This window comes from Rosenbergiella metrosideri, from assembly GCF_022602565.1.
Lineage (GTDB): Bacteria > Pseudomonadota > Gammaproteobacteria > Enterobacterales > Enterobacteriaceae > Rosenbergiella > Rosenbergiella metrosideri.
This window is the reverse complement of record NZ_JALBCV010000017.1, coordinates 1-56008: the sequence shown is the minus strand read 5'-3', so window position 1 is coordinate 56008 and position 56008 is coordinate 1. Positions and strand designations below refer to the sequence as shown.

The window sequence follows — 56008 nt, the reverse complement described above, 5'->3', positions numbered from 1 at the left end:
CAGAAATATTTATCTCCTCCCACAACGTCAACGACGAGACGAGACGAAAAAAATCGTATGATGCTTTATTCCTATTAAGCTAAAGGTTGAATACACATGCTGTAGTCTAAAAAAGAGAAACTAATAGAGAGATCCGGAGGTAATAACTTTAGGGCAAGTAGGGATTATTCAAGAAAATTATACTTTGGATAAAATTTTCATCTTGCCAGAGAAACAATTCAGAGGATATGGTTGGAGGTTGTTGAAACAAACTATCTGGTAATAACTTCACTCAGGGAGTAAATAACTTAATAATCGATTTTCTCGCTATACAGACTGATAACGGTTTAAAAATTCTTTTCAACGGTTGATAAAATATAAAATAATAAAAGCCTCTAGCTTGTAAACTAAACTCACCTATCGGTTTTTAGCAGAAAATTATGCAGTGATAAAATCCCCCCTTACTCGCTCGCAAAGGACATTGTCTCTATTCCACCTTGCAGCACCATTTCGTGTACCGGATAAATATAGAGTGAAATAGTTAAAAACATCTAGAAGATTGTCGCAATCCACTCCGTGAATATTATCCATTCACTAAGGGTTGATTTTTATAATGTTCACTTATCATAGTGTGTACTTGGAATAAAAAATAGGAAAGGAATCAATGGATACGGTAGAAGAATTAAATGGTAATTATTTCTATGCGGGAAGACAAAATCTTACCGCTGCTGAACTTTTATTCATGATATTTTGTGAAAATACAGCAGTCCAATTCGGTATTGGTGTGGCAGATTTTAGTGCAATTATCGCTATTGTTTCAGGGAGAAATAACTTGAGTACAAGAGGAAAATTAGCCAACACGACTAAAGGGACCTCTTATGCATCCAAAAGTGCGAGGGCTATATTCGGTAAAACAAAATTTCCCTTTGGATTATCATTACCTACCTGGCTTGGTGGTTACACACCTTGGACGGTTCGTCGCGTTATGGTTCACAACATTGCGTCCTTCGTTGGCCGTTCTATTCCATTGCTCGGAGTAATGATCCTTGCCTCTGATGTCACTCAAATTACCTACAGAACCCTTCGAGACTATAACACCATAGCGAGAGGCAACGATAAAGTATGGTAGAAGAAAGTATTGAGCAAAGAGTCTATGAACTTGTACGCCCTTATGCTGGCACTTATCTATTCAACTTAAAGAAAGTTGAGCTAACACCTGACACTGATTTAGATACAGATCTCAGTATTGACGAGCTTGAAGTCGAAGATCTGATGAATAACTTTTTTGATAAGTTTGATGTCACACGGGGTAATTTTAAACTTCAAACTTATTATCCTTATGAACCTTTCTTGTTGAACCCTTTCAAAAAAAGAGCTCCGATACCAGTGCCTGACTTCACTCTGCGCATGCTGATCGAATCAGCGAAAGCCGGACGGTGGTTATACGATTAAACTTTTTTCAAGCGGTTACGCTGTTGAGCGAGGTGTTGCAGAGCGAAACATCGTTAGACTGACGATTACCCCAATCAACGCGCAACAAGCGCCGGCTAGGTAGACCGCGCCGTAGCCTGCGCTATTTGCTAAAAACCCTGCCAAAGGCCCCGTGGCCCCATAGGCAACATCTTGAAAGGCAGAGAAACACCCGAGTGCGGTGCCGCGCACCTGTGCGTCTACCCGCTTCATGATTTCGACACCCATAGCTGGGAAGACTAATGAGCACCCGGCTCCCGTTAACGCTGCACCTACTAAAGCATGCCATGCCTGCTGGCTAAAGCAGAGCAGTAATAAGCCGGCCATTTCTACCCCTAGCGAGATAATGGTGACTTTGATACCGCCCATTTTATCCGGAATTCCGCCAAAGAAGACACGGATTAAAACGTAAGCCAGCCCAAAAATAGTTAAGGTATAGCCCGCATTTCCCCAATGTTCCGCAGCGAAATAGAGGGAGATAAATGCGCCAATCACTGCAAATCCCACCCCCTGAAGCGCTAATACGGCACCGGGCGTCAAAATCTGTTTCAACACGGTGGTGAAGCCCGGACGATCGCCGCCACTTACCGGTACCGCAGGGATTTTGGCATTACACAATAGCGCGACAATTGGACAGGCTATACACGCGAGACTCACCCCAAGAAAATCGAAATGATGATAAAGATAGAGCCCAATTGGCGCACCTGCTGCGAGCGAGCCGTAGATAGCCATACCGTTCCAAGACATGACAATCCCCGAGCGTGGCTGCCCAATAAGGCCTAGCCCCCAAGTCAAGTTCCCTGTCAGTAAAAAGCTTTCGCCTAAGCCGAGCAAAATACGTCCTAACAGCAGTAGACTAAATTGCAGCCACACAGCGTGGCTAGCAAAAACGCACAGCAAATACGCCACGCCCACCAAGGCAATCACCCCCATGCCGAGTCGGGTAGTCTGCTTAGCCCCTTGCTGATCCGCTTTTTTCCCGGCAAACCCTCGATTAGCCAGTGTCGCAAAGAATTGGATACCTACCGCGATACCAACCATCACATTATTCATTCTAAGACCATCATGAACGAATAAAGGGATAACCGGTAATGCGATACCCGCAGTGAGATAGGTGAGAAATACAGCAAAAGAGGTTACTGCTACCGGTTTTACAGAACGCTCTTCAGGACGGCACTTGTCCTCTGTCATCACTATGACTCCTTTTTAACTGCGGGGGGATTTTATTTAAGCCAATAAAAACGGCAGCCTAAGCTGCCGTTTTTTCAACGATAAATTCATTATGACGTAAATTTACGCATCGTCAATGTCGCGTTGGTCCCGCCGAAGCCAAAGCTGTTTGACATAACAGTCGTCAGCGCGCGCTTGGTCGGTTGAGTGATAATGTTCATCCCTTCTGCCGCCGCATCCGCTTGCTCGATGTTAATGCTTGGTGCAATAAAACCGTGCTCCAACATCAGTAGGGTATAGATCGCTTCTTGAACGCCTGCAGCCCCCAAGGAGTGACCTGTCATTGCTTTCGTTGCAGAAAGTGCCGGCGTGTTGTCACCAAAGACTTCACGGATAGCGCCTAATTCTTTCACATCACCAACTGGAGTCGAGGTACCGTGGGTATTCAGGTAATCGATCGGCGTGTCCAGACCTTCCATCGCCATCTTCATACAACGTGCTGCACCTTCACCTGAAGGGGCAACCATATCGGCACCATCAGAGGTTGCGCCGTAGCCAACGATTTCCGCATAGATATGCGCACCGCGTGCTAGTGCATGTTCAAGCTCTTCGACCACGACCATACCGCCACCGCCTGCAATAACAAAGCCATCGCGCTCTGAATCGTAAGTACGGGAAGCTTTCTCTGGTGTGTCGTTATATTTAGTTGATAACGCACCCATTGCATCGAACTCGCAAGCCAGTTCCCAGCACAGCTCTTCACCGCCACCCGCGAAAACAATATCTTGTTTGCCCAGCTGGATTTGTTCCACTGCATTACCAATACAGTGTGCAGAGGTTGCGCACGCAGAACTGATGGAATAGTTCACACCATGAATTTTAAACGGCGTCGCTAAGCAGGCAGAAACACCTGAAGCCATCGCTTTGGTCACGACATAAGGACCAACCGCTTTCAAACCACGTGGGCTACGCATGGCGTCAGCACCAAAAACTTGGAAGCGCGGAGAACCACCGCCCGAACCCGCAATTAATCCCACACGTGGATTGTTTTGATATTGCTCTTCGGTCAGCTTCGAATCTTTTACCGCTTCTGCCATAGACAGATAAGCATAGATTGATGCATCGCTCATAAAACGCACAACTTTGCGATCAATTAAGCCTGTGGTATCCATTTTAACGTTACCCCAGACGTGGCTGCGCATGCCTGCATCTTTCATTTCATCAGAAAAAGTGATTCCTGAACGCCCCTCACGAAGAGAAGCCAGCACTTCCTGCTGATTATTACCAATGCTGGAAACAATCCCCAAGCCAGTGATCACTGCACGTTTCATTCACATTCCTCATAACAACTATCATCTTATGGGGTGCACTTTAGCGTACAGTTGTACGCCGAACAACCCCCTATACTCAAACTCTTTGTAAATTTGCCTATAAATTGTGATATCGCTAGACTATTCACAAGTCTTCCGCAAAGAGCCATCGCCGTGAAATCAGCCACTATTAACCATGCAGACCTCGTTTGGAACGAACAAGGTACACCTGTTTCGCAATTTTTCGATGACGTCTATTTTTCCAACGATAACGGGTTAGAAGAAACACGTTACGTCTTTTTAGAGGGTAATCACCTCTCCACCCGCCTAATTGATTCGCAACAGGATACCTTTACCCTTGCAGAGACCGGTTTTGGAACAGGCTTGAATTTTTTGACATTATGGCAAAGCTATCAGCAGTTAGGTCGTCAGAATAGCACCTTAAAATTACCGCGATTACACTTTATTAGTTGCGAAAAATACCCATTAACACTGGCAGACCTAGAACTCGCCCATGCGCATTGGCCTGAGTTGGCAACCTTCTCACAGGCACTCCGTCAACAATGGCCCGACGCCCTACCCGGCTGCCATCGTCTCATCTTTGCGCAAGGAAAAATCATTCTCGACCTGTGGTTCGGCGATATCAACGACATGTTAGAGGATCTAAAAGCCAATTTAGTTCAAAAGGTTGATGCATGGTTTTTAGATGGCTTCGCACCATCGAAAAATCCTGATATGTGGACCCACCAACTGTTCGCGACATTAGCGACAACAGTAAAGAAAACAGGTACCTTTGCAACCTTTACCGCAGCAGGCTTTGTACGGCGCGGGCTGGAGCAAGTAGGCTTTAGCGTGACGCGCCGTAAAGGCTTTGCCCATAAACGCGAAATGCTAATTGGACAATTAGCTACCCCGCCTGATTACCAACATCCTACCCCTTGGTATCCTCGCCCCGCCGCAAATAAAAAAGAGATCGCTATTGTTGGCGGCGGAATTGCCAGCGCCTGTCTTTGTCTCGCGTTGGTACGACGCGGTTGGCAGGTGACGCATTATTGTGCCGATGCCAAACCCGCTGCAAATGCCTCGGGAAATCGGCAAGGTGCGGTGTATCCGCTATTGCACGCACAAGACCCGCATCTTGCGACATTTTTTAGCGCGGCATTTACATTTGCCAAGCGATTTTATCAAGCCCTACCCTTCTCCTTCGAACATCAATGGTGTGGTGTATTACAACTAGGATGGGATGACAAGAGTCGAAAAAAAATTGATCAACTCGTGGCGCTCTCATTACCGCCATCGTTAGCAACATTCGTCAGTGCTAACGAGGCGAGTGACCTCGCCGGATTAGCCATCGAACATAGTGGTATTTTCTATCCAGAGGGGGGCTGGCTATCCCCCGTCGAATTGACCGCGAAAATTTTTGATTGGCTAAGCTCGCAAGGCGTGGTGTGTCATTGGGGCTGCGGCATCGAAAACCTCCACCAGCAGCCTAACGGCGACTGGCAACTCGATTTTGTCGAAGGTGGCCATGCCCAGCATTCGCAAGTAGTCTTGGCCAATGGCCATCAGTTAAGCCGCTTCACGCAGACTGAATTCTTACCTGTATATCCGGTTGCCGGCCAAGTGAGTCATGTCGATAAACAACAGCCCTTGAGCCAGCTCGCTACGGTACTCTGCTACGAGGGGTACTTAACCCCTTTAAGCGCTACTTACCAAAGTCATTGTATTGGCGCCAGCTATCGCCGCGGGGAGACAGATTGTGATTATTCTGCGGATGAACAACGGACGAATAAACAACGCTTAACACAGTGCCTGCCCCATAGCACTTGGGCATCATCACTGGTAATGAGTGATCATGCTCGCATCGCCGTGCGCTGTGCAATACGCGATCATCTTCCGATGGTCGGCGTATTAAGCGATTATCAACAATTCGTGGCGGAGCCTGCTAGGCCGAAAGAACAGATAGCGGAGAGTTACCATTCAGGTCTCTCTGTACTGGGGGGATTGGGATCGCGGGGCCTGTGCAGTGCGCCGTTAGCGGCGGAATTACTCGCCTCGCAACTCGCAGGCGAAGCACTACCACTTGATTTATCTACCTTAAATGCGTTACATCCCGGTCGATTCTGGATACGCAAACGCATTAAAGGCAGACCAATTAGTTAGTGGAAGATAACTCTGCTACCGCGCGGTGGTAGAGATCTTCCCACAATTGCGTGACCAGTTTTTGGTCAGGGGGCGAGAGCTCGCCCGCTTTGATCGCTTGAGCGAGACTCTGTTCCACTTGAACTTTCAAAGCTTCGGGGTCAGCGGACGGCTGATCTTCCAGCTCCGCCACCGCTAAGGTCAAATGCCCCCGCAGGTACCCCCCAGCAAAAAGCTCATCGTCAGAACCGTGTTCTACCGTCTTGTCGATACTATCGAGGATATGCTCTTCGAGATCTGTAATCATGACTTTTCCTAAAAATGTTGGCGTAACTTATAACGTCTCAGGCCATGGGAATTGTTCGCTATGTAACGGTTCCGTATTGTAAAAATCCTGTAGAGCGGCAACCAATCGAGCAGGACGCTCAGGTAACCCTTGTTCGAGATAGTGCATCACTTGTGCATGCACTTTACGCTGAAAAGCAACACGATCCGGCTCACAAGTGCCTTCAAGATTGTCGCAGCTAATATTAAACGTAAATCCGGCAGCAACCGAAAAGATCCATTCTAACGCTTGAGGTTTAATTTCAACCTGTTCAAATTGCGCTTGGGTCGTTTCATCCCGCCCGTCAGGGCAATACCAATAGCCAAAATCGACCTGTAATCGGCGCTCTGGTCCGGCGATACACCAATGTGAGATCTCATGAAGTGTGCTGGCGTAATAACCATGAGCAAAAACAATTCGATGATAGTCACACGTCTCATCGGCGGGTAAATAGATAGGTTCATCCTCACCCTTTACCAGTCTTGTACTAAAATCATCAAAGAAACAGTGATCAAATATCCTGATCATGTCCTGATAATCGTGTTGCTGAGTCATAAAGTATTCTTCGTATAATTATAAACCGATGCTATGCATCAGCGCCGCCCCATGGCTGTCCCACAATAGTTTGGCACTCATCACCATCGACACCACTACGACCATTGGTCGTATCAACTTTTGCCCACGGCTTAACACCAAGCGAGCCCCTAATCTGGCACCGCAGACTGCACCGATAAGCATGATGGCACCTAGGCCCCAAACCACTTTTCCACCCATCATAAAAAACAGTAAGCTGGCAAAGTTGGATGTAAAATTAAGTAGCTTGGCATGCGCTGTCGCTTTGGCAAGATTAAAGCCCGCCAAGGTGACAAAACCTAAAGCATAAAAAGAGCCGGCCCCCGGTCCAAAAAAACCATCATAAAAGCCGACACAGCCACCGCCAACACAGGCGTAGGCCAGTCCTTCGAGACGGGCAACCTTATCCGCCTCGCCTAATTTTGGCATGAAGAGAAACCACAACCCAATGCCGATCAGCAGCAATGGCAGTATCTGACGTAAAATATCCGCCTTGAGATGCTGGATAGTAATGGTTCCGACAACTGCCCCAACAAAGGTAAATAATATATTTAACCACTGTTGACGCAGGTCAACAGCCTTGCGTCGGACAAAATAGAGGCTCGCAGAAAAGGAACCACCTACGGATTGTAATTTATTGGTGGCTAATACTTGGGCGGGGGATAAGCCAGCGGCTAATAAGGCCGGTACCGTCAATAACCCGCCACCGCCAGCAATCGAGTCGATAAAGGCGGCAAGTACTGCCACAAAAAACAGTAAAACGACCAGTCCAGGCGTTACAACAAACCAATCCATGTGGATCCCTTACAGTAAATGTTTGTCCAATAATGCTTGGCAATTGGCGGGCAGGACCGGTGGCTTAGGTTTCACCGGATGTACACCAGGTTTCGGTGGTTCGAACCAGCTTTGTAACTCTGCGCCACATCCGTCACCGGCTGGCGGCGGTGCCTGTTCGACGCATTGTGTATCATTAGCTGGGCAATGTAATCTCACATGCATGTGGGCGCGGTGCGCGAACCAAGGACGAACTTTTTGTAACCATTGACGATCACTCCCCGCATCCAAACATAATTGCTGTTTAATCGCCGGGTTAACAAAGATACGCGCAACCTGCGGATCTTCAGCAGCTTGGCGCACCATCGTATCGATATCCCGGCTCCAAAGACGACTTACAACAGACTTATCGTCGGCGGTGACCAAATCAAGCGGCTGTGGATGCAGCAACTGCTGAGGTGTCCAACGCTGGCGAGGAAGCTGTAACCAGATGTCGACATCTAAGCCTATTTGATGGCTGGCATGGCCACTGCTAAAGCGCCCTCCCGCTGGCATCCCCATATCGCCAATTAACACGGTACCGGATGTCTGCTGCGCAATATCTTGGCTAAAACGTTGGATAAATTGAATCAACAAAGGATGACCGAAATAGCGGTGTTGATCTTGGCGCATTACTTGATAATGCTGCGCCTCAAGCGGTAGTGCTTGCGCCCCGATGATACAGCCGTTTGCATAGCTACCAATCGGTTGTACAGGCCCCGCGATCGGTTGCTGAATTTTTTGCCATGGCGTCTGAGCAACGGCTGCACACGCTGAAGCAATAAATAGAGCACTGCCGGCCATCCACTGTTTCATCATAGTCGTTGCCTTATTTCTGAGGGTGTGAGACATCAGCGCATTGCGCACGATGTCTTAGCAAATGATCCATTAACACAATAGCAGTCATCGCCTCGGCAATGGGTACGGCGCGGATGCCGACACAAGGATCGTGACGACCGCGCGTAATCATGTCCACTTCTTCACCTTGGCGAGTAATGGTTTTCCCCGGCACGGTAATACTCGACGTAGGCTTCAACGCGATAGAGGCAGTAATTGTTTGTCCACTACTGATACCGCCTAAAATGCCGCCAGCGTGATTACTTTGAAAGCCATCATGACGGATCTCATCACGGTGTTGACTACCGCGTTGCTCGACCACCTCAAAACCGTCGCCAATCTCGACACCTTTTACGGCATTGATGCTCATTAAGGCGTGCGCGAGATCGGCATCGAGACGGTCAAATACTGGCTCGCCTAGTCCCACGGGGACATTTTCAGCGACCACGCTGACTTTCGCGCCGATCGAATCACCTTCTTTTTTTAAGCCACGCAGTAGCGCGTCCAGTGCCTCAAGTTGATCACTGTCAGGTGAAAAGAACGGGTTTTGTTCAACCTGTGACCAATCTTTCAATTCGCAACAGACGTCACCCATCTGCGCCAAATAGCCGCGAACAACAACATTATGCTGTAGTTGCAGGTATTTCTTAGCGATAGCACCGGCAGCGACGCGCATCGCCGTTTCGCGCGCCGAGGAGCGGCCCCCCCCGCGGTAGTCGCGAAAACCATATTTTTGATCGTAGGTAAAATCAGCATGGCCAGGGCGGTACAACGCTTTAATTTCACCGTAATCTTGTGAGCGCTGATCGGTATTTTCAATCAATAAACCAATCGAGGTTCCGGTCGTTTTCCCCTCAAACACACCCGACAAAATTTTGACTTGATCAGGCTCGCGACGCTGTGTGGTGTAACGTGAGGTACCCGGACGACGACGGTCTAAATCATGCTGTAAATCAGCTTCTGTTAACGGAATGCCCGGCGGCACACCATCGACAATACACCCGAGTGCGATACCGTGTGATTCACCAAAGGTGGTGACACGGAAAAGTTGACCAATTGTATTTCCAGCCATGTTTTATCCTTATCGTTAATCTATGCTGAAAAATCGACTTATTTCGTCGAATACTTTTCAAAAATAGGCTTACAGTCCAGAAGCTGTTGATAATCCAACATAAAGACGCCATCGCCCCCTTGCTCAAATTCCAGCCAAGTAAAGGGTACTTCTGGGTACTGCTCAATCATATGCACCATGCTGTTACCCACTTCGCAAATCATCACGCCCTCTTCACTCAGGAATTCGGTCGCTTGTGCCAGCATGCGATTCACTAGGATCAAGCCATCGTGACCCGCAGCCAAGCCTAATTCCGGTTCATGACGATATTCATCAGGTAAGTCATCCATATCCTCTGCATCAACATAAGGAGGATTCGTGACGATAAGATCGTATTTAATCGGTGGGATATTATCGAACAGGTCTGAACACAGTGGGGTAACCTGATGCATCATGCCATGGGCATCAATATTCTGCTCGGTGACGGCTAAGGCATCCGGCGAGATATCGGCCGCATCGACTTCCGCATCAGGGAAAGCATATGCGCAAGCAATCGCAATACACCCGCTGCCTGTGCAGAGGTCGAGGATATGGCGTGGCGAGCGATTAATTAACCCAGAGAACCCATGATTAATTAATTCACCAATCGGGGAGCGCGGGACTAATACGCGTTCGTCGACGTAGAACTCGTGACCGCAGAACCATGCTTGATTGGTCAAGTAGGCGACCGGTATACGCTCGAATACACGACGGGTGACACGCTCCACAATCAATTCACGCTCTGAACGCGTTAACCTTGCCGTGCGCATCTCTTCAGGCAGATCGAGAGGAAGATGTAGGGTAGGTAAAACGAGTTGAACCGCTTCGTCCCAAGGATTATCTGTCCCATGACCATACCAAATATCGGCGGCGGAAAAACGGCTAATTGTCCAACGTAACATATCCTGGATGGTATGCAGGTCGCTTACCACCTCTTCGGCAAAAAATTTATCCACATGCCCTCCAGGGCAACTAACAAAACTTTACCTAGTTTGCCACGAACTTATGCTAAATTCAGCTTCAATAGACGGCTATTTTCACCTCTGCTCAGTAATTGATAAGAGAAATTTGATTTTTGATGCATTGCCGTTAAAAATGACAAGATAATAATTTAGTAGCTGGAACGACGATGAGCCGTAAAGCCCCCCTTGATAAAGACGATCTTGACCTATTTAGAACACTCATGGGTGACACGCGTCGTCTCAAGCAAGATACCGTCTTGCATCCGCTAGCGAAGAAAATCGAGCGCGCCCTCCCGCAAAAAAGAATTATTAGCGAACAGGTCGATAACAGCCACTATTTTTCCGACGAATATCAGCCATTACTCGCAGAAGATGGTCCAGTGCGTTATACCCGATCCGATGTCAGCCCCTATGAGGTTAAAAAACTCCGTCGGGGTGATTATACCCCTGAGATTTTTTTAGATTTGCACGGATTGACTCAGCAACAAGCAAAAAAAGAGTTGGGTGCGATGATCGCGGCATGCAGGAGGGAGCGTCTTTTTTGTGCGTCAGTCATGCATGGACATGGTAAGCACATACTTAAACAACAAACACCGTTATGGTTGGCTCAGCATCCACATGTCATGGCGTTTCATCAAGCACCAAAAATGTTCGGCGGGAATGCGGCAATTTTGATGCTGATCGAAGTTGACGAGCTAGCAACGCCCCTCTTTTAATCTTCCGATCAGCATTAACTTACATTGCCGTGGCAAGACGTGACGGACTTTCCTGCCAGCATAGGGTGCCGCGCGCTGATTTGGCATCATAGTCGATATGCGCGATACCCGCTGTGGCAAACATGGGCGGGCACTGCTCTGGACACAGGGTCGAGACTAAGTAGCCGACTAGAGGCAAGTGGGAGATAATCATCACGCTCTCCACCCCTTCGCTCGCTAAGCCTTGAAGGTAGTCACCGACGGCTTGAGCATCACCGGATGGCGTCAGCATCTCTAAGGTTTCAACCTCACCGCGTGTTGTGACGTTTTCAGAGAAAGCGTTGAATGTCTGTTGCGCGCGCAAAAAAGGGCTGACCAACGTCATATCGAAAGCAGGTTGTTGTACTGCTAGCCAACGAGACATTTGCTGGGATTCGACAACACCGCAATGTGTCAACGGACGTTGCGCATCACTTGCCGCATCGAGCGCTGCGTCGCCATGACGCATTATATAAACATGCATAAAGCACCGTTACTGAAAGGGAAATTGATTCAGCGCCTGTCACTGTCTGCGCGTGAATCTGCTTTTTTACCTTAGCTCTCTAACACAGTCAACCCTAGTACGCGCCTATACCCTGCAAATCGCTGTAATCGCGAACAAAAAAAATCCCCTTAAAAAAAGAAAAACGCCCATTACTGGGCGTTTTTTGAAATAACGCAGCCTCGTGACCGCTGTATTATTCTGAGTCTATATCTTTTAAATCGCCTTGGATGGCTTGTGCGTTAGGATTATCTTCAGGCTTCAGTTTGCCACCATTGGCTAAGAAGTCATAACGCTGGAAGTAGGCATTACGGATAAAGGCATAAGGATCGCTTTGCTGATGTAAGATGCCATCAGAATCGAGTAACTGCGCACGCGTTTCGACGCCTTCGAGTACCCATTTACCCGCTGATAACCAAATTGTTAACCAGCTGAGGGGGGCGTAAAGATTATCGACATAGTCACCACCGTCTTGACGGACAGTGAAACTGCCGTAGCCGGGTAGCTCCACATAAGGACCATAACCCACACCATAATGTCCCAGCGTGCTACCGAAGCCATGGGAATGTTCGCGGGCGAGTTGCGGATTGGCTTTACCCGCCACATCGATCAATCCCCCTAGACCCAAGGTCGAGTTAAGGAAGAACCGGGTAAAGTGAATGGCAGCCCGTTCGACGTCCCCTTCCAGTAGGTAGTTCACCATCGACGAAGGCTCGTCTAAGTTGCCGAGCACATTACTAATTCCGGTACGTGCTGGAACGGGAACATAATCCCGCCATGCTACCGCGACCGGACGAACAATATAGGGATCCAGCACATCATAGTTAAAATTAAACATCTTACGGTTAAACCCTTGCAGCGGGTCACTACGTTGTGACGTCTGCTGATTTTCATCAGGTTTTGAACTCGCACATCCTGCTAAAACTAGCGTGGCTAGACTTAATGCTGCAAGCCGGTAAGAGAGGTTATTTGCCATGTTTCGCACCGTTATTATTTTTAAGGTTCTTGCTGATCAATGATGACAGACAGAGACTGTTTACCGGTAAAGTGAGTCACTGAATTCAAGCCAAACCAATCATCTTTTTCTGGTTTGGCGCTACCATCGCGAGAAATTCGTGCACGTACTTGTAACTGATGTTGAGCAGAAAGGAGCCGCTCAGGCACCATTGCATTACTGTCATCCAGAACCAAACTCAAAGGAAAATGGCTTAAGGGAATGCGTTTAACCGCGACAGGAACAGGTGAGACACCATCGGTTACAGAAATATACAATACACCATTTTGCGGTAACATTCTTTTAGCAGAAGTGCTTAAATCGATATTAACGGTTAGCTGGCTAGTTTGTAGACCCGCATTAGTTTTAGCCTGTTCGATTCCCTTCTCTACGGCATCCCGCTGAGCAGAACCCGGCGCAAGTTGAGGAAGCAACTGCTGCCAATAGCGGATCGCGTCAGAATATTTCTGTTGCGCAAAGAAATCTGCCGCTAATAACGTCAGTAGACGCGTATCCTGAGGCTGTTTTGTCAGCATATCTTGTAACAAGAGCTGGGCTTGACGGTTATCTTGTGGATCAGGCGAACGCACTAATACTTCAGCGTAATCGCTTTTTAAGCCCGCATCATCGGGTGCCAAATGTAAAGCCCTTTCGAACGCTTGACTGGCTAACTGGCTGTTATTCAGGACCATTCCCAGACGCCCCAACATCGCCCAATCTTGTACATTATCAGGGTCATTCTGTAATGAAGCGCGCAATCCTAAGGAAAATTGTTGTAATTCACCCAAGGTGAGGTGCTCAGCCCGTGGATTCATTAATCTTTCGCGAAGCTGCGGGTAATCTTGCTCGACTTGGTTCAACACCATCTGTTGCATTATCCCACCGGTTTTTAGATACATTGCCAGCGAGACGCCGATCACTACCAGAATAATCGGTAGCATTACCCAAGGCTTGCCTAATCGTACCGTATGAGTCGTGTTCTCAGGTAAGTCGGCTAATAACGAATGCTGTAATTCTGTCACCAGCTCCGACTTTTCGGTGACGATCCCTTGCGCATCATCCTCTTCGATCTCTTTTAACCGCTGTTGGTAAAAGAGTGTATTCAGTTCATCGCGTAACTGTGCGTAGTCGCGTGGTTTCCGGCCAAGGGCAACAGCGATCACGACACAGGCTACTGCCAATATCCCGAATAGCACTAACCATAAACTTCCCATCACTGTTGCTCCTTTTCGGCAATCACTCTCGCTAAACGCTGTTGCTCTTCACCCGACAGCTTGGCAGCTTGGGGGTGACGTTTGGCACGCAGGAAGATGACGACACCACCACCGATCACAAACAGTAAAGGCCCTAACCATAAGATAAGCGTAGAAGGGGTAACGGGCGGCTCGTAGGTGACGAAATTACCGTATCGGGCGACCATATAATCGATAATTTGCTGGCGAGATTGCCCTTGCTCCATCAATTGATAGACTTTTTCACGCATATCGGCTGCAATCATCGCCGAAGAATCGGCAATACTATTGTTCTGACACTTTGGACAGCGTAATGATTGAGTCAACTCTCGATACTGCTCTTCCTGTTCGACCGATGAAAAGTGGTAAGTATCGATCGCCGCCCAAACCGTGGTTGTCAGTAATAGACCCGCGAGCGCTATTAAGCATTGTCTAAACATCAGTGCGGCCCCTGCTGTGAATATTTATCCCACAATGGCTTCACTTCCTGCTGCCAGACGCGTTCATTCATATCGCCGGCATGGCGATAACGAATAATGCCGTGGCCATCGATCAAAAAGGTCTCGGGGGCACCATATACCCCGAGATCCAGCCCCAGCATTCCATCGCCATCGTATAAGCTCAACGAGTACGGATTACCAAGGGTATTCAACCAGTTAATAGCTTTAGTCCGATCATCTTTATAATTCAGTCCTACCACTCTTACGCCTTGTTCGGCTAAATGGTTCAAGTATTGGTGCTCAGCACGGCAGGTCGGACACCATGTCGCCCAGACGTTAAGCAGTAAGGGTTTTCCATCGATCAATACCTGTTGATCGAAGCGTTTACCCGGTTCAAACAGCGACTCCAGTCGAAAAGTGGGTACAGGCTTACCTATTAGAGCAGACTCAAGCCGCGTCGGATCATCGCCCTGTGCATTTCGGGTTAATTGCCAAAGCAGCACGGCGGCAAGTAATAGGAAGAGGACCAAGGGAATAAAAAGGATTTTTTTATTCATGATTTCTCACCTTTTTTCTGGGCTTTTTTCGCAGAGCGATAGCGCGGGTCTGCAATACAGAAAATCCCCCCTATAGCCATAAAGACGCCACCGAACCAGATCCACCGGACGAAAGGTTTATAGTAGATACGAACGGCCCAAGAGCCATCCTCTAGCTCTTCACCTAACGCAGCGTAAAGATCTCGCGTCACCCCTCCGCTGATCGCCGCTTCGGTCATCATCGTTCTCGCAGCCGTATAGAAGCGTTTTTCAGCATATAACACTGCCTCCGTCTTACCCTGATGCGTCACATCGATAACCCCGGAGCCGCCGCTGTAGTTCGCCCCTTGCAGAGGTTTCACTCCGCGGAAAGTAAATTGGTAATCATGAATCGAGACACTGTCACCCGCTTTCATCCTAACATCTCGTTCGACACTGTATTGGGTACTGAAGGCAATCCCTATCACTGTGACGGCCACGCCAAGATGCCCTAATACCATGCCCCAATGGCTGCGAGAGAGCTTTGTTAGCCCTTGCCAAAAACGGTGACGGTGAGTGGCACGCTCGTGTAATTCCATAATCGTCAGGATAACCACCCACAGTGACATCACTAATCCGACGACCGTCATCCCTTGAATACGATCCTGCAACCACCAAGGAATGATTATCGCGGCTATCAAGGTCACCAGCATAGCCAAGACTAAACGCTTCACTAACTTTTGGGGTTCATCACGACGCCAGCGCACCAGCGGACCTATCCCTAGGAATAAGGCAAAGGGAGCCATCAGCCAGCTAAACATAGTGTTAAAGAATGGCTCGCCAATCGAGATGCTACCTAGCCCGAGTTGCTTGTGAACCAGCGGCAGAAGCGTACCGAGTAACACCACTAACATCGCGGCAATCAGTAAAACGTTATTGCCGAGTAAAAATGACTCTCGAGACCAGAATTGATTATCAACACGACTACGGACTTTACCGCCTTTTAAGGCATACAGTAATAATGAGCTTCCGATGACGATAACAAGGAAAATCAGAATAAACATCCCGCGTGTCGGGTCGGAAGCAAAAGAGTGCACCGACACTAGCACACCAGAACGAACCAGGAAGGTCCCTAATAGACTTAACGAAAAAGCGGTAATCGCTAATAACACCGTCCAAGATTTAAAGGTGCCACGTTTTTCTGTGACCGCTAAGGAGTGAATTAACGCGGTACCGGCCAGCCAAGGCATTAGCGAGGCGTTTTCGACCGGATCCCAGAACCACCATCCGCCCCAGCCCAGTTCGTAGTAGGCCCACGCTGAGCCTAAGACAATACCGATAGTTAAAAATACCCATGCCGCGGTGGTCCAAGGCCGCGACCATCTTGCCCACGCGGTATCAAGACGCCCAGTCATCAGCGACGCAATAGCGAAGGCAAAGGCCACTGAGAACCCGACATAGCCCATATACAGTAACGGGGGATGGAAAATCAGCCCAATATCCTGCAGCATCGGATTAAGATCGCCACCATCGACGGGGTAGTTGGGTAAAGTACGGATAAAGGGGTTAGAGGTTAAGGTCAGAAATAGCAAAAATCCGAGGTTAATCATCCCCATCACTGCCAGTACTCGTGCCACAGAATCCAGTGGCATTTTTCGACTAAAGCAGGCCACGGCAAAGGTCCAACCACTTAGCATCAATAACCACAGTAATAGCGAACCTTCGTGAGCCCCCCAGGTTGCTGCAACTCGATACCAGACGGGCAGTAATGTATTCGAATTTTCGACCACATACGCAACGGTAAAATCATTCTCAACAAAGGCATTTACCAAGATTAAGAATGCGCCGACGATACACAAGAACAGGGCATAACTTAATGGACGCGCTAATGCCATCAATCGTAAATTAAGGGTTCTTGTCCCCCAGAGTGGCCAGATACTCAGCACTAGCGACAGCCCTGTGGCTAAGCATAATAGGAAGCTCCCAATCTCAGGCATCATTCGCTATTCCCCACCTGGGCTACACCCGCTTGTTGGTGATTCTTCTTCATCGCATCCTCAATTTCCGGTGGCGTATATTTCTCATCATGTTTCGCTAACACTTGCTCGGCTTTTATCAGATGGTTAGGCGCTAAGACACCTTGGGCGACAACCCCCTGCCCTTCACGAAACAGGTCAGGTAAGATCCCGATATAGCTAACCGACACTACCCCATTTGCATCATATAATTTGAAACTTACCGCAAGGGTAGTCGGATCGCGCTTAACGCTACCGGGCATGACCATCCCGCCAACGCGTAAACGTTGTCCTGGCTCCGGGATTTGATGATCATCCCCTTTACCGTTAAGAATTTCGCTCGGGGTATAGAAGAGATCGATATTCGACCGTAAGGCATACATCACCAACGCCGTGGCCATCCCCAACCCAATCACGATGGCCAATACCGTCATTAACCGCTTACGTCGACGAAGATTCATGGTTTAGCTCCCGCGTTCTGCTTGCGTTTTTTTGCAGCAAGAATCCGCTGCTCACGATCTTGCTTCGTCACGATCACCGTCAATAAGTGACGACGTTGATAAGCACTGTGTCCCACTAGAACACTCATGACTAACAAGGCTACGCATACCGAGAGCCATACATAAAAGCCATATCCGCCCATCGCCAAAAATTGCGACCAAGAATGAAATGCAGGACTCATTTTTTGCTCTCCTGTTGGGCTATCTCTCTCGCCCATGGCCGATGTTGCTCAGTGTGCAGCAATAAATTACGTAATCGACTTAACGTTAAGGTGATAAAGAAAAGTAAATACCCTAAGATCGACCAACGTAAAGGGGTACGCATTTCAGGTGCGATAGCTTGTTGCAATAGACCAGAGGAGCCTTGGTGTAAGGTGTTCCACCACTGTACCGAATAGTGGATGATCGGTAAGTTCACCACACCGACTAAAATCAAGATACTGGCAGCACGGCCAGCAGCTCTTTGATCGTCAAAGGCATGATAGAGGGCGATAATCCCCATATAGAGGAACAGCAAAATAAGCTCTGATGTGAGGCGAGCATCCCATATCCACCAAGTCCCCCACATGGGTTTTCCCCAAGCTGAGCCGGTAACGAGCGCGATTAAGGTGAAGGCTGCACCGATGGGAGCCATGGCTCTGGCCACTAAGTCCGACATTTTCATCTGCCAAACTAATCCAGTGAAAGCGCTAACGGCCATTGCCGCGTAAATCCCCATTGACCACATCGCCGCAGGAACATGTATATACATGATGCGATAGCTCTCACCTTGCTGATAATCGGGCGGTGCGAAGACAAATCCCCACCCCCACCCTAGGCCAAGAGTACATGCCGTGGCGACGGCAAGCCAAGGCAACCATTGGCCACAAAGCCGATACAGTCTTTCGGGTTTAGCCAAGAGATGTAACCATTTCCACATAACAATGCTCACTTTATAATTTTGTTATTTTTTACTGCAAACTTACCCGTAACGCCGCGGCAATCGCAAAAGGCGCTAATACTACACTGACTATCAACATGGCGGCCAAAATAGCCAGATAGCCCGAAATCGCTAGACCTTGACTGGCAGCGTCTACTGCGCTGCTTGCAAAAATAAGAATAGGAATCGCCAAAGGGAGGACCAGAAGGCTCAGTAATACCCCGCCACGCCGTAGGCCCACCGTTAAGGCAACGCCAATTGCGCCTAAGAAGCTGAAGGTGATCGTCCCCAATAATAAGGTGAGTACCAGCCCCCACCAGCCGGTAAAATTCAATGACAAAAATAATGAGGCCAATGGCGACAGGATTATCAGGGGGAGACCACTCGTCAGCCAATGTGCAAAAACCTTCGCTAAGACCACCATGGGTAAGGGGATCGGCAGCAATAGCAATTGTTCTAACGAGCCATCGAGGTAATCATCGCGAAACATCCTCTCCAACCCCAATAATGAGGCCAATAGTGCTGCCACCCATACGATTCCTGGTGCGATTCGAGCTAACAAGGTGCTCTCGGGACCGATTCCTAATGGGAAAAGCGTTACGATAATTAAAAAAAACCACAGTGGATTAATCACTTCAGCGCGATGACGGAAAGCTATTTTAAGCTCACGTAAGAGAATACGTTGCATTATTCTACCTCTCCCCTTAAGCGAAGTTTTCGGATCGGCTGAGTCGACTCGGGGAGGTCTTGGTGCGTGGTTAACACGATAATGCCATGTTGTGCCAAGTGTTCGGTAAATTTGTCATTCAGCCTCTTTACGCCCCACTTATCGATGGCGGTGAGTGGTTCATCAAGAATCCAAAGTGTCGCATCGGTTAACCATAAGCGTGCCAGCGCCACGCGCCGTTGTTGCCCTGCCGAGAAATTTGCCACTGGCGTGTCTTCGTAACCGGTTAACTCGACCTCTTCCAAGGCCTGATAGATAGCCTCACGGGTAGCATTAGGATGGTAGAAACAAAGATTTTCATAGGCCGTCAAGACCTGCTTAATACCGGGGAGATGAGCCAAATAGATCATCTGTTGCGGCCATCCTTCACAGGGTTTAAGAATGGAGCATTCATTCCAAAGGATAGAGCCTTCATCTGGCCGGCTCAACCCCGTCAATAAACGCAGTAAGGTGGTTTTTCCCACGCCATTCTCCCCTTCTATCTGCATGATTTCACCCGCAGAGAGCGTAAAAGTTAATTCTTTAAACAAGACACGTTCATCGCGGTAACAGCTGAGGTTGAGGGCTTGCAACATGATTAAATCAGTAATAGGCAATTATAATGGCCGAAACTATACCATAAGGCGTCTGATTGCCGAATCTAGTTTCAGGACAAATGTTACATAAAGGTTTAAAAAAAACGTTTTTTTGGCGATAAAACCGGCAATTTTAAAGATTTGTTACGCAATCTTATACATTAGCGAAAACTCACTTCACACATTTTGCGCAAGATAAAAAATCACACTACAATTACGGTTTGGAGCAGACACTTTTGCGCCTCAACATCAGGTTGAATAAGACTCTGTATGGGTAAGCTATTGATTAATTTTACCGATCATTATCTTATTCGCAAAAAATTTGTTAGAGTGCTAACTAATTAACATCCTTCATTAGGATAATAAATGCTTACGACCATCATCTATAGAAGTCATATCGGTAAAAATACTTCAGAACCTGAAGTGAAAAAGTTTATTGAAAAGGCTAACCAACGCAATGCTGAAACTGCAGTAACAGGGATATTATTGTTTGATGGTGAGCATTTTTTACAATTGCTTGAAGGACCCGAAGAGGAAGTTGAGACGATTTATCGCGTAATTTGTGAAGACTCGCGACACTTCTCTTTGACGGAATTACTCCGCGACTACTCAGTTGAACGCCATTTCGGAAATACCGGAATGGAATTATTCGATTTGCGAAACTATGAAAAATCCGCTGTGCTTGATGCGGTGCTCGCTCGCGCCACATCGAAATTTAAACTCACCTACGATGACCGGACATTACAATTTATTAAGACCTTCGTAGAGTGTGAAAATAAAGCCAGTTATCTTGAATTAAGTGAAAGCGAGCAGTGGCAGTTCGAGCTGAACGAACAATCTGAGGTGGTCGCCGAGCATAGCGAGGGATTGCCCTACACCTTCGGTTTCCAACCGGTCATCAACCCTAGCTGTCGCAAAATTTTAAGCTATGAAGCTAAGATGCGGGCCGCGGATGGCCAGTCACCACTGAAATTTTTCGCAGGCCTGCAACGCGATGAGATTTATGAAGTTGATCTCGTGTCCAAGCAGACCGCTTTAGAAATGGCTAAAAGCTTAGGTCTAAATGACTACACATTGGTACTGAAACTGCTGCCAATGACCTTGGTCAAAAACCCTGAAGCAGTGAATTTTCTCCTAACCGCCATCGAAGCTAATGATTTTGTACCGCAACAGATCGTTATCTCAATTGATGAAGATAGCGTTGTGAACGAAGATGAGACCTTTAACGCCGAGATAATGAAGTTAAAGCGCGCTGGAATCCGTCTTGCTATCGACAATTTTGGTGCTGGCATGGCTGGACTGTTGCTACTGACCCGTATTCAGCCAGAATTAGTGATGGTTGACAGTGATATACTACGTGATGTCCATAAAAATGGACCAAAACAAGCGATCAATCAATCTATTATTAAAATATGCTCATCGCTTGAAATCCAAGTTATCGCTTCAGGTATCACGCAAGTTGAAGAGTGGTCGTGGCTACGTCTAGCAGGCGTTAAAGCATTCCAAGGTGAACTATTTGCTGGCGTTCTGCCGCGTAAACTTCCCGCGATAAACTGGCCAGTTCGACACTAATAATTGCATTAACCCTTATTCCCTTCACTATGGAGGGAATAATAAACGCGTCAGCCCCCTGTTATACCTTCCCTCTATTGTAAAAAATTTCTCGCCTTACCAGTATCCAACAATGTTCCGCCTTGTTACGCAGATCATACCTCCTTATGCTAGCCTTGCTAGAAAGTCTTTAAAAAAGGCCATTGTTATGGTCGGAGGTATTGAACATATAGGGATAACTGTCGGAGATCCCGATAAAGCAGAGCCTTTTTTAAACACACTTTTGATGCTGATCTGCTGTATAGGGTTATCTCGTTTGGGGGAAATCCTGCTGTCAGCCATCAAAACCATACTTTCGTTGAGACCGGATTCGCCCCAATCTCGATTTATACCGACGATATTTGCTGCTTCGGCGGTGAGGAAGGCGAAGGCAATCAGATTTGATTTGGTATGACGACATTTGGCCTGCTTATCGAACGGGTTTCCCCTACCCCTTGTGTAAAGACGGTTTCATCCACCCAGCGTTGGGTCCCAGGTAAAGAACATTAGGATAGTGTTATTCGAGGGGACACTTTATCCCCTCTTCCCCATCAGGGGGCCTCTACCACAATCGCAACACGACGGTTCATCGCTCTGCCCTGGGCCGTCTTGTTATCCGCTATCGGTTTAGACATTCCGTAACCATTCACCAAGATATGATTCGTGTCGTCGCCAGTGCTGCTCATCCATACCTGTGCGACGCTTCTTGCACGGAGATAAGAAAGCTGCTGGTTATAGTCGGCCTTGCCATAATTATCAGTATGGCCATTAATCGCCACATGGGAAATACCGACTCTTTTCAAATTATTGGCGATTGAAGTAATTTTTTGACGACTCTCCGGGGTGAGTTTATATTGCTCAATTCCGAATAAAATTTTATCGTTAAGTCCCAATACCCAACGAGAACCTAAGTACTGAAATCCTTGCTGTTGCAACGTTTTTTTTTGCACCGCGTTAAAAGGCCCATCAGTTTGGCATCCTGACAATAACAATGTCAGAGCTAGAGAAAATCCTATCAATATAACTCGCATATCATTTACCTTTCCGTTTTTTTGTTCCGATACATATGAGAATCTGCTCTCAATAATATGTCACTGACTTCTTCATCCTTATTTGCCAAGGTGAAACCGATAGTCAACGAGAAAGAAACGGTTTGACCGTCAGCAATCTCTATTGGCGACTGGAATCTCTCATGTAGCCCCGAAATAAAGGTCTCCACTTGATGATCGCTCTCCATTTTAGAAAGAATCATTGCGAACTCATCACCGCCCAATCGAGCAACACAATCCTCACCTTTTACCAAGGTTTTCAATCTATTACCCACTTCCTGTAGTACCTTATCGCCTGCGGCATGCCCCCATGTGTCATTAATTTTCTTAAACTTATTCCCATCCATAAATAAGATATAAAAAGAAGGGCAAGGGCCATTCTCACTCAACATAAACTGTAACTGACTGATGAACGCCGCACGATTATCAAGTCCGGTCAGTGAATCTCGGTAAGCTTTTATGGCTAATGATTTATTTTCATGGACTAGATCGCCATTAAGTCTTTCTATTTCATTAATAAGACTATTAACATTGTCGGAAAAATTCTGAAACTCTTTTAATGAATTATCTGGTAAACGCTTTGTGAAATCTTTGGTATGGATGACATGATTTATCTTTGTCGTGATTTGATTCATTGCAACCAAGATCTTTCTGTACATAATAGAACTTAATACGAAAGAGAATATAAATATCAACACCATTCCAATCGTTAAAATTAACACTGAGTAGAGAACGAAATTAAATAAATAAGTATCATTCCCGACAATAAATAACCAGCCTACCACCTGCTGATCGTGAATAATCTCGATTTTCTTTTTATTTGGGTAGAGCCAGCTATGAAGATAATTCCAGAAATATGACACCTGTTGGCTATCTTTCCAACGAGCAATAACATGGCCATCTTTTGCATAAAGTACCGCGGCGTCAAACATTTTCTGATGACCTAACGCATTGATTTTACGACTAGCATTATAGCTATCTTCAAAAACAGTTGCAGCGGTTAAACTGCTGCTTAAACTGGTCGAAAGCAAATCCATATTACGTTGTTCGTAATCTTTTATAAAATATATTGCCGTCGAAAATAATAAAACCCAACAGGCAAATAGATTTAGAAGTGAATTGAGTAAACTCACTTTTCTAATTTTCTTTCTAATTGAACTTTTCGATTTGCTTTTCAGATGGAGCATTTTAATTATCCCCATCTTTGGATAATAATAGGACATCTGAATTAACTCTGACACCAGAGCGACTCAGTGAATCTAAGTTGACCGAAAATTTAAATAGCTGTTGTCGTCTGATTAGACAAAAAGCAGCGCCTGCAATACAATCGGCATTATTTTCGCTAATCGTGAGAATATTTTTACCTGTGAGAGAGTTGATAATATCGTTCTGTTCTTTAACCGATTCTCGGCCAAAATAAATAGCATCGCATCCTGCTGATAGAAATTCAGTGGGATTACTGATAGCAACCACTCTGAATACGGGGTCCCTCGCGGCCTTCTCTATATTAAAAAAGTTTGCCTGCTTTGATACACAAAGCAAGGGTTGTCCTTCAATCTTCGGCCAATGGGAGAAACTTAATATTCCCTCAACTATCTTATTCGTAGAGACTTGCATTTCTCTGTCTCCAGTGGTCGACAAAGCAAAGTGGGATATAAAAAGAGAGATAAAAATCAAAAACCTACTGATAAATTTCACTATTTTTTCGCTTAATAGCCTTTAGAACCATATGAGAAGATTTTATCATTTAACCGCTACCAGTGCCATCAATTGATGGATTGACCCATCTTCATTATGTCGGTTTATATTATGAGGATGCTCAGCTAGATTGTTTCTCTCACAGCTCTGCTGAGAGCATGATTATTTCACTTTGCGTGATCTCTCCAGAAGGTGAGTGAAACACTTTTATCACTTTATGACTTCCCAATTTATCTAATTCAACAATACTTATAGCAAAGCTCTTTGCCAATTTCTCTTGATTAGGCATGCCCTTTCTTCTCCTTCTCTCTCTGCTAAAAAATAACTGATTGTATTTCGCCCATAAAATAAAGAGCAAAACATAAATAAGAGCGAATAAAAAATAATTGAGTAGTGTGATCGCAGGAGAAAGTTCTGGCTGATATTGCCCAGAAAATAATTGCTGACATTCATGGATAATGAGATAAAGAAATCCCCCCCAAGCGATAAGCGTTAATAGACCATCGATTATCCTGATTGAGAGACGAGGCTCGGTAATAATAATAGGTTGCGAATTCATTTTGATGTCCTCTCGATCCCTCGGTCTGAATGGCTCCACCGCGCACGTTGCTGTTGTTTTTTCAACATTACTTTAGGAAAGGCCACTAATGTAGTAAATAGACTCAACATCCAATACACAACAGGGAACCATACCACCCAGAATAGTGACTGGAAAATTTTCTTTTCATAACGGTGTTCGATAATAATACTGACGATAAACTGGAATAAACACACGACTGCCAATGTAATGCCGGTGAAATGTGGAGGAAATAGCGTTTCAACCTGTAGATTACTCGGCAAAGTTATGAATAGCCCAACCACAAAAAGCAAAACACTCATGGCATAGGAGAATGCCCATAGGGTGGAAAGCATAAATTCCCCTAGCAATACCCACATACGTTTGTGTTCAAAAGACCAAATATTTTTCATATTTTTAACAAAGACTTCGGCCCCACCTTGTGCCCAGCGTAACCGCTGTTTCCACAGGCCTTTAATTGTTTCTGGCATTAAGATCCAACAAATAGCCCGTGGCTCAAAGAAGATCGACCAGTGCTGTAATTGGAGCTTCCAGCTAATATCGATGTCCTCAGTAATCATTTCCGGGCTCCAGTATCCGACCTCTTCTAACGCGGTTCGGCGAAAGGCGGTAATCACACCAGAGACCGTAAAGACATGTCCATAAATTCGCTGCGTTCGTTTGATCAAACCAATAATTGATGAGAACTCACCGACCTGAATCCTCCCCACTAATGTTGAGCGGGTTCGAATCCGCGGATTACCCGTTACCGCACCGACTCGAGGGTAGGTGATCAGCGGCGCAACCAAAAATGCTGCCATATTGGGGTCAGGCAGTGCATCGCCATCAATACAGACTAAAAAATCACTTCTCGCCGCGGCAGCACCAGTGCGTAAGGCAACAGCTTTACCTTGGTTTTCAGCCAGATGAATTACCCGTAACTTAGGATACTCTCTTGCCAACTGAGTCAAAATATCTCCAGTATTATCGGAAGAGCCGTCATTTATCGCGATAACCTCTAGATTAGAGTAACGCTGTTGCAACGCTGCCTCCACGGTTTCTCGAACATTCGGCCCTTCGTTATAACAAGGGATCAGCAATGAGATAAGCGGTGAAGTGAGGCCTTCCTCATTCCCAATTTCCGGTATTTGAGACCAGTACCGTTCACGGTGAAACCAAAAGTAAATACCACCTGTGATCCATAATGCCGCCATAAACAGTGGCCACAGAAAGACGAAGTTGAGCATAATTTCGCCAGTGAAGGTTGCCGCGAATCCCAATGGAAAGCTCAACACTAAGCAAAGAATAGTGAATGTAAGAATGCGATCAGTCATGAGCAGGATACCAAGCCGATGAGATATAAGGACGAATAGTCGAGAGTGCCGGTTTATTCATTAAAAAATTATCTGGGTAGTAGCCATAATTGCGCACACCATGTAACTGCAAGGCTTCAATCCATTGAACAAGCTGCCGATCATTTATCGATTGCGCCGCATCGGGATGCCGCCAATCGACACTCTGTAATTCAATAATGGTCTTATCGAGCCCCCCTGGTATTTGCTTGATACGTGCCACCACTTGCTTAAGCCATTGAGCTTGTTCAGCGGCAGGAATATTTTCCATTTCAGGCATCGCCATCGGCACCGTCCAGCGATAGTTCTTGATAAATAGTGCGAGATTCTGTGCCGTCCACTGCTCACTCTCTGGGTTAAGGACCGGCTGGGCATAGAGGTTCCTCGCCGATTCGATCTGTGGTCCCCGTATTTTTCTGACGGCATGCATCAGTTGCTGGGTAAAATCGATCAGCACTTGGCTTTTATAAGCACTCCAGCGAGATAACGCTTCCGGCGACTGACGGATGTCACTCATTGATAAAGAGAACCCTGCCTCTTGGTAAGCTTTTATCGCTTGCGGACTGCTGTCTTCATAGTCCGAGAGCACGGCATCATCGTGGAATAAAATCCCGCTGAAAGTGGCATTAATTGCCAGATCTTGATAAATCTCTGTTATCTGCTTTCTCGCTGCAGGGCTCCAAGGTGAGAGACGTTGATACACGCCCTGTTCTGTAGAGTGCCCTTTCTCCCCTTCTACTCGAGGAAGATTTTTATCCAAATCAAAGGCGAGCACCGGCATCCAAGCGAAGACTTTGACATTCGCCCTATTCTGTAACTGCCACGAGACAAAATTAAACAGATCCGCTCGGACTGGAAGATGGCGATTCGGAAAATAGAGCGATTTGACGAGACCATCGCCTTTCGGATCGGCAAAAGCCTGTAAAAATACGTGCGTCACCCGTAGATCAGCGACTCGTTGAATCAGTTGATCGATATTCTTCTGTTGTTGTAGCGGGTTAGGATCATACACGTAATCCAGATCCACATGGATCATCCTGACCGGTGCTCTGTCGCCAGTCTGCGCAATCTCTGTCACAAAGCTTTGTAAGGAAGGATTTCCTGAAATCAGTACCCGAGGCAGACTCATCACATTACTGGCATTACCCAGTCCATCGTTTAACGTGAAGGCCATCTCATAACCCTGTTGCTGCGCCAAAGCTAAGCTAGCACCGTTATCTGCGCCATAGGGCCAAACCAGCACCCGCGGTGACTTACCGGTAACCTGTGTTAATTTATCGGTAATTTTTTTAATATCGGCACTGATACGCTGCTGAAACTGCGTGGTCGTCTCGTAGTGTTTCGCTTTAGAATCGTAATAGCGACTCGTCATGGCCGGCTCTAGGCTGCCTTGTGGATTGGCTGGAATGCCAAAGTGAGCGTTCCAAGTATGAGAACCAATCTCGACCAAGCCTGAATCACTGACTTCTTTCACCATCTGCCACGTTGCAAATTTCTCCCTTGCGGTAGAGAGACCCCCAAAATCGATCGGTTGATGATCAGGTGCATCGACCCAACTTCCGACCGGCGCCCAAAGTGCAGGCCAATTCCAGGCTTTAAGCACCGGCCAAACTCGCGTGTAGAAACTACTATAGCCATCGTCAAAACTGAGCAAAATAGCTTTAGGGGGGAGCGTACGCTTATGCTGATGTGCCTCAATAATTTGTTGAACACTCACTGGCTGATAGCCATTATCACGAAGCCAATTCATCTGCTCTATCAGCGCACTCGTTCTGACTGCCAGATAACGTTGGTCCGCCCCACCATCTTCGACATCGTGGTACGCAATAGTGAGAAAACTGTTGGTCGGCCATGACTGTTGAGATAAAGGATGCCCGCGTTCGGATGGCGGTGCGAAGGGGACCGAAGCAGCCAGAGCAACATGTGAGGTGACCAGTAGGCTAAAAACCAGCGATAAAGCCCAATCAGTTAACTTTTTCATCCTTAAAACCTCAGCGTCATATCAAGCTGTGCAGAGAGCGTATTCTCATACTGACCATCCCAAGGCTGACGGCCCCAGTGTAAAGTCAGCCCTGTAGTCAAACGTCTATTCCATTCTATTTCATGACCGTAACTGATTTGTGTCGTTGAACCTGTTGCCTGCCCATGCTGTTGATAAATACCACTACCAAAGCTTAGTTGCTGGCGCCACACTCGCCCATAGTGCTGACTAATCTGATGGGTTAGCGTCAAAGCAGGGATTACAGAGAGATCGTTTTTAGGACTGTAATAGGCGACGTTTTGCCGACTATTTTGGCTGCCACTCAGTTCCGGGGTAAAATCGAACACGACTCTCGGTGCAGTCCATAGCCGTTCTTTACCTGACAGCTGATATTCAATACGGTGGTTTCCATCAGAAAAGTGAGTGGGGCTAAGTGAGAAAAGGTACTCGCGTCGTTCATTTTGCCGCCATTCAAGCCCAAGGCCCGCATCATCGGCGGCGTGGTTGGCGCGTGCACGTAAGGGCGCTTGAGTTGAGAAACGTGCTGCGTGGCCGGTGATACGCCAGTGGTCATCAACGTCGTGCCAGCCTGCTAGCTGAAAACCAGTATGTGTTCTTCCTGAAACCTGTTGATGATTGACCTCCATTTCCACCTGATAGTCTCGTTCGCGCCATTCGATACCAATTGAAGGGGTCGAGGCATATTTTTTACCCTCTTCAAAATGGCTCTGTTCGAATTGATAGCCACTAAAAAGTCGAAAGTTAGTCGCGATTGGCGGAGTATAGAGTCGACTTGACGTGGCGATGTCTCGACTTCCCGTTACCGGGCTATTAGAGTGGAGGCCGTGATTTACCCCTACTTGCAGCTCCCAACTATGTTGAATTCGTCGAAACGCCTCTAATTCTTGGATAACCGGTGAACTCGCCGAACGGGCAACAAGATCATCCGTTAACAGGTCCATTTGCTGCCACTCTTGCAGGTTACCCGCAACATAAGCTTGCTCTGTTTCCAATGAAATATTATCAGGCATAAGACTTTCAGCACGCTTAAGTATTCTCTCAGCATGGCGATCAGCTCCCCGTGCAGAAAGTACCCTAGCATATTGAATAGCAAGCCCCTGATTACCTGGGGCACTGGTCGCTAATCGCTGACTTAACTGCTGTGCCCCGATAAGATCTTGAGTATCGACGAGGTAATCAGTCTTCAAAGACTGTAAGCTAAGCCAACTATCATTGGGTTGTTGCAGTGGTAATCCCCATACCTGAGTTTTCCACGGGGTATGCGCCGCGCGCGCGGTTAACGCTTCTCCGGCCAGGTGATACTGACCGCTTTCCAAAAGTGCGTAAAACTCGGTTGAAAAACGATCATCATCTTGCCGCGAAATAGGAACCGGAATCGACGATAATACGCTTAATGCTTGACGTGGTTGCTTACATGCCAATAATGCCGTCGCGATCCAGGGTTTTACATAGTCAGGTAACGATGCCCTAGCCTCCAGCAATCGATGATATTCCTCAATAACTTGACTATAGTCTTCGCGTGCGACCAACGCCCCTAAGCGATCATAACGTAAACGCTGCAACGAGCGTTGGGCATCGGCCACCCCTTGCCACGCTGTGCTGAGTTGGCGATAGAGGGCCAATGCTCGGTCTGCAGTATCAAAACGGGTTCGCAAATCGTCAGTCTGGATCAGTGCATTGCGTACTAGCTCCGCAGCGCTATCAAGTTGTATTTCTCTTAATCTTTGCGTAGGCAGTAATAAAGTTTGCGCGGCCTGTAGCGCGGGGCGGGAAAGACGATTCATTGCATAAAGTTCGCTAAGTTGCCGCTGTATACGTTGATCATCAGGATCACGTTGCTCTGCCTGAGTCAGTAACAGTAAAGCCTCTGCGTTTTTTCGTTCACGTAAACGCAGGTAAGCAAGTGTTAATCGGTAGTCAGTCGTTTTACCCAAATGATTAATCTGCTCTGCCGTTTCACTGGCTGCGGTAAATTGCCCAGCATCGGCTTCCGTCATGGAGAGCGCAGAGAGGTAATCAATCTCATTAGGGGCACGCTTAAGCGCTTGCTGCCAATATGCAATGGCCTTAGGCCAATGGTGCAAATTACGCTCTGCCGACGCCACTGCAGCAAAGGCTCTGGCCGGAAGTGCCGACTCTGTACCATAGCGCTGCCATACCAAAAGCACCGTATCATTATCTTGTTGCCAGCTCGCGACCTGTAACCAATCCGCAATCTGACTACTGCTCAGTGGATGGCGCTGCGATTCATCCACAAAATAGGCCATCAACTCGGCAGTGTCTCCGTCCCGCGCTCGCAAGATCAGCTCGTCATAAGACGTTGCCTTGGCATCCGCGAGTAAAAGGAGGGGAAGCGAGCATATTAGTGCTGGCCAACGCCGAGGCAATATGCCGGCCGTCAATACAGTGAGGTTTCTCATCCTTGCCCTTTCATTATTACTGTAAACACCGTTCAGAAAATGTATAAAGTCCTGTTTGAGGCACTTTACTGAGCAGAAAGAGCCCTTCACAAAATAAATACCAATCAAATAGAAGACATTAATTGTCAAAACCTATTATTTAACTCGGTGTTGGTTTTTAATTTCATAAAAACAGATGGTTAGAGCGTGAATAATGAATTAACCAGCAGCAAAGCATTACTAAAAGAGGGTGAAGGATAGTGGAAAATTAAGACGGGTCTTACTCGTGGGTCTATTCAACGACTTTTTACGCTGGGAAGTCAGTGAAGTGGCTTTTTAAAAGAAAAATTCAACGACTCTAACGCAGCGATTCTATTCCTCGACATTGCCAAAGAAAAACCTTAAGGGTTTTGACGTAGATTCGATGATCCGGTCATAAATGCGTGATCGACTGCAAAGTCACAACAACTCGGCATATCGACACAGCACTCTGATCATTATGATTATCTAATCTGCAGCTGAAATTTTTGCGCAATAGCAGTAGAAGTTAATATTCAATAAACATCGATTACTTAACAGCCAAATCGCCTGAATTATAATAGAGCAAACCTCGGCGTTTCAGCCGATTGGCGTTCTGGGAAGGAACGCAAAGTGCTATATCGATTTATCACGGAGGATATCATGACAACAAAATCATTTAGGTTTTCGACTTTAGGTTACCTGGCTCTCGAAGGGGTCGGAGCTTTACATGCATCTTATACTTTGCTTCTGACTGTAACGGAAAGCGATGGTAAAGAGGGGAAAAAACTATTTTTATCTGCATCGATGTTATGTAACGCAGCCAGAGCTTATGGTTCAGGCGTAATTAAACCCTGGTGCACAGTTGAAAATAATATCGACAATAAAAAGTACGTTTTAGATTCAAAGGATAAAGCTTTTGCTCTCACGCAGAATGAAATTCTTATTGGAGGTACTTAATTCACTCTTAAAGCAAGCAAAAACATCCAGCCCGTATTAAAAATAGAAACAGGATATTTTTTAAACACAGGACATACCGGTTCGCTAGCGCCAATCCCCAAGAAAGCAACACACTATATTTCACTGAATAAATTCAAGCAGGTTTAGTATGAAAATAATATTATACCCTTTCAGAGTCATGGCACTGTTTTTTCTTCTATGCAGCGATACAAATTCCTATCCCCAACCTCTTTCAATTAAAAACAGTCCTACCTCTGAGGTAGCAGATTTAGTGGAAAAACTGGCAGTGGCAGATTCCAAGCAGAGTACTGAAATCCTCACAAAAATTAACACGATCCGAAATAAGCACCCCGAAAATACCAATATTTTATATATGTATGCCCATAGTCTGATCGGCGAAAAGCGCTATAGAGAGGGAATTGACACCCTTAAAATCCTCTATGAAAAAAAACCATGCGTACCTATTTACTGACACAATGTATGTTGAAAGAAAGATTAGGAGGAAAGGAAAGAAGCTGCTACGACGATATTGTACAGCTTTCTGAAAAAAAGAACTTGATCGATTCAGATTATATCACTGCCCTGTTCTTTATCGACACGGAAAAATTTAACACCGTAAAACAACAGCTCATCAAAGAACATAAATTCAAAGAGAGTGATTTTTTTGTATTCACTTTGGGTAAAGAAAAAATGCTATATGAATTTTTTCCATAAATCGCTTACAGGGCATAATTCCCTAGGAATTTCTGTCATGCTGCTTTTCATGCGGAAAACATCAGCGGCTCCCTGAACCTACTACCGAGATTCGACCTGTGCCTCACCACCGCCATCAGCGATTTCAGGCAGGTTATTTTGGGTTGTCAAAAAATCAGAGTCTTAGGGTGCAGCGGTAACTTTTATGACCGGACTAACGCTTCTAGCTGAAACGTTGCCAGTTACGCTTAGGGTTACCACTCCTAGCACTCAGGCATCATCGAGAGCGTCACCCTCGATAATGCCATCGTTGGTTTTGAAAACCCCATCCCCCACTTCGGCAAACTTGTGGCTCAAAGTTAAAAGGAATCTAGCTGACAACCCGCCAAACCTAGACAGAGAAGAGTGAACCTTCACAAAAGATGAAGTCCTTACGATGATCGAGAGTGTTCGAGCTAGTACTTTGGAAAAAGTAATGGGTAATGTAGAGGCCAAAATAGATAACCTACTTCTAGAGCAAAAAGAAAAAAAGCAATAACCACAGCAAAAATCCCGAGCAACCAGGCAACAACTGATCAAATATCAGGATTTACCGCCTTGGATTAAGAGTATTCTAAATTCACTTTTAACTGGAGGCTTTAATGAAAAAAATCACCACAATTCTAGCTGTTGTAATGACCCTTTTTTTTCGCTTCAACCGCAATGGCTTGCCCAAGAGGCCCGCACCCACATGGCGGAACTGGCTCTCACCATGCTGGCGGTACTTGCTACTAAGTTGTGTATACAAAAAAGCCACCCGTAGGTGGCTTGATACTATTTAGCTTGAGGCGCCATAATTGGGCTTAGCGATTTTGGCTTCAAGGTATACATCCCACCATTGAATGGGTCTACGGCTAACCAGCCTATTAATCCACCAAAGACAATATTACCGCCAATATACCAACCGTTAGCGCTTGCCTTTAACGGCAGCGTCACAGGAGTATAGCCGTCTTTATTAAACGTAATTTGATAGCTTTTCTTGCCGAAATAACTGCCGTCTGACTTGGCAAGAGTAACTCCCTGCGGCGTAGTGCCTTGGGCAACTATAGCGCCGGTTTCGTCTTTAATTTTAAATGAAGAACCAGACGGGTCGCTATTTACCTGAATTAACTGCGTGTTATCACCAACAATTGTTGCACACCCTGTAAGGGATGACATACAGAGTAATGCTGCTATCATTTTTTTCATTATTTATATTTCCATCATTAATATTCGGAAATATCTTAACACGTTAAAATTAGACATCCATCACAAATAATTATCAATCTTCTTCTTCACCATCATCCTCACCCTTCATCACCTCTTCACGATAAACATCATCTAGTGCAAATATTGCTTGTTCGAATAGCTCTCGATTAATTTGAATGGGCCTGCTGCTAAGATATGTGTCAATGTCACTCAACGACAAGGGAAGCGGTGAGGCAGCTACCAGCATATTGCCTGCCCCGACTAATTACTGAGTAAGCTGAGAGAATAAGGCCCGTTAGCTCGGCAATCTCCGGCTCGTCGGCTGGCTTAAACTTCAATCTTTCCTCCCTCCACCTATTACGCTCACATTCTGGACCAGAGTATCGACTAAACCACCTTTGTGCGGCTAAGGCTTTCCCACTGCTTCTTCTTTCTGCTCTTTGATGCCCTGAGCGATGTCATAACCGGTTTTGAGGATTGCCCAAGTTAGTAAATGAGCATTGCTTGTGGCATTACCACATTGGTTATCACAAATATGACGAATCTAAACCTTACGGTGACTGGCCATGGATTACTTGTGCACCCATTCATCTTGCCGAGTATATATCGGTATGCATCCTTTTACCGCAATTCCACTAGGCACAATGGCCGACCATAAATTACGGGACGCGAGGAAGAACTGTAAGCCAGTATTCAATCAACTATGGCAGTCGGGGGATCTGACTCGGACACGCGCTTATCATTGGCTTGCTGAGAAGATGGGACACCCACAGGAGAGTGTCATTTCGGATGGTTCACTGTGGGGCAGTGCCAGATAGCAAAGAAAATTTGTGAGGAGGCAACATGATTACATTAACAAAAGAGAAGCGGGAAGAGTTAAAAAGAGATGCGCAATTAAGGTCGGTGGGTCTTGATTATTATGTCAGGAAAAATCCAGGTGATAATGCGGCGGAATTATATTGGTTACTGGTTAACATAGCCCTAGCAGCCCTAGCAGCACTAACGACAGAGCCATTTGCATTTGTGAGTGGGGATGCGCTTAGTAGTGACTATGATTCAAAAGCCATCGTTTACCCAGCTCGTGTCGCGACATCGATTATGAAAACTGGGTTTAAATTTATCCCACTTTTCATCGCCCCTCCAGTACCGGAGATTAAGTTGCCAGAAACAATCCCATCTATGGGGCAGGATAGCGAATATGGCATCGGACACAATGACGGATGGAATGAGTGCCTAGCAGAGATTGAACGCCTAAACGGACTGGGGGATTAAATATGATTGCATTAACCCAAGAGAAGCGTAAAGAATTAGTATCGAGGCTAAAAATCTACATCAGAACCACTGAAACTGCGTTCAAGGCGGGATTTGCTACTGAGGAAGATTTATTCAATTTGGAAGTCAGGAAGATAGCCCTAGAATCCCTAACGGCAGATAGAGTTATTGCTACGTTTAAAGATTATACTGGATGTAAATATCCAGTAGTTAAAAAAATGGACTTGAATTTATGGTGGCTGGCGATAAAGAGGATGCCGAAAATGTTGCTGAGGAAATTTACAAGCTTTACCTAGCCCCACCAGTGACGGAGATTAAGTTACCAAAGTTAAGTGATGGTTATCCAGTTAGCGAATGGACAAAGTGGTATATCGCAGAAATCAAACGCCTAAACGGATTGGTAGAGTGATATGTGTGAGCTGTGTAATGTCAATTCGTACCGATAAGTGATATTATCGGTACGTTATTATTTAGCACTCCATGTCATTTTGCATTCTTTGAGGTTTTAGCTAAATCCATTAATTCCATTACTTCCGTCAAGCTTTCCTGAACATATACCTTATCGTGATTTATGCCAACTTTAAGAAATGATTTCTTACCGTGACTTTCAACTGAAAATATCTGGCTGTGTAAAATGCAGAGCTTATCACCCCGCAAAGTAGTCAATGTAATCATAGAGTTACCTTTTAGAAAAGGGACTATGGCATCGTTCTAAAATCGATGATTGGCAAAGCTATTTTCGATTTCCTTACAAATACTGTAAAAATCATTATTTACACATAACGCTATGTTCTTTATATGTTTTTCAAGACAATGCCGTTACTTCAAAAAAAGCTATAAATAGTAGGTAGAAGCTATGGGAGATATTCAGTTTAAATGTGAAAATGTGTATGGCAAGGTAAGAGGGTAGGTTCATTACTGATTAAACTTATTAAAAATAGGAATTAGTTGTGGAGAAATTTACCGTAGAAACGACCGCAGAAATTAAACCTACATTTATAGGTGTGTATTCAAGTGAACCTGATGACTCAGGAGTTTTAGTACACGAAATAAAAGTTAAAATCGATGATTCCTCAAGGGAATATATATCTAGCAAGCAAATTGGTGAAAGCATCATCTGTTCCTCAGACACCAATCCGCGAAGAGATTACTATCTGATATCCCACACCGATGATACAGCAGTTCTTAAAACTAAAATCTGCTAACTGAGCCGCCCGCTTCGGCGGTTTTTTATTATCTAAAGTAAACCATTATGTACGCAGATATAGCAGACCAAGCTGACACAGAAGCGGAACAGCACGTAAACGCTGCATTGGCGAGAAGAGTTAGGCCCGAACCAGTATCAGTCATTTCTAGAAACCGATATTGTGGCGATCAATCGGTTACCGGTACAAGTTATTGCTGCTGGGAGTGTCGTGAAGATGCTGAGAAGATTGCCTGCGCTAAAGTTTTTAACCACCACTAATCCCCACCCTTAAACCAACCCATCCTATTCTCGCACCGATAATCGGCGGAATCGTTATGTCTGCAGGAAGGTAAAGGAGAATGCTATGGCATTAACGCAAGACCCATTATTAAGCATGAAGGAAATGTGCGCCGACTCGGGGTACACAGAACAGTATTTCTATAAGCAAATCAGAATCGGTACGCTGGCCAAGTCAAATAAATACGGCAGAACATCACGCTGGCCAATGTCTGAATACGAGAAGTGGAAGCATCAATCCGGCCATCATTCTTGTGTGCCGTCAATCCAGTTAGCCCACCATTGCATCATCTCTCTACGCTTTTCCAAATACTGCGCATGGTTATATATTCCACGGATGGAGTTACTATCAGAGTGCGCAAGCTGCCTTTCAATAGCATCGTGTGGCCAGCCGTGTTCATTAAGAACGGTAATGAATTGGTGACGGAATCCATGCCCCGATGCTATCCCCTCATAGCCTATCTGCCTGATTACCTGTAATACCGAGTTTTCACTGATAGGCTTCTTCTTATCTACCCTTCCTGCGAAAACAAAATTTGACACCGGCTCAGTCATCGGTCGGATGATTTCGATTAACGAAAGTACCTGGTCAGACATTGGGACCAAGTACTCACGCCTACCTTTCATCACTCATTCATCTATCCTGATTAGCCTGTTTTCAATATCGACGTTTTCCCATTGCATAGACCTCATCTCTTTTGTGCGCATAGCTGTGTACTGGAGAATTTGCGTAGCTATGCGAGATATAACGCTGCCAGTAAATCCTTCAAGAGCTTTATTGAATGCAGGTATCTGGTCGGCAGGTAAAAATGGATAGTTCTTTTTACGGTAACCTTTCATTGCATCAGCAAGGTCAGGGGCGGGATTATATTTGGCTCGCCCCGTCATAATGGCGTACCGGAAAACTTCACCTCATCGGCGACGAGCTTTATTAGCCCGCTCCATAGCCCCGCGATTTTCAAAGTGACGAATCACTGAGAGAATTTGCATGGGTTCTATCTCATCGATATTCCGGTCGCCAATCAGAGGGAGAATATCATCGGAGAACATCCGGCCAAGTTCCTGCGCGTGCCCCTCTGACCACACCTTTCGCTTATGCTCATACCACTCATGATAAATAGATTAGCAATGCAGGGAGTTACTTTCCGATCGCTTACTCATCTTCTTTTCTTCAGACGAGTCAATACCATTCGATATTTTTAGCTTAGCCTCAGATTGTTTTGCCCGAGCCTCGGCCAATGACACCTGAGGATATGAACCTAGAGCCAGCGTTTTTTCTCTACCATCGAATCTGTACCGCAACCGCCAAACCTTTTTCTTGTTGGGGGTACGAAAAAAAATAGGCCACCAGAGTCAGCGACCCTATAGGCTCTCTCTTTCGGCTTAGCAGAATCAATCTGTTTGATGGTGAGCATGTGGTCATAATCCTGAGGGTATAAAATGGCGCCCACAATATGCCCGCAAAATAGCGTAGTCGTCAATTGACTGCGGTTTACTATAGTTCGTTGTGAGGTAAGGCTTAGGTGGGTATTTTGTTGACTTGGGTTTACGTCGGTTTACTTATAGATGGTGTCCCCTGCAGGAATCGAACCTGCAACTAGCCCTTAGGAGGGGCTCGTTATATCCATTTAACTAAGGAGACCTTGCGCGTAAGTCTTTCACTTCGTGGAAGAATGGTAATGATAGCGCGTTTGTTGGCTTTCTATCAATCACTGACGCAGCCATTTTTATCGCAAGCTTATACATGGCTATAAAATAGACTCCAGTTGTTTACTTTATACCCAAAAAAATGGAGTGTTAATGTATAACACATGTACTTCTCCGTTATCGCGTAAACAACGAGGCACCAACTAGCGATTATTGGCTCTATACCCTTTCAATATATCTGCATAAAGGGTATTAACCATCTCACCCGCTTCGGCGGCCGTTTTTCCTGCGCAAATCCCAGCTCTGATCAGTTCTACAATTACCTGTTGGGCTGCGGCATGGACATAAGTGATGGGATTGATGATCTCTGACATATTAACGCCTTTTAATAAGTTGAGGAGTAAATACACTAAGACGTTTTCTATAAAGTAAATAGTACTAAAATATATTCACACCTATCACTAGCGTTAAATCACAATATAAATATAATGTAGAGAAAATTCATAAAGTTAATGATAAATAATTTTATAAAGTAATAAACCTATTGAAAAGATTTTTATGGGAATTAATTTTAACCAATGATTACGGCAGCATAATAATACGTAATTTCTGGCAATTATGCCATATTACCCCAAGCCACTGCCCCTGTGTAATGGTCATTGGGGATAAAAGAACATCGTTTATTTTACTGTCGCCGACAGCGCTCGGAGCATTTTTTTACCTCATCCCAACATTTTTCCCACTTTTTTCGCCAACTAAAGGGACGACCGCAGACTGTACAAATCTTTGTTGGACGATCACTTTTCTTCATAAAAAGACCTCTATCAGTTTGAAATCTTTCCATTCTCGTCGAGAGTGGATGCGTAACTTAACTCTAGGCCCAATGTAAGGGGAGATAGCATTTTCTGTAGTGCTATGGCTAAAGTTAATAACACTTATAGCGTAACGATATAATGAGTACCGTTTACGAAAATAACTAATTGTGTAATAGTCACTGACTAAAAGGAAAATAGCATTAATAATCTGACTCAACGAAGGGTTATTCTATGAGCACTAAAAGCACGCTTAATGCACTTGTCGGTCAAGCGACCATAGCGTTACTTAGTATCAATAACACTCTCACCAAAGATGACCTTTTACTTTACCTCTCTCAACAACGGGACAGCTTATGTTTAAGCCATTCTGATTTCTACACTATCAGTAATGTACTTAACCGGGTTGATCAGCATTAACGTGATGTCGTCACTATTACGATAATTTCCGCAATGGAGCCATTTACTATTTCGATAAATAAATGGCTCGATCATCGGCTAACTCAATCCTTCACCAAAATACTCACTGGCGAGCTTGGACATCATAATCGTATCTTGATAGCGGCCATTTTTAAATGCGGCTTGTCGTTGAGTTCCTTCCACAACGAATCCTAAATGTTGATACAGTGCAATAGCGGGTTGATTATCGGCGAAAACGCTCAGCTCTACACGCTGCGCAGCTAACCAATTGAAAGCATAATCCAACCCGAAGTTGATTAACTGACGCGCAATACCACGACGGGCATAATCGCTATCAACTGTAATACCAAAAGACACTACATGCCTCAGTCGAACGAGTTTTTCTGTAAATAAAGTAATATTTCCTACCACTACCCCATCGAGCTCTGCAACGAACCCGATATGCCCAACATTAGGGTAGTTAATGATTTTTTGTTCCCAAAGCTCTACGGACGGGCAAGGTAGTTGTAAGGTATTTTGCTGAGTAGCGGGTTGACCGTAGATCTCGGCCAGGCGTGCAGCATCTTCTCGAGTGACAGCACGAATCTTAACGCTCATGATTAATCCCCAAAAGAAAATATAATCTATATCAGAGCATTAAGTCCCGTACAAGAATGATTAGCATCACTGCTCAAAGTAAACAGCTCTAATCATTCCACGCTTTACCAATCTTTGCTGGCAGATTACCGACCATTTGGGGTTTCAGGATCGATCTCGTAAGCTTTTTGAACCAGCGGATGACGTGAGGCTTCGGTCGTGACTTCGCGGGTCCATACTTCTTTCATCTGTTGCTGTGTTCCTTCGATAATCTCTGCTGGAACAACGTTACGGTATTGAGAGATCTCACCGGTAACCACTCGCGCGATAACATCGGAGACCTGGAATGGGTGGAACTGTTCATGAGGAAAAGCAATCCCCTCGTAATCAAATACTGTATCTATTTTGTCCTCTGGCCACCAGTGAGTCCACGCTTCGAACATTCTATCGTTGAAGCCCGTGAGAATTGGTCCTGGATTAACCGTAGCGACTTGCACGCCAAATTCTTGTAACTCGCTGTTGAGTGCCTCTGCGAATCCTTCTAAAGCATGTTTGGATGCTGAGTAGGCGCCAGCAAAAGGATCTGTTGTGATACCCGCTACAGAAGAAATGAATACTATTTTACCCTTTTTTTTCTCAATGAATTGGCGAGCGAAGTGTTGTGTGAGCAGTATTGTGCCAAACACATTGACTTCAAATTGCCGACGCAGTTTGTCTTCCGGTAGATCGACGACAGCACCGCCTTCCGATATCCCAGCATTATTGACTAAGACATCGATTGACCATTGCGCTGCACGGAGCCGATCATTCTCATCGCTGATATCAAGCTTCTCTACTTGAAGGGTTAATCCCAGCGAACTCGCCTCATTTTTCAGGGGGTGGACCTGTGCAACTATTTCGGTCGTCGCGATAACATCGTAACCTTGCTTTGCCAACAAAAAAGCACTTTCTCGGCCAAATCCACTCCCCGCTCCGGTGATTAATACAGTTTTCTTGCTCATGACATCTCCTAAGGTAAGTTCGGCACGATCCGTGCTAACGGTATTCGTCGTTCGATATTCAGATACCGTTAAGGCTATATTACGCTCAACTAATACGCAACGTGCCGCACAAAGTGACTTTGTCAGCTACACTTTAAGGATGACAAACTACCAGTTTAATAATTCTGACTAATTTTAAATACTTATCCTCAAAATGGGAAAAGAGATGAAAATAAAAAGCTATGCTGCTCCTGCTGCCGGTAAACCATTAGAGTTCTATGAATACGATGCGGCACCACTTGGTGAAGAAGAAGTCGAAGTCACAGTTGATTATTGCGGTCTGTGTCACTCAGATTTATCAATGATCGATAATGAATGGGGCATTTCGAGCTACCCACTGATTGCAGGTCACGAAGTATCTGGCCGTGTGTCAGCCTTGGGCGAAAGTGCAAAAAATAAAGGCCTGAAAATTGGCCAAGCGGTCGGTATCGGTTGGTCTGCGAAAAGCTGTTTACACTGCGATGCTTGTATTCGCGGTAATCACTCTAACTGTGAATCAGGTACAACTCCCACTATTCTAAACCGTGGTGGCTTCGCCGAGAAAATCCGCGCCGATTGGCAATGGGTAATTCCTTTACCTGAGGCGTTAGATCCTACTCTCGCAGGCCCATTACTCTGTGGCGGGATTACCGTGTTTAAACCCCTACTCATGAGTCAAATCAATGCGATGAGTCGTGTCGGTGTAATCGGTATTGGCGGATTAGGCCACCTTGCCGTCAAATTACTGAAAGCGCTGGGTGCCGAAGTTGTCGCGTTCAGCTCAAACCCAAGCAAGAAAGACTCTATTCTCGAATTAGGTGCCGATGAAGTCGTCAATAGCCGCGATGCTGAAGCCTTAAAGGCCCAAGCAGGACGTTTTGACCTCATTATCAGTACCGTAGCTGTAGATTTGGATTGGAAACCTTATTTTGATGCGCTAGCACCTGAAGGAAAATTCCACACTGTCGGCGCTGTGATGAAGCCCATCGAAGTTGCCGCCTTTGACCTGATTGCAGGCGATAAATCCATTGGTGGCTCCTCAACCGGTTCACCTGGGGAATTACGTTCATTGCTGAAACTGGCAGCACGTAAAAAAATTACGCCTAAAATTGAAACCTTCCCAATGTCTAAAATCAATGATGCATTGGATCATTTGCGTGCGGGTAAAGCGAACTTTCGTGTTGTTCTAAAAGCAGATTTCTAATCTTAGTGACGGGGAGCTCCCCTCCTCGTCATCTTTTTTAACGTATTGAGTTTCGCCCTCTCCCACTCTTCAATTAAATTTTCTTTTTCTGAGCATAAGTTACTTGAACTTTACCTCACTTATGTCCACATTAGCCTGTGTCCTTAACTCTTTGCTAGTGGTAGATGACTGTGAAAATTGAGCCGATCACTCTTGAACAATGTTTAGATCTCCGCCAACACGTTTTATGGCCGGACCGCCCTCGTGAATCGTTGCGTCTTACTGAAGATAACGATGACACGGCACGACATTTCGGCTTATTCGTTCAGGATAAGTTAATCAGCTGTGTTTCATTATTTATGACCAATAATGACTGTTGGGTTATTCGTAAATTCGCCACACTTGAAGAGTATCAATCTCGCGGCTATGGTACTCAGTTACTCCAGCAGACTTTGGCGATTGTTGACCAAGCGGGAATAAAAAAAGTCATCCTTGATAGCCGTCGTACGGCTATCCGTTTCTATCAGAAATCGGGCTTTCAGATCTGCAGCGAGCCATTTATTAAAGACGGTGTAGAATTCGTTAAAATGCAGCGCTATACCGATTTAAGTTTACAATAAAAAAAGGGCTCACAGTGTGAGCCCTTTTTTTCAGCGAGTCATCCCTGCACTGTGCATCAGTAGCCAGAGGATAATCGCTACCACACCCAGTGCGGCAATACTGCCTAACCAGATCAGCAATAGCCAACGAAGCTGACCCAGTTTGCTAGAGGGCTTAGCGCCCTCCGACATAGGTACTGGACGTTTAGCCGCCAACTCAGTGATACCCTTCATCTTCAGAAATTTTTCCACGGAAGACGTAATAACTCCAGAAGGTGTACATCAAAATAACCGGGATAATCAGTAACCCCCCCACTAACATAAAGCCTTGGCTTTGTGGTGGTGACGCGGCCTGCCAAATGGAGATAGACGGCGGAATAATATTTGGCCACAAGCTAATACCCAGTCCGGTAAAGCCAAGGAAAATTAAGCCCAACGTTAAAAGGAAAGGAGCATAATCCGCGCGACGTTTCACTGCCTTCAAGATCCCTAACCCGCAAATAATCACTAAAACAGGTACTGGTAAGAACCAATAGAGATTCGGGCGAGTAAACCAACGCTCAGAAATGGCATTGTGCGCCAACGGAGTCCAGATACTAATGATCGCGATAACAAACAATAGCGCAATAGTCAGTGGCTTGGTCAGTTGTGACATTTTATCGTGTAACGCATGCTGAGTTTTCATGATCAGCCAGCTACTGCCTAGCAGAGCATAGGCTAACACCAATCCAACACCACAGAACAACGGGAACGGCGATAACCACCCCATCACATCACCAGTAAAGACGCGATCTGTCACCTGAATACCATCGAGAATGGTACCGACTGAGATACCTTGCATAAAAGTCGCAAGGAAAGAGCCGCCAATAAAGGCTTTATCCCAGAAAGGACGGTGATGTTCTGTCGCTTTGAAACGGAACTCGAACGCCACACCGCGAAAAATTAATCCGAATAACATTAGTGTAATAGGGATCGATAAAGCGTCAGCAATCACAGCATACGCAAGCGGGAATGCACCGTAAAGCGCAGCGCCCCCCAAGATGAGCCACGTTTCATTACCATCCCACACGGGGGCAACTGTATTGACCATCATGTCACGTTCAACAGGGTCTTTGATAAAAGGAAAGATTAAGCCAATCCCCAAATCAAAACCATCCATCACGATATACATCAAGATGGCAAAGATGATGATGGTGAACCAAATAATTGAGAGATCGATACCCATGTTATTTTTTCTCCTCTGGTTTCTTAGAGGCGTCTACGGCAGAGAGTGGACGAGCCGGCGTGTGGTGTTGACCTGGACCACCATGGATCTCTTCTCTTCCCTCGCCTTCGACCGGGCCTTTCTTGATTAAGCGAATCAAATACACATACCCAATGCCGAATACCGATGCGTAGACGACGATAAATGCAATCAAGCTAAAGGTCATTTGTAATGCACTATGAGGAGAAACGGCATCACGCGTACGTAACACACCGTAAACAACCCAAGGCTGACGCCCAATTTCAGTCGTGAACCAACCGGCTAACATTGCTAACAAACCAGAAGGCCCCATTAGCAAAGTGAACCACAAGAATGGACGAGAATCATAAAGACGCTTTTTATAACGCATCCATAGACTAGCGACACCCAGCAGGATCATCAGCATGCCCAACCCAGCCATCACACGGAATGACCAGAAAACAATCGTCGAGTTAGGACGATCCTCTTTCGGGAAAGTTTTCAATGCAGGAACTTGCTTATCGAGGCTATGCGTCAGAATTAAACTCCCTAAGTAAGGGATTTCCAGCGCATATTTAGTTTTTTCCTGTTGCATATCTGGAACACCAAACAGGATCAGCGGAGTCGGCTCACCCGGAGGGTTTTCCCAGTGACCTTCAATCGCGGCAATTTTCGCTGGTTGATGTTCAAGTGTATTTAGGCCGTGTGCATCACCTAAGAAGGCTTGGATAGGTGAAACGATCAAAGCCATCCATAATGACATGGATAACATTTTCTTGATGGCAGGCGTTTTATTTCCACGCAGTAGATGCCAAGCCGCTGAGGCCCCGACGAAAAACGCTGTCGCCAAGAAAGCGGCGGTACTCATATGCAGTAATCGGAACGGGAATGAAGGGTTAAAGACGATTTGCATCCAACTTTCAGGTATTACTACACCGTTTTGGATACTGAAACCTTGCGGCGTTTGCATCCAGCTGTTGGAGGCGAGAATCCAGAAGGTCGACAAGATGGTACCCAATGCCACCATACAGGTTGCGAAGAAGTGCAAGCCACGCCCCACGCGATTCCATCCAAATAGCATTACCCCAAGGAAGCCAGCTTCCAAGAAGAACGCCGTCAACACTTCATAGGTCAACATGGGACCCGTGATGCTTCCTGCGACTTGGGAGAATCCGCTCCAGTTAGTCCCAAATTCATAGGCCATTACTAGCCCCGAAACGACACCCATACCGAAGTTAACCGCGAAAGCTTTGATCCAAAAATGGTACAAATCGCGATAGGTTTCGTTCTTCGTTTTTAACCACAATCCTTCTAGCACGGCGAGGAAACTCGCTAGCCCGATCGTGATCGCCGGAAACAAAATATGGAAAGATACAGTAAACGCAAACTGTAATCTTGCCAGATGAAATGCATCAAGCCCGAACATTGCCACCTCTTACATTACAATTAAAAGACAATTAATGATAAAACTTAACAGACAGTAAAATCATTTAACACATTGATTTTTATCAAACTATTTTACGCTTATCGTCTGATATGAACAGAATTAATCATAATATTTTAAGAGTTTTTAGTGGACCAACTGTTACCTAAAGGTGTGCAGTAAATAGAAAGTAATTAAAGTGTAGCGGGAAAGAAGGGAAATTGAAGTAAGGGGAACGGCAGTGTTAGTTAAGTGTGAACAATCTCAACAATTAGCCAGCGAAGCGCTGGCTGGTATCCTTAATTTTTGATCTTATAGTTGCATTGGAACCAACGTGTCGTGTAACCAGGCAGTGAACCAACTTCCTCTGGTAGAGGATCCACTTTATCAAAACCTTGTTGAGCACAACGTTGTGTAATGTAGGCGTTAAGCGCAGCGTGATCGAGCTTATGGGATTGATAACGGAATTGATAAGTATGAGCAACTTTATCGTGATCAATCTCGGTAAAGCCCCCTGGCTGTTGCTTCGCACACCCGGCTATTAGGGTACATACACTGACGACTATTCCGACCAAAAGTACCCTATTCTTTGACATGCCAAGCCTTCCATAATGAGTTCAGACCTTCGATCTCGCTACTATAACCGAGATGATGGCACCCTATACCCTGTTATAGGGCCCTGAAGTTCATTTTCAGTAGATTCTTAATGATTATCAGCCGACAACCATCTGTCGAATGAGGTTCGCGGCCTCGGGCTGCGGAAGTTTTAAAATCGTGCGGTACAGGTCTATCGACATCACACAAAGCTTCTGGTGATCTGTCGCTAAATCTTCCGGTTGATTAAGTTGCTGTAATTGGTTACCCCAGTGTGGATAAAGCCTTTCCACTACCTCGTTCAGTGCATTATGCGCGGCCTTGATATCGCGTGCTCGATCACTGCCTTGGCTATGAAGGAAAAGTTGCTCTAAAGCTTGTTGATCAGCTTGATTCATTTTGGGGCTCAAGAGAGTACCAATATTTACGCCACCTGAGACCTGCGGATAAAGAAAACGGTAACAACTTTCTGCCAAGACCGCATTTAATGCCTGCATCTCTTGCACTGCGACTGTAATGTAATCCGTTACCGCAAGGTCATCTGCTTTAACAATTCTGAGATTTACTAATTCAGTTAGCTGGCCACGTACCTCGCCAATCGCTTGTAGCTGACTATGCCCTGCTGCTAATGAATGGAGAAAAGATTCTCTTACTTCTTGCCATAGCTGCGGCTCTTGCTGTTTAAGTAAGCGATAGCCTGGTAATGTGGCGAATTGGGCTAAAGCCTGTTGCTGCGCAAGCTGGTGAGAAACCGTTGAACGAGAGTGTAAACGATAGCCAATAGCACTTAAAATGATGATAATTATGACAATAAGAGTCGCTTTACGCACAAATAATATCCGTTAATTTCACTACTCTGTCTAATCTTCACTATAACAATGAGTCAAAGACGAAATAGTGGGTAATTAGAAGCATTGGACGAAAAAGATAATCTGGATCATAACCTAGTCCTCACTCTTTAGAATATAGCTAATTTTATCGGGAGAATAAGCCTGAAATTGTTAATTTTCTCTTCTAGCCGCGGAAATGAGCCATTAGCTATCGCTCAGCCCAGCACGTAAATCGATTAACACCGGACAACTTGCGGTTTCGAGCACTTCAGCGCTAACAGAACCTTTAAATAGCCGGTTAAAGGGAGAAAGATGCCGGCGTCCCATAATGATCATGGAGGCAGAAAGCTTATTCGCTTGCTCAACAATGACTGCTGCCGGTTTCCCGCGACAGAGAAGGCCCCGTGCGGGGATACCAGACTGCTGAAAAGGCACTAATGCGGCACGAACAGCGGTCTCAGCACAGTTTAAGAGATCTTTAGGCTGACCATACTGTTGGACGACTTGGTCAATCGCGCACTCAATATTCATCACCTCTCCCTCGACGCCACCCTCAGTGGGCAGGCAACAAAGCACCACAACAGACGCATTACGAAGAAGGGCTTCTTGTAGCGTCAATTGACTGATCGTAGCGGAAAGATTGTTCTGGTGATCGATAGCCATTACCACTGTATTCATCACATTAGCCCTGAGTCGAAGATATTTTTACTCTACTGTCTTTCTAAATACTCTCTCAAGTTATTTAATCAAAAAATCTCAGCTGAGGTTTACCCATATCATGTCATTGCGGTGTCAATGATGTTAACTCTCAGTAAGGAAATATTTCTTTTTACGTTAACTCAACGTACATTATGCGGGATCAAAATCGTGATACGCATCACGTAGTACGATTACGATAAGCTGTAACCAAGGTATTCAGCGGAATAAAATGATAATAGAGGATATCTTATGAAGTATGCACTGATGGGAATTTCGTTTTTTGTTGTGCTGTGGCTAGCGACTTTCGTTCTACTGCTCAAATAATAACAGGGCATAAGCCCTGTTAAGCTCTCGGTTTACAATATCGAACCGAGGGTTTGGCGCATATGTGCCCCTGCCCCAAGTAAACCAGGCTGTTCATGGGTGATCATGTAGACGGGAATATCCTTAACATAATCACGAAAACGCCCTTTGTCCTCAAAAGCAGCGCGAAAGCCTGATGCCTTAAAGAACTCAAGGAAGCGTGGGACAATCCCACCGGCAATGTAAACGCCACCGAAGGTCCCTAAGGTTAACGCTAAGTTGCCACCAAAGCGGCCCATGATGACACAGAATAGAGAAAGTGCACGACGACAGTCGATACAGCTATCTTCTAACGCTCGTTCACTCACTTCGCGAGGTTTAAGTTCCGCTGGCTCACGATTGTCGGCCTTAACGATACCGCGATAGAGATTGACTAATCCTGCACCAGATAATACGCGCTCAGCTGAAACATGCCCCATCTCTTCGCGTAGGACTTCGAGTATTTGGTCTTCTTCTTCACTGTTCGGCGCGAAATCAACGTGTCCGCCCTCTCCAGGTAAAGGGACCCAACGCTTATCCACATGTACTAAATGGCTAACGCCGAGACCGGTGCCCGCACCATAAATAGCAATAGGTTTATCGGCGACAGGTTCATCCCCACCAAATTTTAATACGTCATTCTCTCCTAACATCGGGATAGCCATTGAAACTGCAGTGAAGTCATTAATCACTTCGAAGTGTTCGAACTGTAAGTTTTCTTTCATAGCTTGAATCGAGAAAGCCCAACGGTGATTAGTCATAGCAATCCAATCACCTTTAACTGGACAAGCAATAGCGATACAGGCATCAACAACGTCGATGTGTTGTTGACCTAAATACTGCCGAATCACCGCTTCAAGGCTCGGGTAGTCTGATGTTGGAAAAGTATCAATTTGCGATATTAATCCGTTAGCCACATCACAAAGTGCCAACCGTGCATTGGTGCCACCCACATCACCGACTAATGCATATTTAGTCATTATTTTTAATGCTCCACTCGGGATAAATCATCTTAAGTCGTCAAACAACCTAAGCTAAGTTTCAATGAGCTCCGTTACGCCTACGCCAAAAGCGCAGGCCAGTAAACTCAATAAAAGGTCAAGAGGACAATTATTCTTACAATCCAATAAAGCCGCCGAATAATAATCCCAAATTAAGCGAAACAACAATCAGAATGATCCCCCATGCTGCTAGCTTTATCCAGCGGGTATTGACCAGATCACCCATAATTTCGATTTGGTTAGTAAACCTCAACAATGGTATCAGAGCAAGTGCAATCCCAAAACTTAAGACAACCTGACTCAATACCAATATTTTCGTTGCGTCCATACCCGCCATGATGACAATAAAGGAAGGCAACATAGTGATAGTACGGCGTAGCCACAAAGGAATACTGAAATGGACAAAGCCCTGCATCACTACCTGCCCCGCCAAAGTCCCTACTACGGTTGAGGAAAGCCCTGCAACCACTAAGCTTAAGCCAAACACCACAGTGGCTGCATTACCTAGCAAAGGTTTTAATGTCATATAGGCTTGATCGAGTTCACTTATCCCAGTATGACCATTAAAATGGAATACGGCCGCTGCAGTCGCCATCATCGCTAAGTTCACAAAACCTGCAATAGTCATCGCAATCGCAACATCCAGTTTTGTCGAGGCATAACGTTGTGCTTTATTTTTATCGTCACCACGTTGCGTCAACGCAGAATGAAGATAGATCACGTGCGGCATAATCGTTGCGCCCAGCACCCCTGCAGCGAGATAGAGTGCATTAGTATCAGGTAATCTGGGCACCGCCATTCCCACCAGCAATCCACGTGGATTAGGCTGTGAGAAGAATAATTCAACAATATAAGCCCCAGCAACGAAAAGCAGCATTAGCCCAATTAACCATTCCAACGGCTTCGGACCACGGCTTTGTAGCATTAAGATTAGGAAGGTTACTCCTCCGGTAATCACTGCCCCTTCAAGAAGACTTATACCGAGTAACAGTTTAAACCCTAGCGCGGCACCGATAAATTCAGCCAGATCCGTTGCCATCGCAATGATCTCTGCCTGTACCCAATAGAACCATACTAAAGGCTTAGGAAAGCGATCGCGAATATGCTCGGCGAGGTTTTTCCCCGTCGCGATGCCTAACTTTGCTGAGAGTAGTTGAATCAACATGGCCATGATATTGGCCCAAACGACTACCCATAACAGCTGATAACCATAACTGGCGCCAGCTTGGATATTGGTAGCAAAGTTGCCGGGATCGATATAGCCGATAGCCGCAATAAAAGCCGGACCTAATAACGACATTTTAGCTTTGCGTTGAGTCATAAAAGGCATTGTCGTTTTCTGGCGACTAGACATAAATGAATCCTAGTTAACATGATGTCCAACTTTAGGCGATCCCATCAGTGAAAAGAAATCGATATAAGTAATCACTCTGATAGCAATCGCTACAAAGTATAGCCTTTGCTATACCCTGTATTAAGGTACCTGTTCATTTGCTCATCAGCAACAGTTTTATTACTTGATCTTACTGAAGATAGCTTACCTATAACCTAATATTCCATTATCGATAACAAATCGATCTTTACCACGAAAACTAGCAAAAAAATATGAGATCTAATGCTTATAATGAGTAACTTTACTCGTTTTTGCTTTCACTCTCCCCTAGAATAGCGCCCTACGTTCTATCCCTTTAGTTTTAAGGCACTATGCATGTCACAAGCACTTCATTTTGTACTCGCTCTGATAGTTATAGCCGTTCTAGCGCTGATTATAAGCAAAGACCGTAAAAGTATAGCTTACCGCTATATTTTACAGCTTTTAGTGGTCGAACTGGTGTTAGCTTGGTTTTTCCTTAACTCCAACGTTGGATTGGGGGTGGTTCAAGGCTTCTCAAACTTCTTCACCATGCTTCTTAAATATGCAGCAGAAGGCACAAATTTCGTGTTCGGCGGCTTGAACGATAAGGGAATGGCGTTCTTTTTCCTGAATGTGTTGTGTCCGATAGTCTTTATCTCTGCCCTGATCGGTATTTTGCAGCATTTCAAAATCCTACCGATTATCATCCGTTTTATCGGGACAGTGCTCTCGAAAATTAACGGTATGGGGAAACTTGAATCATTTAACGCCGTTAGCTCACTTATTTTAGGTCAATCTGAAAATTTCATCGCTTATAAAGATATTCTCGGCAAGATGTCTGAGCGGCGTATGTACACCATGGCTGCAACCGCCATGTCGACAGTGTCGATGTCTATCGTGGGTGCCTACATGACTATGTTGCAGCCTAAGTATGTTGTCGCAGCCTTGATCCTCAATATGTTTAGCACCTTCATTGTGTTATCGATTATTAATCCCTACTCGGCTAAACAAGAAGAAGAGCTGTCGCTGAAGAATACCCATGAAGGACAGAGTTTCTTCGAGATGCTCGGCGAATATATTCTTGCTGGCTTTAAAGTGGCGATGATCGTTGCGGCAATGCTGATTGGTTTCATCGCGCTCATTGCAGCGATCAATGCCCTATTTACCGCTATTTTTGGTATTAGTTTCCAAAATATCCTCGGCTACATTTTCTATCCACTCGCTTGGGTCATTGGCGTTCCGAGCAATGAAGCGTTGCGCGTCGGCAGTATTATGGCGACGAAATTAATGTCAAATGAGTTTGTGGCAATGATCGACTTGCAAAAAATGGCCGGGCAGCTGTCACCACGCTCCGAGGGAATACTTTCCGTCTTCTTGGTCTCTTTCGCTAACTTTTCATCTATCGGTATTATTAGCGGAGCGATTAAAGGGTTAAACGAGAAACAAGGAAATGTTGTCTCAGGCTTCGGGCTAAAACTCATCTACGGCTCAACCTTAGTCAGCTTACTCTCCGCAGCGGTTGTCGGCCTAGTGCTTTAACGCTCTGCTCTTTACAAGCGGCTGAACAAGCCGCTTGTCTCCGCTCATGTGCTCGCGTAAAGTAATGCGAAACCGTACTGGCCGAGCGCAAAAATGGTATGGGCAATCACCATCATCAAAATTGCCTTAGCCTGATTCGGTATTTTTCTGCCGCAGAATCCAGCCCCCATCGCAGGCATAAAGAGCGCCAGCCCTGCAATAGAGCTCAGCACTATTCCCACTAAAAAAAGAGGTGGAAATGTCGGTGTGTGGATAAAGGGCTCTCCCCAGACGATCACGATGATCACCGCATAGGCGATGCCAACGAGATAGTGGAACGACCAGCCACTGACTTTTTCAACTACCGAAGGTGGCCGATTGTCTCCTTGTGTGGCGATCCACTTCCCCTGCCGCAGCCCTGTTAGCCAACGGCCAACGCTTCCCCAATCGGTGGGCGTTATTCCCTTTAGCATAAAGAGTATGAGCCCCCACAGATCCAACACCAACGTTGATCCAATGCCTACCACTAGACTAAACCCGATAAATGTATTCATTTCTATTCACTCAATCATTACTCATGACTGTAGCCTAGCATAGAGCACATAATCCTTTCGCACTGAGCGTCTTTATCTGTTGAGTCTGCTTAATCAAAGGTAAAAAAAAGAGCCCATCGATGATGAGCTCTTGGTGATTGAATTAAAAGAATAGGGATTATGACGACTGATCGCTGTGCTGATGTTCAGCCAATTTCGCTTTTACTGCCTCAGTTTCATCTTTCCCTTCGGCGATAAAGTCAGGGTCAATCTCCTCAGCGTTATCTTGATTTTCTCGGCCTGAGAGTAAATTCCAGCAGGAGATAAACAACGCGGCAATTAACGGGCCAATCACAAATCCGTTAATCCCAAACAGTTCCATCCCACCCAACGTCGAGATTAATACCAAGTAGTCAGGCATTCTGGTCTCTTTGCCCACTAAGAGTGGACGCAGGAAGTTATCCACTAGCCCGACCACCACAACAAAGAAGGCGATTAAGAACAACCCTTTCCAAACCGGGCCTAATACCAAGAAATAGATCGCAACAGGCGCCCAGATAATTGCCGATCCCACGGCGGGAATTAGGGACAAGAAGGCCATCAATGCTCCCCAGAGCACACTTCCTTCGACGCCCAAGAACCAGAAGGCAATGCCACCCAAAGCACCTTGAACGATAGCCACCACTACGGTGCCTTTAACAGTCGCTTTTGAGACTGCAGCAAACTTTAGGAGTAAGTGATGTTTAGCATGTTGCGTTAACGGCACAGCGTCTAAGAGTAGGCTAACTAAGTATGAACCATCTTTTAAGGTGAAAAACAGTAGATAGAGCATAATGCCGAAGCCGACGGTGAAACTGAACGTCCCTTGACCAATCAATAGCGCACTGTTAGCAAGTGTGTGACTGCCTTGCATGGCGAGCGTAGAGACTTTCTGCTGCAGGGTGTTTACATTGGTCAATCCGTAACGTTCCAAGAAATTCTGAACGAAAGCGGGCATATGCTGGATCAGCTGAGTGATGTCCCCGGCAAAATTCCCTCGGTTTTGAGAGACACTTTGGTAAAGTTGGTTACCCTCGTAAGCCAGCGACGTAGTAACAATAACTAATGGAATAAAAACAATCAGGCATATCACCAGTAGGGTAAGAAACGCAGCGAGCGCATTACGATCACCCAACCATGCTCTGATACGGGTTTTAAGCGGATAAAACAGTACCGCCAGGATAATTGCCCAGAAAATCGATGAGTAGTAGGCCTTAAGGACAAAGCAAAATGCAATCGTCGTTAATAGCAGTAATAGAATGAAGAATCCTTCATTAATTCCCTTAAGCTTCATAGCGTAATCTCAATTGACAAATAAAAATTCAGATATGTGTCGTAAAGCCGTCAATGGCTTACCGCGTAATTATTGCTTAATAAGTAATAAATTTCACTTAACTGAAGAAATAAAAATCTAATAAGGGATTAAATCGAAAGGAAAATCATTAAGAATTGGTGGAGATAAGCGGGATCGAACCGCTGACCTCTTGCATGCCATGCAAGCGCTCTCCCAGCTGAGCTATACCCCCACATCTAGGAATTTCATTGCACAAACTCGAAGAGTTTGGTGGAGCTAAGCGGGATCGAACCGCTGACCTCTTGCATGCCATGCAAGCGCTCTCCCAGCTGAGCTATAGCCCCTTCAATGAAGGTGTCAGTGTTACTGACGCCGGAATAATAGGTAACTGACTGATAACTGTCAACGTCATTTTTTATATCCTTGCGCAATCGCTGAAAATTACAGCAAAATGCTGAGAAAGCCATCATCCTCAAATTTTATTGACCTTTCCTAATTAATTAGCGCTGATAATTGAAGAAAGTATGAGTGAACGCATAATCTGTATGATTAGCACTTTTATTTTATTCCACTTCAAGTTATTTTCATAATTACGAGTTAACGTAAAACAATCAACTAGAAGGAACTGATTGTGAACAAGGAATGGATGACACCTGAAGAACTTGCGCAGGAAACGGGTTACTCGCGTCAAACCATCAATAAGTGGATTAAACGTGAAGGATGGACCACCGTTGCTAAACCCGGAGTACAAGGGGGTAAGGCACGATTAGTGCACATTGACCAACAGGTCACTGAGTTTCTGAAATCAGTGCGCCATGCGGCTGAACCACGAAGTCACTATACTGTTCGTAAAGATCAACTCACTCAGATTTTACTGAGTTCAGTCCAGCAAATGAGCCCTGATGAAAAAGCGCAGCTTACCTCTCTTCTATTACGAGAAGGTATTAGTGGCATTCTAGGGCGATTAGGCATTAATTCGTAGGGAGTCCCGGCAGCCTAAGCTGCCGGGGCTTAGGATACTAAGCTTGGTTTTCACGCTCACTGATAAAGGCGAGTGCTTGAGCAATTCTGTTAACGCTACGTTGTTGACCAATTGCCTCAACCGTAACATCTAAGGCAGGTGACTGCCCTGCTCCGGTTACGGCTACGCGTAACGGCATCCCCACTTTCCCCATACCCACTTCAAGCTCGGCAGCTGTTTGCTCGATAGCATTATGGATGGCTTCCGTCGTCCACTCGGTCAAGGCAGCTAATTTCGCTGAAATCAATTCAAGCGGCTGGCGAGCGACTGGGCGTAAGTGTTTCTTCGCCGCATCGGCATCAAACTCGTTAAAGTCTTCGTAAAAATAACGACAGGTTTCCGCCATCTCTTTCAATGTTTTGCAACGATCACCTAATAAAGTCACTAATTTCGCCAACTCAGGACCAGTGCGCGTATCGATCTGTTGTTGATCAATATGCCATTGCAGTTGTGTCGCCACATATTCAGGCGCCAACGTGGTGATGTAGTGATGGTTTAACCACAATAATTTTTCGGTATTGAACGCACTGGCTGACTTACTTACTGCATCAAGCTGGAACAGTTGCACCATTTCATCGATAGTGAAAATTTCTTGGTCGCCATGCGCCCAGCCCATTCTCACCAGATAATTTAGTAATGCTTCGGGTAAGAAGCCGTCGTCACGATATTGCATAACGCCGACAGCACCATGACGCTTGGAGAGTTTCTTACCATCGTCACCTAAAATCATCGAGACGTGCGCATAAATAGGAACCTCTGCGCCAATCGCTTTTAGAATATTAATTTGACGTGGTGTGTTGTTGATATGGTCTTCCCCACGGATCACATGAGTAATTCCCATATCCCAATCGTCAACGACTACGCAGAAGTTATAGGTTGGTGAGCCATCGGTACGGCGAATGATAAGATCGTCGAGTTCTTGGTTGCTGAATTCAATCGGTCCACGAATTTGATCATCAAAAATGACCGACCCCTCTTGTGGGTTACGAAAACGTACGACATGAGGTTCATCAGGAGTATGGCCATGTTCGGTATCTCGGCAACAACCGTCATAACGAGGTTTCTCACCCGCTTCCATTTGCTGTTCACGTAATGCTTCTAGACGCTCACGCGAGCAGTAACAGCGATAAGCAGTATCTGCTTCGAGCATCTGGTCAATCACTTGGTTATAGCGATCAAAACGTTTGGTCTGGTAATAAGGACCCTCATCCCAATTAAGGCTTAACCAGTTCATTCCGTCCATAATGGCTTCAATAGCTTCCGGTGTGGAGCGTTCAAGATCGGTATCTTCGATACGCAGAACGAAGTCGCCATGGTTGTGACGAGCGTATAGCCAAGAATATAGAGCGGTGCGAGCGCCACCAACATGAAGGTAGCCTGTGGGGCTTGGTGCAAAACGTGTTTTGATTTTCATTTGAGGTTTGCCTTAACGTACATTGGGTAGAACACCCGATAAAACCTTGTGGAATCGTATTATTCTTCGCACAGTGTAACAGTTAGCGCTTTTTCCTCAATAATAAGACATGACTAATTCTTACGGGGTGACGGAAATTATGTGGCTATTTTCGCCAAACTGCTCAAATGGCCGACAGAGTGGTGAAATTTAAACCGAACAGAAAATTAAGTGATAAAAAGCGTTGACTCAAAACCAACTATCCCTATAATGCGACTCCACACAGCGGGGGTGATTAGCTCAGTTGGTAGAGCATCTCCCTTACAAGGAGGGGGTCGGCGGTTCGAATCCGTCATCACCCACCAC

General features: G+C 45.7%; 62 protein-coding genes, 4 tRNA genes and 1 pseudogene. 19 read left to right on the top strand and 48 right to left on the bottom strand.

Translation table 11 applies throughout. The features are described from left to right. The first annotated feature begins 643 nt into the window (after window positions 1–643). Both MKR94_RS14080 and MKR94_RS14075 read left to right on the top strand, forming a co-directional pair. Entirely contained in the window at window positions 644–1108 is a 465-nt protein-coding gene (locus MKR94_RS14080) for an STM2901 family protein (RefSeq protein WP_241647508.1), read from the top strand. Then, on the top strand, window positions 1102–1431 hold the full coding sequence (locus MKR94_RS14075) for a DUF1493 family protein (protein ID WP_241582822.1): 330 nt from the start codon (window positions 1102–1104) through the stop codon (window positions 1429–1431). The genes MKR94_RS14080 and MKR94_RS14075 overlap by 7 nt, the downstream gene beginning before the upstream one ends. A 15-nt stretch (window positions 1432–1446) precedes the next feature. On the opposite strand, the gene MKR94_RS14070 is transcribed toward MKR94_RS14075, so the two are convergent. Both MKR94_RS14070 and fabB read right to left on the bottom strand, forming a co-directional pair. Then, entirely contained in the window at window positions 1447–2640 is a 1194-nt protein-coding gene (locus tag MKR94_RS14070; protein ID WP_241647507.1) for an arabinose transporter, read from the bottom strand. Between the two features lie 89 nt (window positions 2641–2729). Continuing rightward, window positions 2730–3950: a beta-ketoacyl-ACP synthase I gene (fabB, locus tag MKR94_RS14065; RefSeq protein WP_241647506.1), complete on the bottom strand. Its 1221-nt coding sequence runs from the start codon at window positions 3948–3950 to the stop codon at window positions 2730–2732. A 153-nt stretch (window positions 3951–4103) separates the two neighbouring features. On the opposite strand from fabB, the gene mnmC reads away from it, so the two are divergent. Beyond that, window positions 4104–6092 carry a bifunctional tRNA (5-methylaminomethyl-2-thiouridine)(34)-methyltransferase MnmC2/FAD-dependent 5-carboxymethylaminomethyl-2-thiouridine(34) oxidoreductase MnmC1 gene (gene mnmC, locus MKR94_RS14060; RefSeq protein ID WP_241647505.1) on the top strand — a complete coding sequence of 663 codons (1989 nt, stop codon included), beginning with the start codon at window positions 4104–4106 and terminating at the stop codon, window positions 6090–6092. On the opposite strand, the gene MKR94_RS14055 is transcribed toward mnmC, so the two are convergent. Genes MKR94_RS14055 through prmB form a run of 6 tightly spaced genes read right to left on the bottom strand, consistent with a single transcriptional unit; the run spans window position 6085 to window position 10665 of the window. After that, on the bottom strand, window positions 6085–6378 hold the full coding sequence (locus tag MKR94_RS14055) for a YfcL family protein (RefSeq protein WP_241647504.1): 294 nt from the start codon (window positions 6376–6378) through the stop codon (window positions 6085–6087). The two genes, mnmC and MKR94_RS14055, sit on opposite strands and share 8 nt — an antisense overlap. A 27-nt stretch (window positions 6379–6405) precedes the next feature. Beyond that, a complete protein-coding gene (locus MKR94_RS14050; RefSeq protein WP_241647503.1) occupies window positions 6406–6951 on the bottom strand; it encodes an elongation factor P hydroxylase in 546 nt (181 codons plus the stop codon). An 18-nt stretch (window positions 6952–6969) separates the two neighbouring features. Beyond that, window positions 6970–7764, bottom strand: a complete 795-nt coding sequence (locus MKR94_RS14045) for a TSUP family transporter (protein WP_241647502.1) — start codon at window positions 7762–7764, stop codon at window positions 6970–6972. 9 nt (window positions 7765–7773) lie between these two features. Further along, window positions 7774–8598: a penicillin-insensitive murein endopeptidase gene (gene mepA / locus MKR94_RS14040; protein ID WP_422047533.1), complete on the bottom strand. Its 825-nt coding sequence runs from the start codon at window positions 8596–8598 to the stop codon at window positions 7774–7776. 13 nt (window positions 8599–8611) lie between these two features. Beyond that, a complete protein-coding gene (gene aroC, locus MKR94_RS14035) occupies window positions 8612–9691 on the bottom strand; it encodes a chorismate synthase (RefSeq protein WP_241647500.1) in 1080 nt (359 codons plus the stop codon). Between the two features lie 38 nt (window positions 9692–9729). After that, the gene (gene prmB, locus MKR94_RS14030; protein ID WP_099824190.1) at window positions 9730–10665 is read right to left on the bottom strand and encodes a 50S ribosomal protein L3 N(5)-glutamine methyltransferase; all 936 of its coding nucleotides are present in this window, start codon (window positions 10663–10665) and stop codon (window positions 9730–9732) included. Window positions 10666–10838: 173 nt separating this feature from the next. On the opposite strand from prmB, the gene smrB reads away from it, so the two are divergent. Beyond that, a complete protein-coding gene (gene smrB, locus MKR94_RS14025) occupies window positions 10839–11387 on the top strand; it encodes an endonuclease SmrB (RefSeq protein ID WP_241647499.1) in 549 nt (182 codons plus the stop codon). A 19-nt stretch (window positions 11388–11406) separates the two neighbouring features. Here the strand turns inward: smrB and sixA are convergent, their stop codons facing one another. The 11 genes from sixA to ccmA all read right to left on the bottom strand — a co-directional run bounded on the left by sixA (window position 11407) and on the right by ccmA (window position 19824). Further along, on the bottom strand, window positions 11407–11889 hold the full coding sequence (gene sixA / locus MKR94_RS14020) for a phosphohistidine phosphatase SixA (protein WP_048912358.1): 483 nt from the start codon (window positions 11887–11889) through the stop codon (window positions 11407–11409). Between the two features lie 214 nt (window positions 11890–12103). After that, window positions 12104–12883 carry a phospholipid-binding lipoprotein MlaA gene (mlaA, locus tag MKR94_RS14015; protein ID WP_099824184.1) on the bottom strand — a complete coding sequence of 260 codons (780 nt, stop codon included), beginning with the start codon at window positions 12881–12883 and terminating at the stop codon, window positions 12104–12106. Window positions 12884–12903: 20 nt separating this feature from the next. Continuing rightward, a complete protein-coding gene (ccmI, locus tag MKR94_RS14010; protein WP_241647526.1) occupies window positions 12904–14115 on the bottom strand; it encodes a c-type cytochrome biogenesis protein CcmI in 1212 nt (403 codons plus the stop codon). Continuing rightward, window positions 14115–14573: a cytochrome c-type biogenesis protein gene (locus MKR94_RS14005; RefSeq protein ID WP_241647498.1), complete on the bottom strand. Its 459-nt coding sequence runs from the start codon at window positions 14571–14573 to the stop codon at window positions 14115–14117. The genes ccmI and MKR94_RS14005 overlap by 1 nt, the downstream gene beginning before the upstream one ends. After that, the gene (locus MKR94_RS14000) at window positions 14573–15130 is read right to left on the bottom strand and encodes a DsbE family thiol:disulfide interchange protein (protein WP_241647497.1); all 558 of its coding nucleotides are present in this window, start codon (window positions 15128–15130) and stop codon (window positions 14573–14575) included. The genes MKR94_RS14005 and MKR94_RS14000 overlap by 1 nt, the downstream gene beginning before the upstream one ends. Further along, window positions 15127–17088, bottom strand: a complete 1962-nt coding sequence (locus tag MKR94_RS13995; protein ID WP_241647496.1) for a heme lyase CcmF/NrfE family subunit — start codon at window positions 17086–17088, stop codon at window positions 15127–15129. The genes MKR94_RS14000 and MKR94_RS13995 overlap by 4 nt, the downstream gene beginning before the upstream one ends. Further along, on the bottom strand, window positions 17085–17564 hold the full coding sequence (gene ccmE / locus MKR94_RS13990) for a cytochrome c maturation protein CcmE (protein ID WP_241647495.1): 480 nt from the start codon (window positions 17562–17564) through the stop codon (window positions 17085–17087). The genes MKR94_RS13995 and ccmE overlap by 4 nt, the downstream gene beginning before the upstream one ends. Continuing rightward, window positions 17561–17785 (bottom strand): heme exporter protein CcmD, encoded by a 225-nt coding sequence (gene ccmD / locus MKR94_RS13985; RefSeq protein WP_241647494.1) that lies wholly within the window; start codon window positions 17783–17785, stop codon window positions 17561–17563. Before ccmD ends, ccmE begins: the two co-directional genes overlap by 4 nt. Continuing rightward, window positions 17782–18522: a heme ABC transporter permease gene (locus tag MKR94_RS13980; protein WP_241647493.1), complete on the bottom strand. Its 741-nt coding sequence runs from the start codon at window positions 18520–18522 to the stop codon at window positions 17782–17784. Before MKR94_RS13980 ends, ccmD begins: the two co-directional genes overlap by 4 nt. A 31-nt stretch (window positions 18523–18553) precedes the next feature. Further along, window positions 18554–19210 (bottom strand): heme exporter protein CcmB, encoded by a 657-nt coding sequence (gene ccmB / locus MKR94_RS13975; protein WP_277755677.1) that lies wholly within the window; start codon window positions 19208–19210, stop codon window positions 18554–18556. After that, on the bottom strand, window positions 19210–19824 hold the full coding sequence (ccmA, locus tag MKR94_RS13970) for a cytochrome c biogenesis heme-transporting ATPase CcmA (RefSeq protein WP_241647492.1): 615 nt from the start codon (window positions 19822–19824) through the stop codon (window positions 19210–19212). The genes ccmB and ccmA overlap by 1 nt, the downstream gene beginning before the upstream one ends. A 366-nt stretch (window positions 19825–20190) precedes the next feature. Here ccmA and MKR94_RS13965 point away from each other — a divergent pair, with 366 nt between their 5' ends. Further along, the gene (locus tag MKR94_RS13965) at window positions 20191–21396 is read left to right on the top strand and encodes a diguanylate phosphodiesterase (RefSeq protein ID WP_241647491.1); all 1206 of its coding nucleotides are present in this window, start codon (window positions 20191–20193) and stop codon (window positions 21394–21396) included. A gap of 569 nt (window positions 21397–21965) precedes the next feature. Here the strand turns inward: MKR94_RS13965 and yfiB are convergent. The 7 genes from yfiB to pgaA all read right to left on the bottom strand — a co-directional run bounded on the left by yfiB (window position 21966) and on the right by pgaA (window position 30491). Beyond that, window positions 21966–22445, bottom strand: coding sequence for an outer membrane lipoprotein YfiB (yfiB, locus tag MKR94_RS13960; protein ID WP_241647490.1), 480 nt, complete (start codon window positions 22443–22445; stop codon window positions 21966–21968). Window positions 22446–22450: 5 nt separating this feature from the next. Beyond that, on the bottom strand, window positions 22451–23650 hold the full coding sequence (gene dgcN, locus MKR94_RS13955; RefSeq protein ID WP_241647489.1) for a diguanylate cyclase DgcN/YfiN: 1200 nt from the start codon (window positions 23648–23650) through the stop codon (window positions 22451–22453). 1 nt (window position 23651) lies between these two features. Then, window positions 23652–24080 (bottom strand): regulatory sequestration protein YfiR, encoded by a 429-nt coding sequence (gene yfiR / locus MKR94_RS13950; protein WP_241647488.1) that lies wholly within the window; start codon window positions 24078–24080, stop codon window positions 23652–23654. A 220-nt stretch (window positions 24081–24300) separates the two neighbouring features. Next, window positions 24301–24720: a poly-beta-1,6-N-acetyl-D-glucosamine biosynthesis protein PgaD gene (gene pgaD / locus MKR94_RS13945; RefSeq protein WP_241647487.1), complete on the bottom strand. Its 420-nt coding sequence runs from the start codon at window positions 24718–24720 to the stop codon at window positions 24301–24303. Continuing rightward, window positions 24717–26051 (bottom strand): poly-beta-1,6-N-acetyl-D-glucosamine synthase, encoded by a 1335-nt coding sequence (gene pgaC, locus MKR94_RS13940; protein ID WP_241647486.1) that lies wholly within the window; start codon window positions 26049–26051, stop codon window positions 24717–24719. Before pgaC ends, pgaD begins: the two co-directional genes overlap by 4 nt. Next, window positions 26044–28050, bottom strand: coding sequence for a poly-beta-1,6-N-acetyl-D-glucosamine N-deacetylase PgaB (gene pgaB, locus MKR94_RS13935; RefSeq protein ID WP_241647485.1), 2007 nt, complete (start codon window positions 28048–28050; stop codon window positions 26044–26046). The genes pgaC and pgaB overlap by 8 nt, the downstream gene beginning before the upstream one ends. A 2-nt stretch (window positions 28051–28052) precedes the next feature. Continuing rightward, window positions 28053–30491, bottom strand: a complete 2439-nt coding sequence (pgaA, locus tag MKR94_RS13930) for a poly-beta-1,6 N-acetyl-D-glucosamine export porin PgaA (RefSeq protein ID WP_241647484.1) — start codon at window positions 30489–30491, stop codon at window positions 28053–28055. 660 nt (window positions 30492–31151) lie between these two features. Here pgaA and MKR94_RS13925 point away from each other — a divergent pair. Both MKR94_RS13925 and MKR94_RS13920 read left to right on the top strand, forming a co-directional pair. Then, complete coding sequence (locus MKR94_RS13925) at window positions 31152–31448, top strand: hypothetical protein (protein ID WP_241647483.1); 297 nt, start codon at window positions 31152–31154, stop codon at window positions 31446–31448. 453 nt (window positions 31449–31901) lie between these two features. Beyond that, window positions 31902–32162 (top strand): hypothetical protein, encoded by a 261-nt coding sequence (locus MKR94_RS13920; RefSeq protein ID WP_241647482.1) that lies wholly within the window; start codon window positions 31902–31904, stop codon window positions 32160–32162. Window positions 32163–32954: 792 nt separating this feature from the next. Here MKR94_RS13920 and MKR94_RS13915 read toward each other — a convergent pair. Together MKR94_RS13915 and MKR94_RS13910 are read right to left on the bottom strand one after the other, a co-directional pair. After that, a complete protein-coding gene (locus tag MKR94_RS13915) occupies window positions 32955–33368 on the bottom strand; it encodes a hypothetical protein (RefSeq protein ID WP_241647481.1) in 414 nt (137 codons plus the stop codon). A gap of 73 nt (window positions 33369–33441) precedes the next feature. Then, window positions 33442–33615, bottom strand: a complete 174-nt coding sequence (locus MKR94_RS13910; RefSeq protein ID WP_241647480.1) for a hypothetical protein — start codon at window positions 33613–33615, stop codon at window positions 33442–33444. 319 nt (window positions 33616–33934) lie between these two features. On the opposite strand from MKR94_RS13910, the gene MKR94_RS13905 reads away from it, so the two are divergent. The 3 genes from MKR94_RS13905 to MKR94_RS13895 are packed head-to-tail and all read left to right on the top strand — an operon-like array spanning window position 33935 to window position 34936. Continuing rightward, a complete protein-coding gene (locus MKR94_RS13905; RefSeq protein ID WP_241647479.1) occupies window positions 33935–34186 on the top strand; it encodes a zinc-finger-containing protein in 252 nt (83 codons plus the stop codon). A gap of 25 nt (window positions 34187–34211) precedes the next feature. After that, window positions 34212–34640: a hypothetical protein gene (locus MKR94_RS13900; RefSeq protein ID WP_241647478.1), complete on the top strand. Its 429-nt coding sequence runs from the start codon at window positions 34212–34214 to the stop codon at window positions 34638–34640. A 2-nt stretch (window positions 34641–34642) separates the two neighbouring features. After that, window positions 34643–34936, top strand: a complete 294-nt coding sequence (locus MKR94_RS13895) for a hypothetical protein (protein ID WP_241647477.1) — start codon at window positions 34643–34645, stop codon at window positions 34934–34936. 187 nt (window positions 34937–35123) lie between these two features. On the opposite strand, the gene MKR94_RS13890 is transcribed toward MKR94_RS13895, so the two are convergent. Continuing rightward, a complete protein-coding gene (locus tag MKR94_RS13890) occupies window positions 35124–35315 on the bottom strand; it encodes a hypothetical protein (protein WP_241647476.1) in 192 nt (63 codons plus the stop codon). 275 nt (window positions 35316–35590) lie between these two features. Between MKR94_RS13890 and MKR94_RS13885 the strand changes: the two genes are divergently transcribed. Both MKR94_RS13885 and MKR94_RS13880 read left to right on the top strand, forming a co-directional pair. After that, the gene (locus MKR94_RS13885) at window positions 35591–35845 is read left to right on the top strand and encodes a hypothetical protein (protein ID WP_241647475.1); all 255 of its coding nucleotides are present in this window, start codon (window positions 35591–35593) and stop codon (window positions 35843–35845) included. Between the two features lie 47 nt (window positions 35846–35892). After that, window positions 35893–36105 (top strand): hypothetical protein, encoded by a 213-nt coding sequence (locus MKR94_RS13880; RefSeq protein ID WP_241647474.1) that lies wholly within the window; start codon window positions 35893–35895, stop codon window positions 36103–36105. Window positions 36106–36369: 264 nt separating this feature from the next. Here the strand turns inward: MKR94_RS13880 and MKR94_RS13875 are convergent. The 4 genes and pseudogenes from MKR94_RS13875 to MKR94_RS13860 form a co-directional block, all read right to left on the bottom strand. Next, window positions 36370–37538: pseudogene (locus tag MKR94_RS13875) on the bottom strand (tyrosine-type recombinase/integrase). Window positions 37539–37690: 152 nt separating this feature from the next. Further along, window positions 37691–37765, bottom strand: a tRNA-Arg gene (locus MKR94_RS13870). A gap of 208 nt (window positions 37766–37973) precedes the next feature. Continuing rightward, window positions 37974–38144 (bottom strand): hypothetical protein, encoded by a 171-nt coding sequence (locus MKR94_RS13865; RefSeq protein WP_241647473.1) that lies wholly within the window; start codon window positions 38142–38144, stop codon window positions 37974–37976. 311 nt (window positions 38145–38455) lie between these two features. Then, window positions 38456–38581, bottom strand: coding sequence for a DUF2256 domain-containing protein (locus MKR94_RS13860; protein ID WP_241647472.1), 126 nt, complete (start codon window positions 38579–38581; stop codon window positions 38456–38458). 235 nt (window positions 38582–38816) lie between these two features. Between MKR94_RS13860 and MKR94_RS13855 the strand changes: the two genes are divergently transcribed. Continuing rightward, on the top strand, window positions 38817–39002 hold the full coding sequence (locus MKR94_RS13855) for a hypothetical protein (protein ID WP_241647471.1): 186 nt from the start codon (window positions 38817–38819) through the stop codon (window positions 39000–39002). Between the two features lie 78 nt (window positions 39003–39080). Here MKR94_RS13855 and MKR94_RS13850 read toward each other — a convergent pair whose 3' ends face one another. Further along, window positions 39081–39599 carry a GNAT family N-acetyltransferase gene (locus MKR94_RS13850; RefSeq protein ID WP_241647470.1) on the bottom strand — a complete coding sequence of 173 codons (519 nt, stop codon included), beginning with the start codon at window positions 39597–39599 and terminating at the stop codon, window positions 39081–39083. A 125-nt stretch (window positions 39600–39724) separates the two neighbouring features. Next, complete coding sequence (locus MKR94_RS13845; RefSeq protein WP_241647469.1) at window positions 39725–40579, bottom strand: SDR family oxidoreductase; 855 nt, start codon at window positions 40577–40579, stop codon at window positions 39725–39727. A gap of 205 nt (window positions 40580–40784) precedes the next feature. Between MKR94_RS13845 and ahr the strand changes: the two genes are divergently transcribed. Then, window positions 40785–41801 (top strand): NADPH-dependent aldehyde reductase Ahr, encoded by a 1017-nt coding sequence (ahr, locus tag MKR94_RS13840; protein ID WP_241647468.1) that lies wholly within the window; start codon window positions 40785–40787, stop codon window positions 41799–41801. Window positions 41802–41965: 164 nt separating this feature from the next. Beyond that, window positions 41966–42400, top strand: coding sequence for a GNAT family N-acetyltransferase (locus MKR94_RS13835; RefSeq protein WP_241647467.1), 435 nt, complete (start codon window positions 41966–41968; stop codon window positions 42398–42400). A gap of 30 nt (window positions 42401–42430) precedes the next feature. On the opposite strand, the gene MKR94_RS13830 is transcribed toward MKR94_RS13835, so the two are convergent. From MKR94_RS13830 to MKR94_RS13805, 6 genes are all read right to left on the bottom strand, one after another. Next, entirely contained in the window at window positions 42431–42613 is a 183-nt protein-coding gene (locus tag MKR94_RS13830) for a DUF2474 domain-containing protein (protein ID WP_241647466.1), read from the bottom strand. Further along, on the bottom strand, window positions 42597–43604 hold the full coding sequence (gene cydB, locus MKR94_RS13825; protein ID WP_241647465.1) for a cytochrome d ubiquinol oxidase subunit II: 1008 nt from the start codon (window positions 43602–43604) through the stop codon (window positions 42597–42599). Before cydB ends, MKR94_RS13830 begins: the two co-directional genes overlap by 17 nt. Before the next feature lies 1 nt (window position 43605). Beyond that, window positions 43606–45027, bottom strand: a complete 1422-nt coding sequence (locus MKR94_RS13820) for a cytochrome ubiquinol oxidase subunit I (RefSeq protein WP_241647464.1) — start codon at window positions 45025–45027, stop codon at window positions 43606–43608. A gap of 296 nt (window positions 45028–45323) precedes the next feature. Beyond that, window positions 45324–45620 carry a hypothetical protein gene (locus tag MKR94_RS13815; protein WP_241647463.1) on the bottom strand — a complete coding sequence of 99 codons (297 nt, stop codon included), beginning with the start codon at window positions 45618–45620 and terminating at the stop codon, window positions 45324–45326. 117 nt (window positions 45621–45737) lie between these two features. Beyond that, window positions 45738–46448, bottom strand: coding sequence for a hypothetical protein (locus tag MKR94_RS13810; RefSeq protein ID WP_241647462.1), 711 nt, complete (start codon window positions 46446–46448; stop codon window positions 45738–45740). 204 nt (window positions 46449–46652) lie between these two features. Continuing rightward, entirely contained in the window at window positions 46653–47126 is a 474-nt protein-coding gene (locus MKR94_RS13805; protein WP_241647461.1) for a universal stress protein, read from the bottom strand. 270 nt (window positions 47127–47396) lie between these two features. Between MKR94_RS13805 and ypdK the strand changes: the two genes are divergently transcribed. Continuing rightward, window positions 47397–47471 carry a membrane protein YpdK gene (gene ypdK / locus MKR94_RS13800; RefSeq protein WP_099824793.1) on the top strand — a complete coding sequence of 25 codons (75 nt, stop codon included), beginning with the start codon at window positions 47397–47399 and terminating at the stop codon, window positions 47469–47471. A gap of 32 nt (window positions 47472–47503) precedes the next feature. Here ypdK and glk read toward each other — a convergent pair whose 3' ends face one another. Then, entirely contained in the window at window positions 47504–48469 is a 966-nt protein-coding gene (gene glk, locus MKR94_RS13795) for a glucokinase (RefSeq protein ID WP_241647460.1), read from the bottom strand. 136 nt (window positions 48470–48605) lie between these two features. Further along, entirely contained in the window at window positions 48606–49844 is a 1239-nt protein-coding gene (locus tag MKR94_RS13790) for an Nramp family divalent metal transporter (protein ID WP_241647459.1), read from the bottom strand. Window positions 49845–50198: 354 nt separating this feature from the next. Here MKR94_RS13790 and MKR94_RS13785 point away from each other — a divergent pair, with 354 nt between their 5' ends. Continuing rightward, on the top strand, window positions 50199–51383 hold the full coding sequence (locus tag MKR94_RS13785) for a NupC/NupG family nucleoside CNT transporter (RefSeq protein ID WP_241647458.1): 1185 nt from the start codon (window positions 50199–50201) through the stop codon (window positions 51381–51383). 44 nt (window positions 51384–51427) lie between these two features. Here the strand turns inward: MKR94_RS13785 and MKR94_RS13780 are convergent, their stop codons facing one another. The 4 genes from MKR94_RS13780 to MKR94_RS13765 form a co-directional block, all read right to left on the bottom strand. Continuing rightward, complete coding sequence (locus MKR94_RS13780; RefSeq protein WP_241647457.1) at window positions 51428–51916, bottom strand: DUF2938 family protein; 489 nt, start codon at window positions 51914–51916, stop codon at window positions 51428–51430. A 157-nt stretch (window positions 51917–52073) separates the two neighbouring features. Next, window positions 52074–53228, bottom strand: a complete 1155-nt coding sequence (locus MKR94_RS13775) for an AI-2E family transporter (protein ID WP_241647456.1) — start codon at window positions 53226–53228, stop codon at window positions 52074–52076. A gap of 156 nt (window positions 53229–53384) precedes the next feature. Further along, a tRNA-Ala gene (locus MKR94_RS13770) sits at window positions 53385–53460 on the bottom strand. A 36-nt stretch (window positions 53461–53496) separates the two neighbouring features. Further along, window positions 53497–53572: transfer RNA gene (locus MKR94_RS13765), tRNA-Ala, on the bottom strand. Between the two features lie 287 nt (window positions 53573–53859). On the opposite strand from MKR94_RS13765, the gene MKR94_RS13760 reads away from it, so the two are divergent. Continuing rightward, entirely contained in the window at window positions 53860–54210 is a 351-nt protein-coding gene (locus MKR94_RS13760) for a YfeC-like transcriptional regulator (RefSeq protein ID WP_241647455.1), read from the top strand. A 37-nt stretch (window positions 54211–54247) separates the two neighbouring features. Here MKR94_RS13760 and gltX read toward each other — a convergent pair whose 3' ends face one another. Beyond that, window positions 54248–55663, bottom strand: coding sequence for a glutamate--tRNA ligase (gene gltX, locus MKR94_RS13755; RefSeq protein WP_241647454.1), 1416 nt, complete (start codon window positions 55661–55663; stop codon window positions 54248–54250). Window positions 55664–55931: 268 nt separating this feature from the next. Here gltX and MKR94_RS13750 point away from each other — a divergent pair. After that, a tRNA-Val gene (locus tag MKR94_RS13750) sits at window positions 55932–56007 on the top strand. The last annotated feature ends 1 nt before the right edge of the window (window position 56008 follow it).

What these genes read in the sequence shown, in the direction of transcription:
- ccmI (WP_241647526.1), bottom strand. Translation starts at nt 14,115, where the DNA reads ATGGGAAGTTTATGGTTAGTGCTATTCGGGATATTGGCAGTAGCCTGT.
- MKR94_RS14045 (WP_241647502.1), bottom strand. Translation starts at nt 7,764, where the DNA reads ATGGATTGGTTTGTTGTAACGCCTGGACTGGTCGTTTTACTGTTTTTT.
- MKR94_RS13895 (WP_241647477.1), top strand. Translation starts at nt 34,643, where the DNA reads ATGATTGCATTAACCCAAGAGAAGCGTAAAGAATTAGTATCGAGGCTA.
- MKR94_RS14075 (WP_241582822.1), top strand. Translation starts at nt 1,102, where the DNA reads ATGGTAGAAGAAAGTATTGAGCAAAGAGTCTATGAACTTGTACGCCCT.
- MKR94_RS13910 (WP_241647480.1), bottom strand. Translation starts at nt 33,615, where the DNA reads ATGCTGGTAGCTGCCTCACCGCTTCCCTTGTCGTTGAGTGACATTGAC.
- cydB (WP_241647465.1), bottom strand. Translation starts at nt 43,604, where the DNA reads ATGGGTATCGATCTCTCAATTATTTGGTTCACCATCATCATCTTTGCC.
- MKR94_RS13920 (WP_241647482.1), top strand. Translation starts at nt 31,902, where the DNA reads ATGCGTACCTATTTACTGACACAATGTATGTTGAAAGAAAGATTAGGA.
- MKR94_RS13860 (WP_241647472.1), bottom strand. Translation starts at nt 38,581, where the DNA reads ATGAAGAAAAGTGATCGTCCAACAAAGATTTGTACAGTCTGCGGTCGT.
- gltX (WP_241647454.1), bottom strand. Translation starts at nt 55,663, where the DNA reads ATGAAAATCAAAACACGTTTTGCACCAAGCCCCACAGGCTACCTTCAT.
- pgaA (WP_241647484.1), bottom strand. Translation starts at nt 30,491, where the DNA reads ATGAGAAACCTCACTGTATTGACGGCCGGCATATTGCCTCGGCGTTGG.
- pgaB (WP_241647485.1), bottom strand. Translation starts at nt 28,050, where the DNA reads ATGAAAAAGTTAACTGATTGGGCTTTATCGCTGGTTTTTAGCCTACTG.
- MKR94_RS13805 (WP_241647461.1), bottom strand. Translation starts at nt 47,126, where the DNA reads ATGAATACAGTGGTAATGGCTATCGATCACCAGAACAATCTTTCCGCT.
- MKR94_RS13905 (WP_241647479.1), top strand. Translation starts at nt 33,935, where the DNA reads ATGGATTACTTGTGCACCCATTCATCTTGCCGAGTATATATCGGTATG.
- MKR94_RS14050 (WP_241647503.1), bottom strand. Translation starts at nt 6,951, where the DNA reads ATGACTCAGCAACACGATTATCAGGACATGATCAGGATATTTGATCAC.
- MKR94_RS13965 (WP_241647491.1), top strand. Translation starts at nt 20,191, where the DNA reads ATGCTTACGACCATCATCTATAGAAGTCATATCGGTAAAAATACTTCA.
- MKR94_RS13780 (WP_241647457.1), bottom strand. Translation starts at nt 51,916, where the DNA reads ATGAATACATTTATCGGGTTTAGTCTAGTGGTAGGCATTGGATCAACG.
- yfiR (WP_241647488.1), bottom strand. Translation starts at nt 24,080, where the DNA reads ATGCAAGTCTCTACGAATAAGATAGTTGAGGGAATATTAAGTTTCTCC.
- MKR94_RS13830 (WP_241647466.1), bottom strand. Translation starts at nt 42,613, where the DNA reads ATGAAGGGTATCACTGAGTTGGCGGCTAAACGTCCAGTACCTATGTCG.
- ahr (WP_241647468.1), top strand. Translation starts at nt 40,785, where the DNA reads ATGAAAATAAAAAGCTATGCTGCTCCTGCTGCCGGTAAACCATTAGAG.
- MKR94_RS14000 (WP_241647497.1), bottom strand. Translation starts at nt 15,130, where the DNA reads ATGAATAAAAAAATCCTTTTTATTCCCTTGGTCCTCTTCCTATTACTT.
- fabB (WP_241647506.1), bottom strand. Translation starts at nt 3,950, where the DNA reads ATGAAACGTGCAGTGATCACTGGCTTGGGGATTGTTTCCAGCATTGGT.
- MKR94_RS13880 (WP_241647474.1), top strand. Translation starts at nt 35,893, where the DNA reads ATGTACGCAGATATAGCAGACCAAGCTGACACAGAAGCGGAACAGCAC.
- MKR94_RS13865 (WP_241647473.1), bottom strand. Translation starts at nt 38,144, where the DNA reads ATGTCAGAGATCATCAATCCCATCACTTATGTCCATGCCGCAGCCCAA.
- mepA (WP_422047533.1), bottom strand. Translation starts at nt 8,598, where the DNA reads ATGAAACAGTGGATGGCCGGCAGTGCTCTATTTATTGCTTCAGCGTGT.
- MKR94_RS13925 (WP_241647483.1), top strand. Translation starts at nt 31,152, where the DNA reads ATGACAACAAAATCATTTAGGTTTTCGACTTTAGGTTACCTGGCTCTC.
- MKR94_RS13775 (WP_241647456.1), bottom strand. Translation starts at nt 53,228, where the DNA reads ATGAAGCTTAAGGGAATTAATGAAGGATTCTTCATTCTATTACTGCTA.
- MKR94_RS13835 (WP_241647467.1), top strand. Translation starts at nt 41,966, where the DNA reads ATGACTGTGAAAATTGAGCCGATCACTCTTGAACAATGTTTAGATCTC.
- MKR94_RS14080 (WP_241647508.1), top strand. Translation starts at nt 644, where the DNA reads ATGGATACGGTAGAAGAATTAAATGGTAATTATTTCTATGCGGGAAGA.
- pgaD (WP_241647487.1), bottom strand. Translation starts at nt 24,720, where the DNA reads ATGAATTCGCAACCTATTATTATTACCGAGCCTCGTCTCTCAATCAGG.
- MKR94_RS14070 (WP_241647507.1), bottom strand. Translation starts at nt 2,640, where the DNA reads ATGACAGAGGACAAGTGCCGTCCTGAAGAGCGTTCTGTAAAACCGGTA.
- mlaA (WP_099824184.1), bottom strand. Translation starts at nt 12,883, where the DNA reads ATGGCAAATAACCTCTCTTACCGGCTTGCAGCATTAAGTCTAGCCACG.
- ccmE (WP_241647495.1), bottom strand. Translation starts at nt 17,564, where the DNA reads ATGAATCTTCGTCGACGTAAGCGGTTAATGACGGTATTGGCCATCGTG.
- MKR94_RS14055 (WP_241647504.1), bottom strand. Translation starts at nt 6,378, where the DNA reads ATGATTACAGATCTCGAAGAGCATATCCTCGATAGTATCGACAAGACG.
- MKR94_RS13995 (WP_241647496.1), bottom strand. Translation starts at nt 17,088, where the DNA reads ATGATGCCTGAGATTGGGAGCTTCCTATTATGCTTAGCCACAGGGCTG.
- MKR94_RS13820 (WP_241647464.1), bottom strand. Translation starts at nt 45,027, where the DNA reads ATGTTCGGGCTTGATGCATTTCATCTGGCAAGATTACAGTTTGCGTTT.
- ccmD (WP_241647494.1), bottom strand. Translation starts at nt 17,785, where the DNA reads ATGAGTCCTGCATTTCATTCTTGGTCGCAATTTTTGGCGATGGGCGGA.
- pgaC (WP_241647486.1), bottom strand. Translation starts at nt 26,051, where the DNA reads ATGACTGATCGCATTCTTACATTCACTATTCTTTGCTTAGTGTTGAGC.
- MKR94_RS13815 (WP_241647463.1), bottom strand. Translation starts at nt 45,620, where the DNA reads ATGTCAAAGAATAGGGTACTTTTGGTCGGAATAGTCGTCAGTGTATGT.
- MKR94_RS13850 (WP_241647470.1), bottom strand. Translation starts at nt 39,599, where the DNA reads ATGAGCGTTAAGATTCGTGCTGTCACTCGAGAAGATGCTGCACGCCTG.
- ccmB (WP_277755677.1), bottom strand. Translation starts at nt 19,210, where the DNA reads ATGCAACGTATTCTCTTACGTGAGCTTAAAATAGCTTTCCGTCATCGC.
- MKR94_RS13785 (WP_241647458.1), top strand. Translation starts at nt 50,199, where the DNA reads ATGTCACAAGCACTTCATTTTGTACTCGCTCTGATAGTTATAGCCGTT.
- MKR94_RS13790 (WP_241647459.1), bottom strand. Translation starts at nt 49,844, where the DNA reads ATGTCTAGTCGCCAGAAAACGACAATGCCTTTTATGACTCAACGCAAA.
- glk (WP_241647460.1), bottom strand. Translation starts at nt 48,469, where the DNA reads ATGACTAAATATGCATTAGTCGGTGATGTGGGTGGCACCAATGCACGG.
- smrB (WP_241647499.1), top strand. Translation starts at nt 10,839, where the DNA reads ATGAGCCGTAAAGCCCCCCTTGATAAAGACGATCTTGACCTATTTAGA.
- MKR94_RS13890 (WP_241647476.1), bottom strand. Translation starts at nt 35,315, where the DNA reads ATGATTACATTGACTACTTTGCGGGGTGATAAGCTCTGCATTTTACAC.
- MKR94_RS14005 (WP_241647498.1), bottom strand. Translation starts at nt 14,573, where the DNA reads ATGTTTAGACAATGCTTAATAGCGCTCGCGGGTCTATTACTGACAACC.
- MKR94_RS13855 (WP_241647471.1), top strand. Translation starts at nt 38,817, where the DNA reads ATGAGCACTAAAAGCACGCTTAATGCACTTGTCGGTCAAGCGACCATA.
- MKR94_RS13900 (WP_241647478.1), top strand. Translation starts at nt 34,212, where the DNA reads ATGATTACATTAACAAAAGAGAAGCGGGAAGAGTTAAAAAGAGATGCG.
- yfiB (WP_241647490.1), bottom strand. Translation starts at nt 22,445, where the DNA reads ATGCGAGTTATATTGATAGGATTTTCTCTAGCTCTGACATTGTTATTG.
- sixA (WP_048912358.1), bottom strand. Translation starts at nt 11,889, where the DNA reads ATGCATGTTTATATAATGCGTCATGGCGACGCAGCGCTCGATGCGGCA.
- ccmA (WP_241647492.1), bottom strand. Translation starts at nt 19,824, where the DNA reads ATGTTGCAAGCCCTCAACCTCAGCTGTTACCGCGATGAACGTGTCTTG.
- MKR94_RS13980 (WP_241647493.1), bottom strand. Translation starts at nt 18,522, where the DNA reads ATGTGGAAATGGTTACATCTCTTGGCTAAACCCGAAAGACTGTATCGG.
- aroC (WP_241647500.1), bottom strand. Translation starts at nt 9,691, where the DNA reads ATGGCTGGAAATACAATTGGTCAACTTTTCCGTGTCACCACCTTTGGT.
- dgcN (WP_241647489.1), bottom strand. Translation starts at nt 23,650, where the DNA reads ATGCTCCATCTGAAAAGCAAATCGAAAAGTTCAATTAGAAAGAAAATT.
- MKR94_RS13845 (WP_241647469.1), bottom strand. Translation starts at nt 40,579, where the DNA reads ATGAGCAAGAAAACTGTATTAATCACCGGAGCGGGGAGTGGATTTGGC.
- MKR94_RS13915 (WP_241647481.1), bottom strand. Translation starts at nt 33,368, where the DNA reads ATGAAAAAAATGATAGCAGCATTACTCTGTATGTCATCCCTTACAGGG.